This is a genomic window from Thiocapsa sp. (genome assembly GCF_022340925.1).
Lineage (GTDB): Bacteria > Pseudomonadota > Gammaproteobacteria > Chromatiales > Chromatiaceae > Thiocapsa.
Window position 1 is genome coordinate 1 of sequence record NZ_JAJDNA010000004.1, and the last position, 47,776, is coordinate 47,776.

50 protein-coding genes and 1 pseudogene are annotated in these 47,776 nt (G+C 65.9%); 29 read left to right on the forward strand and 22 right to left on the reverse strand.

What is annotated here, in order from left to right; translation table 11 throughout:
• The 9 genes and pseudogenes from LJE61_RS00365 to yihA form a co-directional block, all read left to right on the forward strand.
• Window positions 1-250: pseudogene (locus tag LJE61_RS00365) on the forward strand (2-octaprenyl-3-methyl-6-methoxy-1,4-benzoquinol hydroxylase); the annotation flags it as partial.
• Window positions 251-420: 170 nt separating this feature from the next.
• Window positions 421-555 (forward strand): hypothetical protein, encoded by a 135-nt coding sequence (locus tag LJE61_RS00370; protein ID WP_296917071.1) that lies wholly within the window; start codon window positions 421-423, stop codon window positions 553-555.
• 11 nt (window positions 556-566) lie between these two features.
• Entirely contained in the window at window positions 567-740 is a 174-nt protein-coding gene (locus tag LJE61_RS00375) for a hypothetical protein (RefSeq protein ID WP_296917073.1), read from the forward strand.
• Window positions 741-846: 106 nt separating this feature from the next.
• Window positions 847-2,100 carry a 6-phosphofructokinase gene (locus LJE61_RS00380; RefSeq protein ID WP_296910109.1) on the forward strand — a complete coding sequence of 418 codons (1,254 nt, stop codon included), beginning with the start codon at window positions 847-849 and terminating at the stop codon, window positions 2,098-2,100.
• Window position 2,101: 1 nt separating this feature from the next.
• Window positions 2,102-2,305 carry a hypothetical protein gene (locus LJE61_RS00385; protein ID WP_296910110.1) on the forward strand — a complete coding sequence of 68 codons (204 nt, stop codon included), beginning with the start codon at window positions 2,102-2,104 and terminating at the stop codon, window positions 2,303-2,305.
• Window positions 2,306-2,414: 109 nt separating this feature from the next.
• The gene (gene ppa, locus LJE61_RS00390) at window positions 2,415-2,963 is read left to right on the forward strand and encodes an inorganic diphosphatase (RefSeq protein WP_296910111.1); all 549 of its coding nucleotides are present in this window, start codon (window positions 2,415-2,417) and stop codon (window positions 2,961-2,963) included.
• A 114-nt stretch (window positions 2,964-3,077) separates the two neighbouring features.
• Window positions 3,078-3,572: a cyclic pyranopterin monophosphate synthase MoaC gene (moaC, locus tag LJE61_RS00395; RefSeq protein WP_296910112.1), complete on the forward strand. Its 495-nt coding sequence runs from the start codon at window positions 3,078-3,080 to the stop codon at window positions 3,570-3,572.
• 49 nt (window positions 3,573-3,621) lie between these two features.
• The gene (locus LJE61_RS00400) at window positions 3,622-4,125 is read left to right on the forward strand and encodes a bacteriohemerythrin (RefSeq protein WP_296910113.1); all 504 of its coding nucleotides are present in this window, start codon (window positions 3,622-3,624) and stop codon (window positions 4,123-4,125) included.
• A gap of 21 nt (window positions 4,126-4,146) precedes the next feature.
• Window positions 4,147-4,791, forward strand: a complete 645-nt coding sequence (gene yihA / locus LJE61_RS00405; protein WP_296910114.1) for a ribosome biogenesis GTP-binding protein YihA/YsxC — start codon at window positions 4,147-4,149, stop codon at window positions 4,789-4,791.
• A 149-nt stretch (window positions 4,792-4,940) separates the two neighbouring features.
• Here the strand turns inward: yihA and LJE61_RS00410 are convergent, their stop codons facing one another.
• A complete protein-coding gene (locus tag LJE61_RS00410) occupies window positions 4,941-5,729 on the reverse strand; it encodes a hypothetical protein (protein WP_296917075.1) in 789 nt (262 codons plus the stop codon).
• A gap of 421 nt (window positions 5,730-6,150) precedes the next feature.
• On the opposite strand from LJE61_RS00410, the gene LJE61_RS00415 reads away from it, so the two are divergent.
• Window positions 6,151-7,638: a phosphomannomutase gene (locus tag LJE61_RS00415; RefSeq protein ID WP_296910116.1), complete on the forward strand. Its 1,488-nt coding sequence runs from the start codon at window positions 6,151-6,153 to the stop codon at window positions 7,636-7,638.
• Window positions 7,639-7,651: 13 nt separating this feature from the next.
• On the opposite strand, the gene ptsP is transcribed toward LJE61_RS00415, so the two are convergent.
• The 13 genes from ptsP to LJE61_RS00480 all read right to left on the reverse strand — a co-directional run bounded on the left by ptsP (window position 7,652) and on the right by LJE61_RS00480 (window position 18,370).
• Complete coding sequence (gene ptsP, locus LJE61_RS00420; RefSeq protein ID WP_296910117.1) at window positions 7,652-9,394, reverse strand: phosphoenolpyruvate--protein phosphotransferase; 1,743 nt, start codon at window positions 9,392-9,394, stop codon at window positions 7,652-7,654.
• Complete coding sequence (locus tag LJE61_RS00425; RefSeq protein WP_296910118.1) at window positions 9,391-9,660, reverse strand: HPr family phosphocarrier protein; 270 nt, start codon at window positions 9,658-9,660, stop codon at window positions 9,391-9,393. The genes ptsP and LJE61_RS00425 overlap by 4 nt, the downstream gene beginning before the upstream one ends.
• Window positions 9,657-10,064 carry a PTS sugar transporter subunit IIA gene (locus LJE61_RS00430; protein WP_296910119.1) on the reverse strand — a complete coding sequence of 136 codons (408 nt, stop codon included), beginning with the start codon at window positions 10,062-10,064 and terminating at the stop codon, window positions 9,657-9,659. The genes LJE61_RS00425 and LJE61_RS00430 overlap by 4 nt, the downstream gene beginning before the upstream one ends.
• Entirely contained in the window at window positions 10,061-10,924 is an 864-nt protein-coding gene (rapZ, locus tag LJE61_RS00435; RefSeq protein WP_296910120.1) for an RNase adapter RapZ, read from the reverse strand. The genes LJE61_RS00430 and rapZ overlap by 4 nt, the downstream gene beginning before the upstream one ends.
• 56 nt (window positions 10,925-10,980) lie before the next feature.
• Window positions 10,981-11,943 carry an HPr(Ser) kinase/phosphatase gene (gene hprK, locus LJE61_RS00440; protein WP_296910121.1) on the reverse strand — a complete coding sequence of 321 codons (963 nt, stop codon included), beginning with the start codon at window positions 11,941-11,943 and terminating at the stop codon, window positions 10,981-10,983.
• 20 nt (window positions 11,944-11,963) lie between these two features.
• On the reverse strand, window positions 11,964-12,413 hold the full coding sequence (locus LJE61_RS00445) for a PTS sugar transporter subunit IIA (RefSeq protein WP_296910160.1): 450 nt from the start codon (window positions 12,411-12,413) through the stop codon (window positions 11,964-11,966).
• Between the two features lie 236 nt (window positions 12,414-12,649).
• Window positions 12,650-12,985, reverse strand: a complete 336-nt coding sequence (gene hpf, locus LJE61_RS00450) for a ribosome hibernation-promoting factor, HPF/YfiA family (RefSeq protein WP_296910122.1) — start codon at window positions 12,983-12,985, stop codon at window positions 12,650-12,652.
• A gap of 30 nt (window positions 12,986-13,015) precedes the next feature.
• On the reverse strand, window positions 13,016-14,500 hold the full coding sequence (locus tag LJE61_RS00455; protein ID WP_296910123.1) for an RNA polymerase factor sigma-54: 1,485 nt from the start codon (window positions 14,498-14,500) through the stop codon (window positions 13,016-13,018).
• 280 nt (window positions 14,501-14,780) lie between these two features.
• Window positions 14,781-15,533: an LPS export ABC transporter ATP-binding protein gene (gene lptB, locus LJE61_RS00460; RefSeq protein WP_296910125.1), complete on the reverse strand. Its 753-nt coding sequence runs from the start codon at window positions 15,531-15,533 to the stop codon at window positions 14,781-14,783.
• Window positions 15,530-16,045 carry a lipopolysaccharide transport periplasmic protein LptA gene (gene lptA / locus LJE61_RS00465; RefSeq protein WP_296910126.1) on the reverse strand — a complete coding sequence of 172 codons (516 nt, stop codon included), beginning with the start codon at window positions 16,043-16,045 and terminating at the stop codon, window positions 15,530-15,532. The genes lptB and lptA overlap by 4 nt, the downstream gene beginning before the upstream one ends.
• Window positions 16,042-16,653: an LPS export ABC transporter periplasmic protein LptC gene (lptC, locus tag LJE61_RS00470; protein WP_296910127.1), complete on the reverse strand. Its 612-nt coding sequence runs from the start codon at window positions 16,651-16,653 to the stop codon at window positions 16,042-16,044. Before lptC ends, lptA begins: the two co-directional genes overlap by 4 nt.
• Window positions 16,650-17,171, reverse strand: a complete 522-nt coding sequence (kdsC, locus tag LJE61_RS00475; protein WP_296910128.1) for a 3-deoxy-manno-octulosonate-8-phosphatase KdsC — start codon at window positions 17,169-17,171, stop codon at window positions 16,650-16,652. Before kdsC ends, lptC begins: the two co-directional genes overlap by 4 nt.
• A gap of 179 nt (window positions 17,172-17,350) precedes the next feature.
• Window positions 17,351-18,370, reverse strand: a complete 1,020-nt coding sequence (locus tag LJE61_RS00480; RefSeq protein ID WP_296910129.1) for a KpsF/GutQ family sugar-phosphate isomerase — start codon at window positions 18,368-18,370, stop codon at window positions 17,351-17,353.
• A 148-nt stretch (window positions 18,371-18,518) separates the two neighbouring features.
• On the opposite strand from LJE61_RS00480, the gene LJE61_RS00485 reads away from it, so the two are divergent.
• The 10 genes from LJE61_RS00485 (at window position 18,519) to hisC (ending at window position 26,846) form a co-directional block, all read left to right on the forward strand.
• The gene (locus tag LJE61_RS00485; RefSeq protein ID WP_296910131.1) at window positions 18,519-19,085 is read left to right on the forward strand and encodes a DUF72 domain-containing protein; all 567 of its coding nucleotides are present in this window, start codon (window positions 18,519-18,521) and stop codon (window positions 19,083-19,085) included.
• Between the two features lie 204 nt (window positions 19,086-19,289).
• Window positions 19,290-20,084, forward strand: coding sequence for an ABC transporter ATP-binding protein (locus LJE61_RS00490; protein WP_296910161.1), 795 nt, complete (start codon window positions 19,290-19,292; stop codon window positions 20,082-20,084).
• A complete protein-coding gene (mlaE, locus tag LJE61_RS00495) occupies window positions 20,084-20,866 on the forward strand; it encodes a lipid asymmetry maintenance ABC transporter permease subunit MlaE (protein WP_296910132.1) in 783 nt (260 codons plus the stop codon). Before LJE61_RS00490 ends, mlaE begins: the two co-directional genes overlap by 1 nt.
• 4 nt (window positions 20,867-20,870) lie before the next feature.
• Complete coding sequence (mlaD, locus tag LJE61_RS00500; RefSeq protein ID WP_296910133.1) at window positions 20,871-21,335, forward strand: outer membrane lipid asymmetry maintenance protein MlaD; 465 nt, start codon at window positions 20,871-20,873, stop codon at window positions 21,333-21,335.
• A complete protein-coding gene (locus tag LJE61_RS00505; RefSeq protein WP_296910134.1) occupies window positions 21,335-21,952 on the forward strand; it encodes an MlaC/ttg2D family ABC transporter substrate-binding protein in 618 nt (205 codons plus the stop codon). The genes mlaD and LJE61_RS00505 overlap by 1 nt, the downstream gene beginning before the upstream one ends.
• An 11-nt stretch (window positions 21,953-21,963) precedes the next feature.
• Window positions 21,964-22,248, forward strand: coding sequence for an STAS domain-containing protein (locus LJE61_RS00510; RefSeq protein ID WP_363306213.1), 285 nt, complete (start codon window positions 21,964-21,966; stop codon window positions 22,246-22,248).
• 115 nt (window positions 22,249-22,363) lie between these two features.
• Complete coding sequence (gene murA, locus LJE61_RS00515; RefSeq protein WP_296910136.1) at window positions 22,364-23,650, forward strand: UDP-N-acetylglucosamine 1-carboxyvinyltransferase; 1,287 nt, start codon at window positions 22,364-22,366, stop codon at window positions 23,648-23,650.
• The gene (hisG, locus tag LJE61_RS00520) at window positions 23,647-24,342 is read left to right on the forward strand and encodes an ATP phosphoribosyltransferase (RefSeq protein ID WP_296910138.1); all 696 of its coding nucleotides are present in this window, start codon (window positions 23,647-23,649) and stop codon (window positions 24,340-24,342) included. Before murA ends, hisG begins: the two co-directional genes overlap by 4 nt.
• A gap of 23 nt (window positions 24,343-24,365) precedes the next feature.
• Window positions 24,366-25,643 (forward strand): histidinol dehydrogenase, encoded by a 1,278-nt coding sequence (gene hisD / locus LJE61_RS00525; protein WP_519972631.1) that lies wholly within the window; start codon window positions 24,366-24,368, stop codon window positions 25,641-25,643.
• Between the two features lie 123 nt (window positions 25,644-25,766).
• The gene (gene hisC / locus LJE61_RS00530) at window positions 25,767-26,846 is read left to right on the forward strand and encodes a histidinol-phosphate transaminase (protein ID WP_296910163.1); all 1,080 of its coding nucleotides are present in this window, start codon (window positions 25,767-25,769) and stop codon (window positions 26,844-26,846) included.
• A gap of 95 nt (window positions 26,847-26,941) precedes the next feature.
• On the opposite strand, the gene LJE61_RS00535 is transcribed toward hisC, so the two are convergent.
• Window positions 26,942-27,448 (reverse strand): DUF192 domain-containing protein, encoded by a 507-nt coding sequence (locus LJE61_RS00535; protein WP_296910140.1) that lies wholly within the window; start codon window positions 27,446-27,448, stop codon window positions 26,942-26,944.
• Between the two features lie 200 nt (window positions 27,449-27,648).
• Here LJE61_RS00535 and LJE61_RS00540 point away from each other — a divergent pair, with 200 nt between their 5' ends.
• Together LJE61_RS00540 and LJE61_RS00545 are read left to right on the forward strand one after the other, a co-directional pair.
• Window positions 27,649-28,278 carry a CIA30 family protein gene (locus tag LJE61_RS00540; protein ID WP_296910141.1) on the forward strand — a complete coding sequence of 210 codons (630 nt, stop codon included), beginning with the start codon at window positions 27,649-27,651 and terminating at the stop codon, window positions 28,276-28,278.
• Between the two features lie 58 nt (window positions 28,279-28,336).
• Window positions 28,337-28,801: a NapC/NirT family cytochrome c gene (locus tag LJE61_RS00545; protein WP_296910142.1), complete on the forward strand. Its 465-nt coding sequence runs from the start codon at window positions 28,337-28,339 to the stop codon at window positions 28,799-28,801.
• Window positions 28,802-28,973: 172 nt separating this feature from the next.
• Here the strand turns inward: LJE61_RS00545 and LJE61_RS00550 are convergent, their stop codons facing one another.
• The 3 genes from LJE61_RS00550 to trxA form a co-directional block, all read right to left on the reverse strand.
• Window positions 28,974-29,942, reverse strand: a complete 969-nt coding sequence (locus LJE61_RS00550) for a hypothetical protein (RefSeq protein WP_296910144.1) — start codon at window positions 29,940-29,942, stop codon at window positions 28,974-28,976.
• A gap of 274 nt (window positions 29,943-30,216) precedes the next feature.
• Window positions 30,217-31,473, reverse strand: coding sequence for a transcription termination factor Rho (rho, locus tag LJE61_RS00555; protein ID WP_296910145.1), 1,257 nt, complete (start codon window positions 31,471-31,473; stop codon window positions 30,217-30,219).
• A gap of 196 nt (window positions 31,474-31,669) precedes the next feature.
• Window positions 31,670-31,996 carry a thioredoxin TrxA gene (trxA, locus tag LJE61_RS00560; RefSeq protein ID WP_296910146.1) on the reverse strand — a complete coding sequence of 109 codons (327 nt, stop codon included), beginning with the start codon at window positions 31,994-31,996 and terminating at the stop codon, window positions 31,670-31,672.
• A gap of 235 nt (window positions 31,997-32,231) precedes the next feature.
• Here trxA and LJE61_RS00565 point away from each other — a divergent pair, with 235 nt between their 5' ends.
• Window positions 32,232-33,785, forward strand: a complete 1,554-nt coding sequence (locus tag LJE61_RS00565) for a DEAD/DEAH box helicase (RefSeq protein WP_296910147.1) — start codon at window positions 32,232-32,234, stop codon at window positions 33,783-33,785.
• Between the two features lie 104 nt (window positions 33,786-33,889).
• On the opposite strand, the gene yrfG is transcribed toward LJE61_RS00565, so the two are convergent.
• Window positions 33,890-34,582, reverse strand: a complete 693-nt coding sequence (gene yrfG / locus LJE61_RS00570; RefSeq protein WP_296910148.1) for a GMP/IMP nucleotidase — start codon at window positions 34,580-34,582, stop codon at window positions 33,890-33,892.
• 69 nt (window positions 34,583-34,651) lie between these two features.
• Between yrfG and nudE the strand changes: the two genes are divergently transcribed.
• The 6 genes from nudE to LJE61_RS00600 all read left to right on the forward strand — a co-directional run bounded on the left by nudE (window position 34,652) and on the right by LJE61_RS00600 (window position 43,092).
• A complete protein-coding gene (nudE, locus tag LJE61_RS00575) occupies window positions 34,652-35,197 on the forward strand; it encodes an ADP compounds hydrolase NudE (RefSeq protein WP_296910150.1) in 546 nt (181 codons plus the stop codon).
• Between the two features lie 81 nt (window positions 35,198-35,278).
• Window positions 35,279-36,313, forward strand: a complete 1,035-nt coding sequence (locus LJE61_RS00580; protein WP_296910151.1) for a thioredoxin fold domain-containing protein — start codon at window positions 35,279-35,281, stop codon at window positions 36,311-36,313.
• A 238-nt stretch (window positions 36,314-36,551) separates the two neighbouring features.
• Window positions 36,552-38,690, forward strand: coding sequence for a phosphate acetyltransferase (gene pta, locus LJE61_RS00585; RefSeq protein ID WP_296910152.1), 2,139 nt, complete (start codon window positions 36,552-36,554; stop codon window positions 38,688-38,690).
• Window positions 38,691-38,706: 16 nt separating this feature from the next.
• Window positions 38,707-39,930, forward strand: coding sequence for an acetate/propionate family kinase (locus tag LJE61_RS00590; RefSeq protein WP_296917078.1), 1,224 nt, complete (start codon window positions 38,707-38,709; stop codon window positions 39,928-39,930).
• 323 nt (window positions 39,931-40,253) lie between these two features.
• Window positions 40,254-42,155: an OmpA family protein gene (locus tag LJE61_RS00595; RefSeq protein ID WP_296910154.1), complete on the forward strand. Its 1,902-nt coding sequence runs from the start codon at window positions 40,254-40,256 to the stop codon at window positions 42,153-42,155.
• Between the two features lie 88 nt (window positions 42,156-42,243).
• Window positions 42,244-43,092: an urease accessory protein UreD gene (locus tag LJE61_RS00600; RefSeq protein WP_296910156.1), complete on the forward strand. Its 849-nt coding sequence runs from the start codon at window positions 42,244-42,246 to the stop codon at window positions 43,090-43,092.
• Between the two features lie 14 nt (window positions 43,093-43,106).
• On the opposite strand, the gene LJE61_RS00605 is transcribed toward LJE61_RS00600, so the two are convergent.
• The 3 genes from LJE61_RS00605 to LJE61_RS00615 all read right to left on the reverse strand — a co-directional run bounded on the left by LJE61_RS00605 (window position 43,107) and on the right by LJE61_RS00615 (window position 47,663).
• Window positions 43,107-45,782 carry an ATP-binding protein gene (locus tag LJE61_RS00605; protein WP_296910157.1) on the reverse strand — a complete coding sequence of 892 codons (2,676 nt, stop codon included), beginning with the start codon at window positions 45,780-45,782 and terminating at the stop codon, window positions 43,107-43,109.
• 11 nt (window positions 45,783-45,793) lie between these two features.
• Window positions 45,794-46,735: an ABC transporter substrate-binding protein gene (locus LJE61_RS00610; protein ID WP_296910158.1), complete on the reverse strand. Its 942-nt coding sequence runs from the start codon at window positions 46,733-46,735 to the stop codon at window positions 45,794-45,796.
• A 256-nt stretch (window positions 46,736-46,991) separates the two neighbouring features.
• Window positions 46,992-47,663 carry a response regulator transcription factor gene (locus LJE61_RS00615; RefSeq protein ID WP_296910159.1) on the reverse strand — a complete coding sequence of 224 codons (672 nt, stop codon included), beginning with the start codon at window positions 47,661-47,663 and terminating at the stop codon, window positions 46,992-46,994.
• Between the last annotated feature and the right edge of the window lie 113 nt (window positions 47,664-47,776).

Sequence of the window (47,776 nt, forward strand, 5' to 3'; positions counted from 1 at the left end):
TCGTGGACGGGACATCGCCGGCCTCTGGGCGCTGAGGCACTACGAGCGGGCGCGTCGGGGAGACAACCTCGCCATGCTCGCCGCCATGGACCTGATCAAGAGGACGTTCAGCAATGAGGCGGCGCCGGTCGCCGCGCTGCGAAGCGTGGGACTGACCCTGACCGACCGGATCGGGCCGGTCAAGCGCCTCTTCATGAAGCGTGCGTTGGGTATGGGCAATGACTTGCCTCCGCTGGCGAGGCCGCTTTAGGGAAACGGCGAGTATTCAGCGTTTTCCGTCCGGCGCCGGATGCCCCGCTAGGATTCGCCATCAATCAGCATCTCCAGTCCGCCTCCCGCGCTCGAAATGCTTTTTCGTCAGCGATCCCTTATCTTACCGGGGCCAGCGGCCGTTTTTATCCCTGCCGAGGTATTTTCGATTTGGCAACCATTCCGGATATCACAGACACTGAGCAATGGGTCCTGCGCACGACCTTGCGCGAGCGCTATGGTCGTGACCTGGAGCTGCAGCTCGCCGATGCCGAGATCCGTCTGCATGCCTCCGACTGCGAGTAGAGCTCTGCCCGGTGGTGGTATGGCAGGCCGATGACGGCTGTCATTTCGTGATCTTCAAGACCGGCGAACGCGCCTACCGGTGTCAGTTTTTCTACAAACCTGACAAGCAGATGGGGACCGGCGTCAGCGAATATGACGATTTGGCGGAGTGTGCCGTCGCTCTGCTCCAAGCCCAGGCCGACTAGACGGCCGAGGAACGCGGCGATCTGCCTGCGCGCAGGCGTTGACTGCCTGCCGACCCGCCCCACGAGAGCGTCGAGCAATCACTGAAACAGAGACAAGGGGACAGCCATGACAGCCAAGAACGCCTTCTATGCCCAATCCGGCGGCGTGACCGCGGTGATCAATGCCTCGGCATGCGGCGTGATCGAGGCCGCGCGTCTTAACTCGGTGCGGATCGGCAAGGTCTATGCCGGGCGCAACGGCATCATCGGGGCGCTGACCGAGGACCTGATCGACACCAGTCGCGAATCGGATGAGGCCATCGCAGCCCTGCGTTACACGCCGTCCGGCGCGTTCGGGTCCTGCAGGTACAAACTCAAGAGCCTGGAGGCAAACAAACGCGAATACGAGCGCCTGATCGAGGTCTTCAAGGCGCACGACATCGGTTACTTCTTCTATAACGGCGGCGGCGACTCAGCCGACACCTGTTACAAGGTCTCCCAACTCTCCGAGACCATGGGCTACCCGGTCCAGGCCGTCCATGTGCCCAAGACGGTGGACAACGATTTGCCCATCACGGACAACTGTCCCGGATTCGGCTCCGTCGCCAAGTACATCGCAACCTCGACCCTCGAGGCGTCGTTCGATGTCCGCTCCATGGCCAAGACCTCGACCAAGATCTTCGTGCTGGAGGTCATGGGACGGCATGCCGGCTGGATCGCCGCCGCCGGTGGCCTGGTCGAGGACCAGGATATCCCCGTTCTGATCCTCTTTCCGGAGATCGAGTTCGACCAGGACCGGTTCCTCGCGGCGGTCAGGCAGAAGGTGGAGCAGTACGATTACTGCACCGTCGTGGTCTCAGAGGGCGCCAAGTACCCGGACGGCCGTTTCCTCGCCGAGCAGGGGACGCGCGACGCGTTCGGTCATGCCCAGTTGGGAGGTGCCGCGCCCGTCGTCGCGAACATGATCAAGGAGGCGACGGGGTACAAGTTCCATTGGGCGGTCGCGGACTATCTCCAGCGCGCGGCCCGTCATCTGGCATCCAAGACGGATGTGGAGCAGGCCTACGCGATGGGGCGGTCCGCCGTGGAGCTCGCCCTTGCGGGACACAACGCCATCATGCCGACCATCAAGCGGGTCAGCCAGGATCCCTATCGCTGGGAGGTCGGGGAAGCGCCTCTCTCCGAGGTCGCAAACGTGGAGAAATTCATGCCGCGCGAGTTCATCTCAGATGACGGTTTCGGCATCACGCGGGTCTGTAAGGATTACCTGATCCCCTTGATCCAAGGCGAGGACTACCCGCCCTTCGACAAGGGTCTGCCGAAGTACGTGACGCTGAAGAACGTCTCGGTCGAGAAGAAGCTCGGGGCCTTCGAGATCTGACATGATGCTGGAGCGCGCCCGCGAGTTGATCCGGGCCCAGCTCCAGTTCGGGGGCGGCTATCACCGCAATGCCGTGCGTCTGATCCTGGCCGAGCTCCAGCGGGAGCACGGTCAGGCCGCAGTCGACGGTTTGATTCGGGATCTCGACCTCGAGCAGGCGTTCGGCCTAAGCCCCGGAAGCGACTTTTCGGGCGTCGCGCGTTAGGATTTCTCTCCGTGCGATAGGCTACAATCGTGCAACCCACTGAGGCCCGCCGAACGCCGCCGCTCCGAGGCTGTCTCGGCGATCAGGCCCGAGCCACAAAGGTTGATCCATGGACCCGAAGCGCGTCCCTCGAGGCGACAATATACCGAACGAGATCAACGTGATCATTGAGATCCCGTCGCACGCGGAGCCGGTCAAGTACGAGATGGACAAGACGACCGGCGCCATGTTCGTGGACCGTTTCATGTCCACCGCTATGCACTATCCATGCAACTACGGCTATGTGCCCAACACCCTGTCGTCCGACGGCGACCCGGTCGACGTCGTGGTGATCACGCCCTACCCCCTGATCTCGGGATCGGTCATCAAATGCCGTCCGATCGGCGTCCTGAAGATGACCGATGAGTCCGGCGATGATGCCAAGATCCTTGCCCTTCCGATCGATAAGCTGTTCAAGGGCTATCGCTCCGTCGAGAGCTTCCGCGATATGCCCACGCATCTCCTTGATCAGATCGCGCATTTTTTCGAGCACTACAAGGACTTGGACGAGGGCAAGTGGGTGCGTGTCGAGGGCTGGGGCGGCCGCGAAGAGGCCCGTCAGGAGATCATGGACAGCGTGCGGATGTTCGAAGAGGCGCCGGAGAAACCCGCGTTCTAGGAGCCTGTCTGATGCCGTTGGTCACCCCGGCCCGTCAGGCCTCGTCGCACGGCTTCGGGTGCCGGCGGGTCGGAACCCCCACCCTTTGCTCGCATCCCGATGCTCCGAACGCCGATGGCCCTCACACACTTCGACCGGAACGGGTCGGCCCACATGGTGGACGTGGGCCACAAGACCGTGACCCCACGTCGCGCGGTCGCCGAGGGTCTCATTCGCATGCAGTCCGCGACCCTGGCGTTGATCGCCGGCGGCGCGCACTGCAAAGGCGACGTGCTCGGGGTGGCGCGGATCGCCGGGATCATGGGGGCGAAACGCACAAGTGATCTCGTGCCGCTCTGCCATCCGCTCAGTCTGACCAGCGTGGCCATCGACCTCGAGCCCCGGGCCGAGCCCGCGGCCGTCTATTGTCGCGCGACCGTGGAGACGCGGAGCCCCACGGGGGTCGAGATGGAGGCGCTCTGCGCGGTTCAGGTCAGCCTCTTGACGGTCTATGACATGTGCAAGGCCGTGGACCGTGAGATGACCATTCAGGGGGTCCGCCTCCTCGAGAAAGAGGGGGGGCGATCCGGGCATTGGCGTAGGCGGATCGATCTCGAAGACGAGCGCTGAAGCCGCATTCGGTTCGGCTGACTCGTGGTGTCGGGGCGGGAGAGCTCAGATGACGGCGGAGGGCATGATGGACAGCTGCGTGGAGTGGTCGACGGCGCTCAGCGTCGGCATCGATGAGATCGACGCCCAGCATCAGGCGCTGATCGACCTGATCAACGAGATGCAGGCTGCCCTCGCCCAAGACCTGCCGCGGGACCGGCAGCTCGTGACCCTCAACAGGCTCGCCGAATACACGAAGATCCACTTCGCGGTTGAAGAGAGCCTCATGCGCATCCTCGGCTACCCGGACTACGAGCACCATAAGTCCCAGCATGAGGGATTGATCCGAAGCATGCTGGATCTGCAGCGACGGCTCGACGCGGGTGATGCGTCGGTCGATGCAGGCCTGATGCGTCACCTCAGGCATTGGCTGCTCGACCATATCCTGCAGAGTGATCAGGACTACAGTCGGTTCTTCCTGGCCGCGGGTGTCCTGCCGAGACACCGGAGCCCGTCCTGGGCGACACGGCTCTGGGACCACCTCCATTTCTGCAGCTCCAAGTGTTGGAGCTAGCTCGGCTCGCATCCCAGCCCGATGAGGCCGCTGTATCAAGGCGCGCGCTTTCTGACCGCTGCGGCGCGCATCGATCAAGCACCCTCCGACAGCGGGCGTGAGGTGGCCTTTGCCGGACGTTCCAATGCCGGTAAATCCAATGCCATCAATGCGGTATGTCACCAGAGGGCGCTGGCCAGGACCAGCAAGACGCCCGGCCGCACTCAGCAGCTCGTCTTCTTTTCACTGGACGACGCCCGGCGTCTGGTCGATCTGCCCGGATATGGGTACGCCAAGGTCCCTGAGGCCGTCAAGCGGCAGTGGCAGCGCGAGATGGCCGCCTATCTGGAGCAGCGCCGCTCGCTGGCCGGCCTCGTCATCGTCATGGACATCCGACGCCCGTTGGGCGACCTGGATCGCCGGATGTTGGATTGGGGCCTGCGCGGTGGGTTGCCGGTCCTGTTACTGCTGACCAAGGCTGACAAGCTCAAGAAAGGAGCGGCTCGTGCGACTCAGCTCGCGGTGGAGCGGGCGGTGGCCAACCTGAGCGGCCGGATTCACGTCCTGTGCTTCTCCGCGCCTCAGCGGCAGGGGGTTGCTGCCGTGCAGGGGCTGCTCGACCGCTGGCTGGAGGTGGACCTCGGGGCCGTGTCGGGGACCTCGCCGGAACCCGCCCGATCCGCATGACGTCGATCCGACCGGTTCGCCGCCAATGGCGAGCCGACCGATTCGACAGACCCAGGCCATTGGTGCCGGATCCGGACGGCCCGATACAGCGGGCCGCGCCCGGCGCGAATGCACCGGGTGCGAGCGCGAGCCGACCGGTTGGCTCGGACTCAGTCGGCGGGGCCCTGAGGTTGCGGCGGCCCTTGCTCAGGCGCCGGCGCCCCGTACGGCGGCATCATGGGTGCCTGTCCCATCGCGCCAGGCTCGCCAGAGGGAGCCCCCATGCCGGGATAGCCTCCCTGCGGGCCGTACCCGTATGCACGCGGCGGCATACCTGGTGGTGCCTGCATGGGCGGTACGCCGCCAAACATGGCGCGGGCCGCTTCGATCTCCTCCTCGCTCATCTGCTCGATGGTCTTGCGGTACTTCTCAAACTGCTCCTCCATCTCCTTGCGGCGCTGCTCGGCCTCGGCCCAAGGCGGCGTCTCGGGCATCTCGATCCCGCGCTCGGCGGCATCGGCCCGCATCTTCTCCCAGTATGCGTCGCGCATTGCGCGGCGCTCCTCCGGGGTCATGGAGCGCATCTTCTCGAACATCTCCTGGCGTTTCTGACGCATCGCCGCGAAGTCCTCGGGCGACATGCCGCGCGGTCCAGCCATCGAAGGCGGTCCGGCCATCGAAGGCGGTCCGGCCATTGCGGGCGGCTCGGGCATCGCCGGCTCGGCGGTCTTCCAAGGCGGCGTATCCGGAAGCTTCAGTCCAATCGCGGCGGCGTTCGCGCGCAGCTCCTCATAGCGCTTCTCCCGCTCAGCCATCGCGGCAGCGGTCTGGGCCGGCGCCGCCGGCGCTGAGGCCGCGCCGGACGTCTCCGGAGCCGGGCTGGCGAGGGCGCCCTGGCCAATCACGAGTGCGAGTGTTGCCGCCGAGGCGAGAGGAATCATGCGAGACTTGTCGGGCATGGATGGTGCTCCTCAATATTGGTGAAATCGTCGGGAAAAGCTCGGCGCATCCCTCGCCGCCCGCTCGATGGAGATCGACCCGGGGGAAGGTGTGTTTGAAACCACACCCCGTATCCTATACCGGTCAGGCCGCCTGGGCCACCTGAGGATATCGCAAAACGACAGCCGCCATCTCGGCCCGTTGGCGCAGGTGCCCTATACTAGCGCTTCGCTTCCGCCAGCGTAACCGATCCCGGCTCACCAGGGAGATGCTGATTCGTGGCCATCCGGTTCATCATCAGCGCGCCTTCCGAGCGGCGTCGGCATCCGCGGCCGACGCGATCGGTGAAATGGAGTCCGAACCCACCCGTGACGGTCGCGGCGCCATCCCGCGAACGACGAGGGCCGCTTACGGATTGGAGGCTTGATACGAGGAGAGGCGATGCAGATCGGCGACTTGATGAAGCGGAGCGGGGTCCAGTTCGGCACCAGTGGCGCCCGGGGGTTGGTCGAGGCCATGACTGACCAAGTGTGCCATGCGTACACGACGGCCTTCCTCGGCTATTTGCAGAAGGCCGACATGATCGAGCCGGGTGCCGAGGTCGGGATCGCCGGGGATCTGCGATCCAGCACGCCCAGGATCATGATCGCATGCGCGCGCGCGGTGCGCGATGTTGGCTGCCGCCCCTGCTATCTCGGGCGCATCCCCAGCCCCGCCACCGCCGCTTGGGGGATGGCCCGCGGCGCACCGAGCCTGATGGTCACCGGGAGCCATATTCCGGATGACCGCAACGGTATCAAGTTCAACCTGCCGACCGGCGAGATCCTCAAGCGGGACGAGGAGGCGATCCGGGTGCAGCCGCTGAGGATTGCGGAGGAGCTGTTCGACCGCTCCGGCAGCTTCGTTCGGGATGAGTCCGCGATGCTTCCCGACGAAGATCCGACCGCCTATCGCGATTACTTGGATCGCTATCTCCGTTTTTTCCCGCCCGGGTGTCTGACCGGCCTGCGTGTCGCCGTCTACGAGCACTCCAGTGTGGCACGTGCCGCCTATGTCGATGTGCTGGAGGGACTTGGTGCCAGGGTGACGCGGTTGGGTCACTCGGACGTCTTCGTGCCGGTTGATACCGAGGCGATCCGGCCCGAAGACATCGCCTTGGCCTTGGACTGGGCTCGCACCTCCCGCTTCGATGCCTTGATCTCCGCCGATGGGGACGGCGACCGCCCGCTGATCGGCGACGAGACGGGCCGGTGGATGCGTGGGGATACCGCGGGGATCCTCTGCGCCCGTGAGCTTGGCGCCCGCGCGGTGGTGACACCGGTGAGCAGCAACACAGCGTTGGAGCGCTGCGGCTGGTTCGAGACCGTGCTGCGCACCCGCATCGGCTCGCCCTACGTGATCGAAGGGATGCAACAGCTGGTCGACGGGGGGCTGAGCGAGGTGGTCGGCTATGAGGCCAACGGCGGGTTTCTGCTGGCCACGGACATCGAACGTGAGGGGCGGGCTCTCGCCGCCTTGCCGACCCGGGATGCGGTCGTGGTCGCGATCGCGATCCTGCGCGCCGCGGTCGGGCAGAAGAGACCGATCTCGGCCCTGGCCGCGAGCCTGCCGCGGCGATTCACCCACAGCGATCGCCTCAAGGATTTCCCGACCGAAGTCGCCCGGGCGCGCCTCGCCGAGCTCCATAGCGGAGATCCCCCGCGGGACAAGGCGGCCATCGAGGCCGTCTTTGGGCCCAGGTTCGGCCACGTCGCCGCACTGGATGTGACGGATGGTCTCAGGATCACCTTCGCCAGCGGCGACATCGCACACCTCAGACCATCGGGCAACGCCCCGGAGCTGCGCGCCTATGCAGAGGCGGACTCGCCGGAGCGAGCAGCCGCCTTGAGTCGGGACTGCATGGAGATCCTGGAACGCTGGCGAAGCTAGGAGCCTGTCGGCCCTAGGCTGCATTCAACGCGTCGATCAAGGCCCCCGGATCCATCTCGTCCAGCCGGGCGAAGAGCTGTGCGGATCGCCGTTTCAACTCGAGTGTGTCGGCCTGTAGGACCACCTCCTTCACATCCAGCAGCGCGCCTGGCTGCATGCTGAACTCGCGCAGTCCGACGCCCAGCAGAAGCCGCGTGAAGCGTGGGTCGCCCGCCATCTCGCCACACATGCTGACCGGACGGTTCAAGGCGCGAGCCGCTTCGATGGTCATGCGGATCAGGCGCAGGATGGCCGGGTGGGTTGGGTCGAAGAGATGATTGACGCTTTCATCGAGGCGGTCGATCGCCAGCGTGTACTGGATCAGGTCGTTCGTTCCGATGGACAGAAAGTCCAGTCGACGTGCCAGGGCGCGCGCCGCCAGCGCGGCGGCCGGCACCTCGATCATTGCCCCCACGGGTAGGGCCGGGTCATAGGCGACCCCTTCCCGCTCGAGCTGCCGCTTGATCTGCTCGATCAGGGACAGGACGGTGTCGACTTCCTGGACGGTCGAGACCAGCGGCAGCATCAGGCGGACCGGACCGAGCGCGGATGCTCGTAGGATGGCCCGCAGTTGCGGCCGGAACAGATCGGGCTCTTTCAGACAGAGTCGAATCGCGCGCAGCCCCAGCGCCGGATTCGAGACGCCGGCGCCGAGATCGCTCGCGGAATCCACCCGCTTGTCGACCCCGAGGTCGAGTGTCCGGATGGTGACGGGGAGGCCATCGAGCCCTTGCAGTATCTCCGCGTAGTTGGCCAGATGCTCCTCCTCGTTCGGCAGATCCTGCCGATTCATGTAGAGGAACTCAGTGCGGTAGAGCCCCACGCCGCTGGCCGCGTTGGCCTTCGCCAGCTCCACATCCTCCGGCAGCTCCAGGTTCGCGAGGAGGCTGATCTCAACGCCGTCGCGCGTGAGCGACGGGCGCCCGACCAACCTGCGCAACCGAAGCTGCCGCGCCTCGATCGCGCGCAGCCGCCGGCGGAAATAGGCCAGGGTTCGCGCGTCCGCGTCCGCCAGAACGGTTCCGGTCTCGCCGTCGACCAGGAGGAGCTCGTCCTGGCGAAGGTAGTGCGTGATGTTGTGGATGCCCATCGCTGCGGGCACCCCGAGACTTCGGGCGAGGATCGCAGTATGGGACATTGGGCCGCCGAGCTCTGTCACGAACGCCACCGCGCCGCGATGACGTAACAGGATGGCCTCCGCGGGGGTCAGATCGCGCGCGACCACGACGCGTCCGTCCAGGTCCTGGAGCGATCGTTCCGATGGCGGTGTATCGCCCCGCAGGAAGGTCTGAATCTGCTGCACGACGTGCTCGACGTCATCCCGACGGGTGCGCAGGTAGGGGTCGTCCATCTCGTCGAAGACCCTCACCAGGCTGTCGCGCTGCACTTGCAGCGCCCACTCCGCGTTGCAGAGCTGATCAGCGACGATCCGCCGCACTTCGCCCACCAAGGCGGCGTCCTCGAGCATCAGGAGGTGGGTGTCGATGAAGTCGGCGATGTTGATGGGGGTGTGGCGGGGAATCTGATCGCGCACGGCCCTCAATGCCTGACGCGCCGCGACGACCGCCTGATCGAGCCGGTCGATCTCGGCGACGACCTGATCGGCCGTGATCAGGGTGGGGGAGGCGCCGCGGTGGCCTCGTCCGTCCACGAAGGCCGGTCCGAGCGCCACGGAGGGACGGGTCGAGACCCCGATCCCGTGAAAGGCGGTGGTCATTCCGACTCTCCGAAGCGCGCGAGGATCAGCGCCTCGATTGCCGCCATCGCGGCCTCCTCGTCTTCGCCCGCGGCCTCAACCGTAACCCGTGTTCCCCGACTTGCAGCCAGCATCATCACGCCCATGATGCTCTTGCCATTGACGCTCTGACCCCGTCGCTCGATCTCGATCCGGCACCTGAAACGGCTGGCACATTGCACCAGCTTGGCCGCGGCGCGCGCATGCAGGCCAAGTTTGTTGATGATCTCGATCTCTCTGCGAATCATGCGGGGTCATCCCGCCGCGGGCAGGCCAGAACCCCGTCGCGACCACCCTGCAGGGCCTTCTCGGTGACGGCGTCCAGCTCCAGAGACGCGTAGTTCAGGGCACGCAGCAGCATCGGCAGATTCAGTCCTGCGATGACCCGCACCCGATCATGCATCGAGAGGAGGGCGACCGCAACATTGGCCGGCGTCGACCCATAGAGGTCGGTCAAGATCAGGACGCCGTCACCCGCGTCCAAGCGCGGCAGGCGGCGCCGGGCATCCTCGATCAGCACCTCGCGGGATACGTCGTTGCTCACCTCCATCGCCTCGATACCGGGCGGACGTCCGCCGAGGATCTCGGTCGCGATTCGCAGCAGATCGGCGCCGAGCGGCTTGTGCGTGATCAATAGGACCCCGACGCTCACGGCAGCTCCCGATGGCGAACCATGACCATGTGGCCGCCAGCCTCGAAGTGATGCCGGAGGGATTCGGTCATGTGGACCGAGCGGTGCTGTCCCCCTGTGCAGCCCAGCGCGATCGTGAGGTAGCTGCGCCCATCTGTCTCGAAGCGCGGGATCCAGCGATCGAAAAACGCCTGGATATCGCCACGCATCCGGCCAAATTCCTCGCTCGCCTCGAGAAAGTCGATCACGGGCTGGTCGCGTCCGGTCAACGGCTTCAGCTCGGTCTGCCAGTGGGGGTTGGGGAGGCAGCGCAGGTCGAAGACGAAGTCGACATCTTGCGGTACGCCATGCTTGAAGCCGAAGGATTGAAGCAGAATCGAGGCCTTCGGGGACGGGGAGCCGCTGCCGACCAGGCGGCTGCGCACCAGATCGCGCAGCTCGTGAACATTGGTCTGGGTGGTGTCGATGCAGAGATCCGCACGGCTTCGGATCGGCTCGAGGAGCCGGCGCTCGAGTTGAATCGCCTCCGCGAGTGAGCGGTCGGCGCGTGTCAAGGGGTGCTTGCGCCGGGTCTCGCTGAAGCGTTTGATCAGGGTGTCCGTGTGGGCTTCGAGGAAGAGCACCTGGCAGCTGAGGCCACGGTCCCGGGCGGCGTGCACCAGCTCGGGAAGTTGGCGGAGCTCGTCCGGGCTGGTGCGGGCATCGACCCCCACCGCGGTGCTCATCAATGCCTCATCCAGTCCGTCGTGGAGGCCGAGAGCCAGATCCTTGAGCAAAAACAGTGGCAGATTGTCGATGCAATAGAACCCGAGGTCCTCGAGCGTATGGAGCGCGATGCTCTTGCCGGAGCCTGAGAGGCCACTCAGGACCACAAGTCTCATCGGCTTGCCGACAACATCCGGTGGTCCGGCCGCTTCGTCGTCTGAACCGCGGCTGGTCATGTCGGCGATAGCGGCGGATCGGGTCGATCGATGCTGATCGCACGCGCCTGGCGGTCGATGAAGTCGACGCCTGCGTCATACCCCCGGATGCGCAGGATCTGATGTCTGACACCCGCTTCGACCAGGATCGCCAGGTTGCGACCAGGGGCAACCGGCATGGTGATCTTGGGCACGGCAACCCCCAGGATGTTGCGTACCGAGAGGCTGCCGCTGAGCCGATCGATGCATTCGAGCTGCCGTTGGTCCAGGGGCTGCAGATCGATAATCAGATTCAAGGTCTTGCTTCGCACGACGGCACCTTCGCCGAACATCGCCCGGATGTTGAGGATCCCCAGGCCGCGGACCTCGAGAAAATCGCGCAGCGCCTCCGGGCAGGTCCCCTCCAGGGTCTCGGGGGCGATGCGTGCGAAACGCGGCGCGTCATCCGCGACCAGACGATGGCCGCGCGCGATGAGGTCCAGCGCGAGCTCGCTCTTGCCGACGGCCGGGTCTCCGACCAACAACACCCCCATGCCCAAGACCTCGATGAAGACCCCGTGCAACGTTTTCCGCTCAGCCAACGCATGTGTAAGGAAATAGCGCAGATGGTTGATGAGCTCCTCGTCACTCAGCGAGGAGCCCAGCAGCGGGGTGTGGGTCTGCTCGGCCGCCTTCTGAAAGGCCTCTTCCGGTTGGATGCCGTCGGAAAAGATCACCGCGGTCGGTCGGTCGGAGAAGAGCTTGTCGATCGTCTCTGCATAAGCGGTTCGACCCAGTCCCGCGAGGTAGAGGAGCTCGGCATGGCCGATGACCTGCAGGCGATTGGGATGGATACAGTTCAACGAGCCGATCAGGGACTGCCGGGAGGTTCCCGGATCCTCGCCCCGCAGGAGGCGCGGGCTGCGTGGCTCGGGTGTGAGCCAGCGCAGCTTGAGCCGGGACCCGGTCTGGCCGATCAAGGATTGCAGGCTCTCGATCATCGCGGGGGCCTCTGGGCCCTCTAAGGGACCTTCAAGAGCTCCAGGATGGCCGCGGACGAACGCGCCTCGCGCAGACGCGTGCGCGTCGCGGGCTCGCTGAAACGACTTGCCAGATGCGCAAGCAGGTGGAGGTGCTCCTCGGTCGCGCTCTCCGGGACCAGGAGCGCGAACGCAAGGTCGACGGGCTCGCCGTCTGCTGCGTCGTAATCCACGCCGTGAACGGTCTGCACGAAGGCCCCCAGGACCTGAGTGACCTCCTTGACCCGCGCGTGCGGCAGGGCGACCCCATGGCCGAGTCCGGTGCTGCCGAGACGTTCGCGCTCCAACAACCGCTCGAAAACCGCCTCCGTGCTCAAGCGCGGATGGTCATTGGCAAGCAGCTCGGCGAGCGTCTCGAGCAAACGCTTCTTGCTGGAGATCTCCAGGCCATGTCCGATCCTGGCTTCGTTGATCAGGTCGGGGCTGAGCATGGGTATGGGCTCCCACCCCTGTTGGGCGCAGTCTGCCGTGATCGGGATTCGCGTCGACACCCGCGTCGACTTGGCGAGTAACGGTGTCTGGTCATGGCTCCAGAGATCCTCAAGCTCGTTGCGGTGGCGGCATTCCCGCGTGTCGGGGGCCAGTCCGTTTCCAGTGCGAAACACCCCGGAGGGGACGCCAGCGATCCCGACCGAGGTGTCGGATGCGTCTCGGGGACGCCTGCAGGTCAGCCGCGCTTCGATTCGTCGGCCTCGGCAACCTTAGAGCCGCCGCCGCGATGGCTGTTCTTTTTCTCCTTGTGGCGCAGGACCTGGCGGTCGAGCTTGTCGATGAGGGCATCGATGGCAGCGTACATGTCCTCGTGGACCGAATCGGCAAAGACCTTGCTGCCGTTGACATGGACCGTGGCCTCGGCCTTCTGGGCGAGCTTTTCGACGCTGAGGATGACATGAGCGTTGGTGACGTGGTCGAAGTGGCGTGCCAGTCGTTCGAACTTACTGTCGACATAGCCTTTCAGCGCATCCGTGACGTCGATGTGATGACCCGTCAGATTGATCTGCATCTTGTGTCTCCTTGTGGTTCAAACAGCCTGTCAAGTCAGGCGCTTGCGCTCGTTCGAGGGTGGAACCCCCATGGCCTCGCGGTATTTTGCGACTGTCCGACGCGCGACATTGATGCCCTGGTTGGCGAGCTCCTGCGCGATCCTGCTGTCACTCATGGGTTTTTTCGCGGACTCTTGCGCGATCAGCTTTCGGATCAGGGCGCGAATGGCGGTCGACGAGCACTCGCCACCGGACGCTGTATTGACATGGGATGAAAAGAAATACTTGAACTCGAATGTGCCCCGAGGCGTGTGCATGTACTTCTGCGTCGTTACTCTGGATACGGTCGATTCATGCAGCTCCAGTGCCTCTGCGACATCTCTCAGGACCATCGGCCTCATCGCCTCATCGCCATGCTCGAAGAACTCCTGCTGCATCTCGACGATTTTGGCACCGACCCGCAGCACCGTGTCGTTGCGGCTGGCAAGGCTCTTGATGAACCAGCGTGCCTCCTGCAAGTGGCTCTTCAACGTCACGCCGTCCGCGCTCTGATCGGCGCGCCTGATCAGACGCGCATAGTCCGCATTCACCCTCAGTTTAGGCGTTGCCTCTGGATTCAGCTCGACCAACCAGCGCCCGTCACGTTTCCTGACGAAAATATCCGGTGTGACGTACTGTGCGGGGGTTGCGGCGATCAGACCGCCGGGTCTTGGATTCAGCGTGCGGATGAGCGCCAGTGCGCCGGCTATGGTTTCCTCCGACTCCTTTAACTGGCGCGCCAGAGAAGCGACATCCTTCTTGGGCAGATACTCGAATCCCTGGGTGCAGACCGCGATCGCGGTGTCGCGCCAGGGCGTCGTGGCAGCCAGCTGGCGGAGCTGGATGAGCAGACATTCGGGCAGGCTGCGTGCCCCGACCCCCGGTGGGTCGAAGGACTGGATGCGGTGGACGACGGCTTCGACCTCCTCGGCGCTGACGTCGGTGCGGCCAATCGTCACCAAGAGCTCATCGATGTCGATCCGCAGATAACCGTCCACGTCGATCGAGTCGATGACCGCATGCGCGATCATGTTGTCACGCTCGCTCATGCGGCTGAGATTGATCTGCCAGGAGAGGTGGTCGAGGAGGGTCTGCGGCCGACTTTGGTGAGCGAAGGGGTCGAAATCCGACCCATCATCCGAGCCATGCGCAGTCGTCGGCAGATAGCTGTCAAAGACATCCGTCCATTGGGTATCGACCGGCAGCTCGTCCGGCATCTCGTTGGATTCGGCGTGAACCTCGCGGTCGACGGTCTGCTCCACCGGGACGTGTCCCGGATCAAGCTCCTCGCTGTTTGCCGTGCCAGGCTCCCCCGCGTCGGGTCCGTCGAAGCGATCGGCCTCGTCCCCCTCCTCCAGCATGAGGTTGGTGTCCAGCGCCTCCTGTATCTCTTTCTGGAGGTCGAGCGTGGAGAGCTGCAACAGCCGGATCGCCTGCTGCAGCTGCGGCGTCATGGTCAGGTGTTGACCGAGGCGAAGCTGGATCGATTGCTTCATGAATGGCGCATGGGTTACGAGGTGTCCGAAACGAGTCGGCCCCGATCGATTCTAGCCGATCTCCGACCGGGGGCAGCACGGGCGCACTGCGACGTATCCCATCTTAACACCCATCAACCGACGTTGGGCAGCCGGCCGGATCCTTGCAGCAACCAGCCGCCGGGGGGCGGGGCGGAGCGGCGACTGGAGGCGAGTCAACCGTCTGCGCACGGTCCCGGAGTGCATCGGACATCGTCGGCCCCGGCAAGATTGCGCAGCGGAGAGCCGGACCGGGCCTGCCCTACATCGAGAAATCCGCCCCGAGATAGACGTCGCGCACCTGTTGATTCGCGAGCAGCTCCGCCGGCACGCCGTCGGCAATCACCGTACCGTTACTGATGATGTATCCGCGATCGCAGATGTCGAGCGTCTCGCGGACATTGTGGTCGGTGATCAGCACGCCGATCCCGCGATCGCGAAGATGGGACACAATGGATTTGATGTCGCCCACGGCGATGGGATCGACCCCCGCGAAGGGCTCATCGAGCAACATCACCAGCGGATCCACGGCCAGGGCACGGGCGATCTCCAGACGCCGGCGCTCCCCGCCCGACAGGCTCAGCGCGAGCGATGCGCCGACGTGCGCGATTCCAAGCTCCTCGAGCAGCCGCTCGCAGCGGAGCTGCCGTTCGCGGCGCGGCAGATCGCCGCGTGCCTCCAGGATTGCCAGGATGTTTTCACGCGCCGTGAGCTTACGGAACACCGACGGCTCTTGCGCGAGGTAGCTCAGACCGGAACGCGCGCGGGCGTGCATCGGCATCAGGGTGACGTCGCGACCGCTCAGCGTGATGCGGCCCTTGTCCGCTGGAATGAGCCCCACGATCAGGTAGAAACAGGTGGTCTTGCCGGCTCCATTCGGCCCCAGCAGTCCGACCACCTCCCCGGCGCCGACGCTGACGCTGACATCGCGCAACACCTGGCGCCCGCGATAGCTCTTTCGCAGGTGCTCGGCCTGGAGCACGCCGACGGCAGTGTCGCCGAGCTGGCCCTTCATTGATCCTCAGGGGTAATGATGATCTTGACCCGCCCCTTGCCGCCGGCCCGGAAATGTGCGCGCGCGCGATCGTAGACGATCCGCTCACCGGTCAGGCGGTCCGCCCCTTGGATCAGCAGGGCATCCTCGATCAGCGTCAGCTCATCCTTGTCAGCGTCATACTCCATGCGCTTGGCGAACGCCCGGATCTCCCCCTCGTCGTTATCCAGGAGCTGCTTGAAGCTCGCCGGCGAGCCAAGCGCGATGATGAAGCGCGGCCGGCGATCGTCGCGATGGTAGACGGTCACATGATCGCCGAGGAGGCGCATGCTCCCTTGGTCGACCTGAACATTGCCGACATAGATGCTGATGCTCTCCGCCTCCCGAAACTCGACGTCGTCTGCTTCGATCAAGATCGGTTGTTGCTCATCGTCCTTGAGCGCCGCGGCGGGCATCGCCACGACGGCGACGACCAGGGTCGCCGCCAGGACGCTGCGCCAGCGCCGCCGGTCGTTGACCTCTTTCGTGCTCATGGCTGAACGACCTGTTGCGGTGCGAGAAAGAGATGCACGCGACCGTCGAACTGGGCGCGCATGGGGGCGTCATACCACAAGCGCATCCCGGTGGCCGTGAGCCAGTCCTGCTCGCTCCTGATCCGCACGGCCTGATCGGTCTCGGCATAGGTGCGTTTGTGCCAGATGCGAATCAGCTCCGAAGCCATATGCGTCTCGCGATGGGTCGCGTCGCCGGCGCGCGTGAGCTCCACCGCGCCTCGGAGCCGCACCTCATCACCGCCTTCGAGGACCAGGCCATTCTCCGCGCGGGCCCGCCATGGTTCCCCTTCGGCCTGATAGAGCGTCATGCGCGGCTGATCCAATTCGGAGACATCCTCGTCGACATATTGGCGCAGCTCGTCCGCGACCAGCCGTCGATTCGGCCTCCCCGCGGCATCGGTCTCGACCGCCGAGAAGCGCGAGACCACATAGTCCGGGAGTCGGGCGCGCTCGATCTGGTCGATTGGCGACTCCGGGGCGGGGCGCAGCTGCCACAAGGCGAGTAGCCCGGATGCGATGAAGAATAGCCCGAGCAGCCATTGGCGAGACGTCCCGAGCGGGGTGCCGGCGCTCGTGCGCGTGCTCATCGTTCGTGGGCCAACATCCCTGCCAAGGTGCCCTGCGCCTCCATGATCAGCTCGCACACCTCGCGGGCCGCGCCGCGTCCTCCCGGCAGCCGGGTACAGAGGTGAGCGTGTCCCTGCACCAGGTGGTGGGCATCGGCGACCGCGATCGCCAGGCCGACCCGGCGCATGACCGGCAAATCGACCACATCGTCGCCGACATAGGCGATCGCCGCGTCCTCGAGCGCGAGGTTTCGCTTCAGGACCTCGTAGGCCGGCAGCTTGTCCCGGCAGCCCTGGAAGGTATGCGCGATACCGAGGCTCTCCATGCGAATGCGCACCACCTGCGAGGTTCGGCCCGTGATGACGGCGATCCGGACCCCGCTCTCCTGGAGCATCACCATGCCGTGACCGTCACGCGAGTTGAAGGCCTTGTACTCCTGGCCGTCGTCGCCGAGGTAGAGACTGCCGTCGGTCAGCACGCCGTCGACATCGAAGATCACCAGGCGAATCCGGGCGGCACGGTCGAGGATGTCTTGCATCGGGTCGTTCCTCTCGGCGGCGAGCACTGGACGAATGGGCGACGCTGGTCGCACCCTATGCGGCTCTAAACCCTGCATTGTCTGCTGCCTTGCTCTGAGCCCCGAGGCGGCGGGGCGCCTGGCCTGGTCGCGAAGGCACACGGCGAGCCACGTCGGCCGGAGCGGGGGCGCGGCGCTCATCACAGCACGCCTGCCCGCAGCAGATCGTGCATGTTCAGTGCGCCGATCGGGCGCCTGGCCTCGTCGACGACCAGCAGCCCGTTGATCGACTTCGATTCCATCAGCCGCAGCGCCTCGGCAGCCAGCGCCTCGGCGTCGATGGTGATGCAGTCGCGGGTCAGCACGGTATCGATTGCGGTGCGATGGACGTCGATCCCGCGATCCAGCGCCCGGCGCAGGTCTCCGTCGGTGAAGATGCCTGCCAGCCGGCCCTCGGCATCGACCACGGCGCTCATGCCCAGTCCCTTGCCTGACATCTCCTCCAGGGTGGCGCGCAGTGTCGTACCCAGAGGGACCAGCGGCAGTCGTTCGCCGCGGTGCATGATCTCTCCGACATGCAGCAACAACCGCCGCCCGAGGCTTCCGGCCGGGTGTGAGCGGGCGAAGTCCTCCGCGGTGAAGCCGCGGCTCTCCAACAGGGCGATCGCGAGCGCATCGCCCATCGCCAGCGTCGCCGTGGTGCTCGCGGTGGGGGCGAGGCCAAGCGGACAGGCCTCGCTTGCGACACTGACATCGATGTGCACGTCCGCCTCGCGTGCCAAGGTCGAGCTGGGCCTCCCGGTCAGGCTGATCAAGGGCACGCCGAGCCGTCTGAGCAGGGGCAAGAGCATGAGCAGCTCGGCGGTCTCGCCCGAGTTGGACAGGGCCAGCACGACATCCCGGGGCGTGATCATGCCGAGATCGCCATGGCTCGCCTCGCCGGGGTGGACGAAGAAGGCCGGGCTGCCGGTACTTGCCAGCGTCGCCGCGATCTTCCCGCCGATGTGTCCCGACTTGCCCATTCCCAGGACCACGATACGGCCCTCGCAACCCAGCAGGTAACGGCAGGCGGCAACAAAGGCGTCGTCGATTCGTTCGGCCAGGGCGCTCACTGCCGCGGCCTCGGTGTCGATGACGGCGCGGCCAAGCGTCTTGATCTTGTCGGGATCCTTGGCCGCGAGCCCGACGTCCCGTGTGGCGTGCCGGCGTCGATCTGTCATGCTTACTCGATGATCCTTTAGCCCCCACCATCTCACCCACTTGAAACGGCGCAAAGCAACATACACCAGGCCGAGCCCCGGTGTCCTCCACAACGAGCCCGCGAACGGGGCACCCAGGCCCCAATCGGCCAACCCGGAGCCAACATCGATGCGCACTCGCATCCTGCCCGTCAGAACGGGTTGGGACCCGGGCCCGGCAGACGGGTCATTCTATCCGGATGGCCTGCCCCGGGAGTGGCGATTGACCTATTTCGCCAATCAGCTCATGGGGGTCCTGATCGAGACGAGCGGGTGGGGTCGCGCCGCTCCGGAGGCACTGAGGCACTGGCGCCTGGACGTCAGTCCTCAGTTCAGATTCTACCTGCGGGTTGGCGACGCGGGGATCCACGCCTCGGCCCGGGAGTCAGCCCCGGCATGGCTCGGCGACCGCTTCGGCGGATGGGTTGTGGGTGCCGACGCCACTGGGGGCGCTGGTCCGCTCGAGCCCTCCTACGAGTGGGCTGGCTCCTTGTCCGCAGTCGCCGCCTCGAGCGCACGAGGCGTGGCCTGCGAGGTTCCTGGGGGGCTCGATCGGGATCTGCGGGCGGCGCGGAGGTGGCTCGACGGACTTGCTGCCGCTGCGGCCGGCCGGCCGACGCTTGCGCTCATGGGGCGGGCGCGGATCGAGGAGGTGTGCCGATGGCAGTCGCTGGTGCAATTGCTCGGCCTGGCTTGACGCTCCCACGCGAGCCCGCGACAATCCGCGTCTTTGGAAGCGGGCTGCCGGTGGCAGACCGACATGGCAACTCGATGCCAGTGAGCCGCGCGCCGCCCCGCTCCTCCCCTGACGAGATCCCAGCCGCCCGTGGCCGTTCCCAACGATCCCGCAGCAGCGCCCATCGCCCTGCGACCAGCCCGTCCCGACACCCAAGGCGAAGTCATGGTCAAGGTCCGGGGCCTGTGCTTCCGACGCGGCACGAACCTGGTCTTTGACCGGGTGGACTTGGATATCCGACGCGGCACGGTCACCGCCGTGATGGGGCCGAGCGGGACGGGTAAGACGACCTTACTCAAATTGATCACCGGCCAGCTTCGTCCGGATGCGGGGAGCATCGAGATCGACGGCGAGCCCGTCCATCTTCTCGGCAAGTCTGCCCTCTTCCGACTCCGTCGGCGCATGGGGATGCTGTTTCAAAGCAGTGCCCTCCTGACCGACCTGAACGTCTTCGACAATGTCGCCTATCCGCTGCGCGAGCACACCGACCTCAGTTCCTCCATGCTCCGCAAGCTGGTCCTGATCAAGCTCGAGGCGGTCGGTCTGCGCGGCGCGCGTGACCTCATGCCCAATGAGCTGTCGGGCGGGATGGCGCGGCGCGTCGCACTCGCCCGTGCGATCGCGCTCGATCCGGCCATCGTCCTCTACGACGAGCCCTTCTCGGGACAGGACCCGATCTCGATGGGCATGCTGGTGACCCTGATCCGACAGCTCAATGACGCCGCGGGTCTGACCAGCGTCGTGGTCTCTCACGACGTCGCCGAGACCGCCACGATCGCCGACCAGATCTACGTGATCTCTCACGGCGAGGTGATCGCCCATGGGACGCCGGCGCAGATCGCGGCGGATCGCTCGCCCTGGGTGCGCCAGTTTATCGACGGCCTCCCGGACGGACCCGTACACTTCCATTACCCGGCGCCGCGTCTGGCCGATGATCTACTGGCTCGGGGTGTTGCCTGATGCTCCTCGAGGGCCTGGCACGGCTGGGTCGAAGCGGGCTCGGCGCACTCGAGCGGCTTGGCCGCGCGCATCTCCTGCTCGCCGCGATGCTGTTGGGTGCTGGTGAGATCATTCGACGCCCCGGGTTGCTCACGGCACAGGTCTTCAATATCGGCGTCCTCTCCGTGCTGATCATCGGGGTCTCGGGGCTGTTCGTCGGTATGGTGCTGGGTCTGCAAGGCCATTACGTGCTCGCCCAGTTCGGCGCCGCGGAAAGCCTCGGTGTGATGGTGGCCACCTCGTTGGTGCGCGAGCTCGGCCCCGTGGTCACCGCCCTGCTCGTCGCCGGACGTGCGGGCTCCGCGCTGACCGCCGAGATCGGGCTCATGAAAGCGACCGAGCAACTGTCCGGTCTGGAGATGATGGCGGTCGATCCGGTCCGACGGATCCTGACACCGCGGTTCTTCGGGGGCCTGGTTGCAATGCCGTTGCTCGCGGCCATGTTCAGCGCCGTCGGCGTGCTCGGCGGATATTTCGTGGGTGTCGGGCTCTTGGGGGTCGACTCCGGATCCTTCTGGAGTCAGATGCAGGCAAAGGTCGATTTTCACGAGGACATCGTCAACGGGGTCATCAAGAGCCTGGTGTTCGGTCTCGTGGTGACCTGGATCGCGCTGTTCCAGGGCCACGACGCCGTCCCCACATCGGAAGGAGTGAGTCGGGCGACGACCCGCTCCGTGGTCCACGCCGCTCTAGCGGTGCTCGGGCTCGATTTCATCCTGACCGCATTGATGTTTGGAGACTGAGCCCATGGGACGACAACGCGGCATCGAGATCCTGGTCGGCTTCTTCATGGCGGTGGGCTTCGTTGCCCTGTTCTTCCTGGCGATGCAGGTCAGTAACCTGAGCGCGGCCGTGACCGGCGATGGGTATCGTCTGACCGCACGCTTCTCCAATGTCGGCAGCCTCAAGGCGCGGTCGCCGGTCACCATGGCGGGCGTGCGTGTGGGACGGGTCGAGGGCGTGAGCTTCGACAAAGACACCTATGAGGCCGTGGTGACGCTGCGCATCGACTCGGCAATGGACAGGATCCCGGACGACACCTTTGCCAACGTCTTCACGGCCGGGTTGCTAGGTGAGCAGTACATTGGCCTCGAGCCGGGCGGAAGCCCGGAGTTTCTTCGCGACGGTGATGAGATCCCTCACACCCAGTCGGCACTGATTCTCGAGCAGATGATCGGACAGTTTCTGTTCAGCAAGGCGGGAGGCGACTAATGCGGATGCCACGACACCTTCTTTTGCTGCTGGCCCTGATCGGGTTGGTCCCGCACGGCGCGGCCTCGGCCAGTGCCGACGACGCGACGGCGCTGGTCAAGCGGACCACGGAGCGGATGCTGGCGACCCTCGAGGCGCGCCGCGCCGAGGTCGATCGAGATCCATCGCTGATCTTCGGGATGATCGAGAGCGGGGTCGCCCCGCACTTCGATTTCGAGCGCATCACCCAGGGGGCCGTCGGTCAGTCGTGGCGCGCTGCGACCCCCGCCCAGCAACGCGCCCTGGTCGATGGCTTCAAGCAGGTCCTGATTCGCACCTACGCCCGTTCCATCTTGAGCTATTCGGGAGAAGAGATCCGGTATCTGCCGGTCAAGCCCGGCAGCCGCCCCTCGACAGTCACCGTTTCCACCGAAATCTACGCACCGGGCTCGGCCCCCATCCCGGTGGACTATCGGATGCATAACAGCAGCGGCGCCTGGAAGGTCTACGACGTCGTCATCAACAATGCCAGTCTGGTCGGAAACTACCGCACGAGCTTCACCAACGAGATCCGTCAAAGCGGGTTGGACGGTTTGATCGCGAAGCTCGGCGACATGAACGCCCGGGGTCATGAATGACGGATGGGCGTTTGACGCAGCTGGGTGAAGGGCGCTTTCGTCTGGAGGGGGCGCTGAATTTCGGCACCGTGAGCCGCCTTGCAGCCAGCGGTCGTGAGCTGCTCAGGCGCGAGGCCTCCGTCGACATCGACCTTGGCGGGGTCGAGTCCGCGAATAGCGCCGGGCTCGCGCTGCTGCTGGAGTGGATGGATTTGGCGCGCGCCAGCGGGGCACGCCTCAGCTATCGGAACCTGCCGGAGTCCCTGGTGCGCATCGCCGCTGTTTCCAACCTCGACTCACTTTTGCCGACAGGCTGATAGGCGAAGGGAGCTGCCCCCGACGTGCCCCGGCCGTCGTCCTGGCTGGGGTTCGACCGAGCCACTGGCGCGTCTGAGCCAACCAATCACACCGGGACATCCAACTTAGGGTCGCATGGACAAACTTCTCATCACAGGTGGTGCCGCCTTGCGCGGCCAGGTGCCTGCGTCCGGCTCGAAGAACGCGGCCTTGCCGATCCTGGCCGCCACGCTTTTGGCCGATGCACCCGTGACACTGGGCAACATCCCGCATCTGCGGGACATCACGACGACCCTGGAGCTGCTCGGCCGGATGGGCGCCTGTCTGACCCTCCAGGACGATATGGGGGTGGAGGTGCAACCCCGCCCCCTGAAGAGCTTCGCGGCACCCTATGAGCTGGTCAAGACGATGCGGGCGTCGATTCTGGTGCTTGGCCCCTTGCTGGCGCGCTATGGGCGGGCCGACGTGTCGCTGCCCGGTGGCTGTGCGATCGGCGCCCGTCCGGTCAACCTCCACATTCAGGGATTGCGCGCCATGGGGGCTGAGATCGGGGTTGAGGCAGGCTACATTCGTGCGCGTGCACAGCGCCTGCGGGGTGCGCGCTTGGTGATGGACACGGTGTCGGTCACGGGTACCGAGAACCTGCTGATGGCCGCCACCCTTGCCGAGGGCGAGACCCTCATCGAGAACGCGGCCCGTGAGCCGGAGGTGGTCGACCTCGCCGACTTTCTGAGCGCCCTGGGTGCGCGAATCGAAGGTGCCGGAACCGACCGTATCCACGTGCAGGGGGTAGATGGTCTGGGGGGCGCCAGCTATCGGGTGATGCCAGATCGCATCGAGACGGGGACTTTCCTGGTCGCGGCGGCCATGACTGGCGGCCGGGTGACGGTTCGGCAGACCCGTGCGGATTGCCTGGATGCGGTGATCCACAAATTGCGTGAAGCCGGTGCCGAGATCGACGTCGACGCGAATTCGATCACACTCGACATGCAGGGGCGGCGCCCGCGCGCCGTCGACATCCACACTGCGCCCTATCCTGCCTTCCCAACCGACATGCAGGCGCAGTTCTGCGCCTTGAACTGCATCGCCGAGGGTGTCGGTACCCTGACCGAGACCATCTTCGAGAACCGTTTCATGCATGTCCCGGAGCTTCAGCGCATGGGTGCGGACATTCGAATCGAAGGGAATGTCGCCATTTGCCGGGGCGTGGAGCGCCTGACCGCGGCGCCCGTCATGGCGACCGATCTGCGGGCGTCGGCGGGTCTGGTGCTGGCAGGGCTGGCCGCGTCGGGTGACACCCTCGTCGACCGGGTCTATCACCTCGACCGGGGTTATGACAGCATCGAGGAGAAGCTCGCTGCGCTCGGTGCGGGGATCCGCCGGATCCCCGGACGAAGCGGGAGCCTGACGACGACACCATGAGTCTGGCCATGCCGCTGACGATGGCCCTGTCCAAGGGCCGAATCTTCGATGAGACCCTGCCTTTGCTGGCGCATGCGGGCATCCATGCAATCGAGGATCCCGAGACCAGCCGCAAGCTGATCCTGGAGACCAACGATCCGCGCGTGCGTTTCCTCATCATCCGAGCGAGCGACGTGCCGACCTATGTCCAGTACGGTGCGGCGGATCTGGGTGTCTCGGGCAAGGACGTCTTGCTGGAGCATGGCGGCGAGGGGCTCTACGAGCCCTTGGACCTCGGTATTGCGCGCTGCCGGATGATGGTCGCCGGGTTACCTGACGTCGGCACGCCTGAAACGCGACGCTTGCGGGTCGCGACGAAGTACGTCAAGAGCGCGGAGCGGCATTTTGCCTCTAAGGGTCAGCAGGTGGAAATCATTAAGCTCTATGGGTCGATGGAGTTGGCCCCTTTGGTCGGCCTGGCCGACCGCATCGTGGACCTGGTTGAGAGCGGGAATACGTTGAAGGCGAACGGACTTGTTCCGCTCGAGCACATCGCCGACATCAGCTCGCGCCTGGTGGTCAACAAGGCCTCCTGGAAGATGAAGCATGCCGCGGTGATCGCCTTGCTGAATGCCTTGCGCGACGCTGTCGCCCGTCGGTCGAATCCAATCGAGGCGGCCCCTCGCGCGGGCCGGGGAGCTGCGCATCGGTGAGCCAAATCAGACAATTCTCCACCATGGATTCCGATTTCCAGGCGTCTCTGGACCGGCTGCTGGCGTGGGACTCGGTCTCGGACGATCGGGTTCAGCAGACCGTGGCCATGATCATCCACGCCGTCCGCGCACGCGGCGATGCCGCCCTGCTCGAATACACGGCGCAGCTCGATCGCTGGACGCCGGCCTCGGCCGCCGATCTGGAGATCCCGCGTGCACGCCTCGAGGCGGCATGGTCCGGCATTCCGGCAACGCAACGCGAGGCTCTGCAGACGGCTGCCGCGCGCATTCGCGCCTACGCCGAGCGGCAGAAGCTCGAAAGCTGGAGCTATACGGAGGCGGACGGGACCCTGTTGGGCCAGCAAGTCACCCCGTTGGATCGGGTCGGACTCTATGTGCCCGGTGGCAAGGCGGCCTACCCCTCCTCGGTCCTGATGAACGCGATTCCGGCCAAAGTCGCCGGTGTCGGTGAGCTGATCATGGTGGTGCCGACCCCCGATGGTGAGGTCAACGAGCTGGTCCTGGCGGCCGCCTGCGTCGCCGGTGCCGACCGGGCCTTCGCGGTCGGTGGGGCCCAAGCCGTCGCCGCCTTGGCGTTCGGAACCGAGACGATCCCCGGCGTCGACAAGATTGTCGGTCCGGGCAACATCTATGTGGCGACCGCCAAGCGCGCCCTGTATGGCCAGGTCGGTATTGACATGGTCGCGGGTCCTTCCGAGATCCTGGTGATCTGTGACGGGCGAACGGATCCGGACTGGATCGCGATGGACCTCTTCTCGCAGGCCGAGCATGACGAGGATGCGCAATCGATCCTGGTGAGCTGGGATGTCGACTTTCTCGATCGGGTCGCCTCGAGCATCGAGCGGCTCTTGCCGACCGTGGAGCGTGAGACCATCATCGCCGCGGCCCTGGGGACCCGCGGGGCGCTCATCCGAGCGCGTGACCTGGACGATGCGATCGCTGTCGCCAATCGGATCGCGCCGGAGCATCTCGAGTTATCGCTCGAGGACCCGGCGGCGGTCGTCGGTCGGATCCGCCACGCCGGTGCGATCTTCATGGGGCGTCATACCGCCGAGGCCATCGGCGACTATTGCGCCGGACCAAACCATGTGCTGCCGACCTCGCGCACGGCGCGCTTTTCCTCTCCGCTAGGGGTCTATGACTTCCAGAAACGCTCCAGTCTGATCATGGCCTCACCGGCGGGCGCGGCCGAGATGGCAAAGACCGCCTCGGTGCTCGCCAGGGGAGAGGGGCTGACGGCGCACGCCCGATCCGCAGAATATCGCGGTGAGGCAAGGTGATGGTGGGCGGAGCCGGACGCATGCCTCGGTCATCGGCTCCGATCCCATCCGATTCGGCCCATGGCGCCTTGGGTGCCGGTCTCCCGACCGGGCGTCCGGCGCAACCTGTCACTTGCGATGCCCATGCATGACCTGATCGACCGCCTCATTCGATCCGATATCCGCGCCCTGGCGGCCTATCATGTCCCGGATCACGCGGGAATGATCAAGCTCGACGCCATGGAGAACCCCTATGGCTGGCCCGAGACGTTGAAGTCCGAATGGCTCGAGGTGCTGCGCGCCGTGGCGTTGAACCGCTATCCGGAGCCGCAGGGTCCTGCGGTCCAGGCCGCACTGCGGGAGGCCATGGAGATCCCATCCGAGATGGCGGTGCTGTTGGGCAACGGATCCGACGAGCTGATCCAGATGCTGGCGTTGGCGGTCGCCGGACCCGGCCGCAAGGTCCTGTCGTTGGAGCCGGGCTTCGTCATGTACCGGATGATCGCCCGGTTTGCCGGAATGGAGTACGTTGGCGTCCCCTTGCGCCCAGAGGACTTCTCCGTCGACCTGCCGGCAGTGCTCGAAGCCATCGAGCGCGAGCAGCCTGCATTGGTCTTTCTGGCGTATCCGAACAACCCGACCGGCAACCGCTTCGATGCCGACGACGTTGTGTGCATGATCGAGGCAGCGCCCGGGCTGGTGATCGTCGACGAGGCCTATGCGCCGTTCACCGACTGCAGTTTTTTGGCTCTCCTCGGCGATTGGCCGAACCTGCTGGTGCTGCGCACCCTGTCGAAGATGGGTCTGGCGGGTCTGCGTCTCGGCTATCTGGTCGGTCCGCAGGTCTGGCTCGACGAAATCGACAAGGTCCGACTGCCATACAATATCAATGCCCTCACTCAGGCGTCCGCGGCCTTTGCGCTCCGTCACAAGTCCCTCCTCGACGCGCAGGCGCAGGCGATCCGTGCCGAGCGCCACAACCTCCTGGCCGCCTTGTCGAGCTTGGATGGCGTGCATCCCTACCCGAGCGAGGCCAACTTCATCCTGTTCCGCGCCCCCAAAGGTCGCACGGATGCGATCTTCAGCGGCTTGCAGGGTGAGGGTATCTTGATCAAGAACCTCAACGGGTCCCACCCCATGCTCGAGGACTGTCTGCGGGTCACGGTTGGGCGGGCCGAGGAGAATGCGGTCTTCCTGAGTGCGCTCACCGGGCTTGTTTCCTAGGAGCCCTTGCTTCTTCGGCTGAGACCTCATCCAGGTGCATGAGGCAGCTGAATCGGACGAAGCCGATGCAGTCCCATGCAGCGAGCTTCGCGCACTCATTGAATCGGCTGGACGATCCGAATGGGATCACCCGGCTGGAGTCCCAGCTCGGCGATGCGCCCTCCCCGAAGCTCCAGCACGTGATCGACGGGCCGTGTGCCGAGGCCATAGATCGGACAGGGTGTCTCGGCGCACGGTGGCACCTGCTCGAGCAGGCCGACGACGCGTCCCTCGTGGATGAAGACCATATCGAGGGGCACCGGGACATTCTTCATCCACATGCGGACCGGGCGCGCCGGATGGTTGGAGAACAGCATCCCGCGGTCATTGGCGAGGGGCTGTCTAAACATCAGACCCAGGGCGCGCTCCTCCGCGGTTCGCGGGACCTCGAGGAGAATCGTCTGCCCGCCGATCTCGGCCTCGGCCGAGATCGGTAGGTGTTGGGGACGCATGCTTGTGGCGTCGCCGCTCGCCGTCCCGAGCAATGCCCAGATCGCCGCGGCGAGGGCCGCGGCGACGAACGGCCGGGCCCTCCCGAGAGGGAGATGGGATTGATTCGTCACGCTAGGAGCCTGTCGGACTTGAGCGATCGCCGCGAGCCGAGTGGGAGAGCGAGGGCAGATTCGACGGATTTTGAGGCGCATAATGGGTCTATGGAAAGAGGAATCGGGCGGATCTGGACCGCTGTCCCGCCGGCGCAGTAGATCAGCCTCAAGTCAGACAGTCTCGCGCGCCGGCGGGCGAGTGCCGTTTCATGTCTCGAATGGATCAAGCTGACCCGGTTCATGCCATCGTCTTGGGAATGGTGCTCATGCTCGGAATCTCAAATACCTCCGGCGCCGATCATGGCCTCGTCGACGACCTTTCCCGCCCGGATGGCCTCTCGGCGCTCGGCACGGGCTGGCGCGTTGTGACTGATCGAGTGATGGGCGGCCGCTCGGAGGGTGCGATCGCTCGACGGGTTGTCGACGGACGGCCCGCGCTCTGTCTCAGTGGCGATGTCAGTCTGGCCAACAACGGCGGTTTCGTGCAGGCGGTGTTGGATCTGACCTTGCCAGGCGGGAGCAGTGCAGCGCTCGACGCACACGGCTTTGCGGGGGTGCGGCTCCTGGTTCGCGGCAACGGCGAGGTCTACAATCTTCACCTCAAGACCACAGCGACCGTCTTGCCCTGGCAGTCCTATCGCGCCACCTTCGTGGCCGGTCCGGACTGGCGGGCGATATGCCTGCCGTTCGATTCGTTTCAGCCGCACCGGCTCGTCCAGCGACTGGATACGCGGCGTCTCACCAAGCTTGGGATTCTCGGCATCGGGCGCGTCTTTCGAGCGGATATCTGTATCGGCGAGGTCGGCTTCTATCGACCGTCGGGTTGCCGCGGCCGGGCGCAGGATTGAAGCGATCACGCTGATACGCCATCGCTGGGCTCGCTGATCGATCCAACGGGAGGATCCCATGACGCGAACACTCAAGTGGCTTGGGCTCGCCGCGGGCCTGCTCATCCTGGTCTCGATCGCGATGGCTGGCGGCTGGATCCTGACCGAGGGCGCGATCCAGTCGACCTCCGACCGGGAGTTCTGCACGACATGCCACTCAATGGAACCCTTCGCCGAGGCCTACGACCGAGATGTCCACGGTGGCCGCAACCCCGGAGGGGTCGCGGCGGGCTGCACGGATTGCCATCTGCCTCACGAGAGCCCCGCTCGCTATCTGGCTGCCAAGGTCCGGACCGGGATTCACGACGGCTGGGCCGAGCTTGGCGGTCGCCTGGACGGCGTCGGACTGAGACGCGATGCCGCCTGGCTCCGGCTCTATTTCACCGATCCCAAGGCGGCGATTCCGACCGCCACGATGCCTAAGGCCGCGCTGACCGAGCAGCAGCTGGCGGACCTGATCGCGTATCTCATCTCGCTGCGGTGACTCCGGGATCAAGGGGCTTTGCACCGCGAAGGTGCGACTGAGAAGAGTCCAGGGGCCTCTCGCGCATCCGTAATGACCCGTTTCGCTGGCGGCCCCGGGGCCTGGCTCAGGTCCCGGCAGCTGTTCGCGCGTTCCCGCGGTTCCGTCGCGACTCGTCTTGAACGCGCAGCGTTCACGGACTGCTGACCGCGTCTCGGGGGAGCGGGTCCCAGGCATCGTCGGGGAGGGGTCTCGGCAGCGCGGGCGGTTTCATGAGCGGCGTCTCGTGCCTCGAGAGCAGGACGAGGATGAGTAGCGCCGGGATGCCGAACGACAACAGGCGCAGCGGTGATCCCGCTGGGGCGCCGATCAACAGCAGCGCGGGCCCCGCCGCCAGCGAGCCGCCGATCGCCAGAAGGCCGAGTGCCCGTCGCAGCAGGACGCGCTGACGTTCCCGTTGCCAGACGCGGTGGAAGCGCTTCGGCGGCGCGCAGAGCGTCCCGACGAGGTGCTCTAGGGTCCGTGCGAGCTTGGCCTCGACATCCGGCGTGCGTGCCGGCTCGGAACCGGGTACGCGCAGATGGGCGCGCCAACCGTTCTCGGTCGGACGCAGTGGCCCCCATGCCCATCCCAGGACCGCCAAGAGATCCTCCGGTGGCCTGATCGCGTGCTCCGGGGCCATGCATAAGCGCACCTCGGCGGGCATCCCGTGCCCGCCCTGGGCGTCGAGTGTGACAGCGATCCCGGCGAGCTCGGTCGCGGCGTTCAGCAGGACGAGGCGAGTCGCCGACACCGTCTTCCCGGTCCTCTCGAGACCGGTCTCGAGGCGATAGCTCCTCGCGACCCGGAGACCGGCGAGCGTTGGAAGCTGCCGGGCCGGGTCGACCGCGTCCACCTGCTCGATCAGTTTCCCGGGCTCCGGTCCGTCGACCCGCAGCATCGCCACCCGACCCGCCTCGTCGGTCAGTATCCTGGTCAATCGGAAGTGCCGGCTTCCGGGGGCCTCGAGCTTGAGGGTTTCTTTGACACCCAGCGTTGCGATGGGAGGCGAGCCGCCTTGTGCGAGGGTGCGCAGCGTCGGCTTGAACAGGAGACGCCGCGTGAGGCGGTCGCTCGCGGCAAGATCGACATGCCTTCCGCGGCGCGTGAAGGGCTCGACCAACGCCAGAATCTCATGATGTGTGAGTGGGTCGGGCGATCGCCGCACCCGGTCTGTCGGTCCCGGGCCACCTTGGCTTCGCGATCCCCTGCGGCTTTCCCGCACCACGAGAGGAGGCCAGATCGGGCGTAGCGGTTTTGGCTCTCGCATCGATGATCACCGCGGACGGCAGGCAGTGCTCAGCTGGACGCCGCTTGGCTTTCTCGAAGCAGATTGCTGAAGGGGATGGCTTTGGGTCAGGCTGATGGCCCTGTTGGCCGGTCGACGGGGCTCGGCCTCAACCCTTCATCGACGCGAAGAACTCGTCGTTGGTCTTGGTCGCCTTCAGTTTGTCGTGCAGGAACTCCATTGCCGCCAGCTCGTCCATCGGGTGCAGGATCTTGCGCAGGATCCACATCTTCTGCAGCTCGGCGGGGTTCATCAGCAGCTCCTCGCGGCGGGTGCCGGAGCGGTTGATGTTGATGGCAGGGAAGATGCGACGCTCGGCGATGCGGCGATCCATGTGGATCTCCATATTGCCTGTGCCCTTGAACTCCTCATAGATGACGTCGTCCATGCGCGAGCCGGTGTCGACCAAGGCAGTCGCGAGGATGGTCAGACTGCCGCCTTCCTCGACGTTGCGCGCGGCGCCGAAGAAGCGTTTGGGCCGCTGCAGGGCGTTGGCGTCCACGCCGCCGGTCAGGACCTTGCCCGAGGAGGGAACGACGGTGTTGTAGGCGCGGGCGAGACGGGTGATGGAGTCAAGCAGGATGACCACGTCGCGTTTGTGCTCGACGAGACGTTTTGCCCTCTCGATCACCATCTCGGCCACCTGTACGTGGCGGGTGGCTGGCTCGTCGAAGGTCGAGGAGATGACCTCGCCCCGCACCGAGCGTGCCATCTCCGTGACCTCTTCCGGGCGCTCGTCGATCAGGAGCACGATCAGATAGCAGTCGGGGTGGTTGTGGCCGATCGACTGGGCGATGTTCTGCAGCATCATCGTCTTGCCGGCCTTGGGCGGCGAGACGATGAGGCCGCGCTGGCCCTTACCGATCGGTGCCACGAGATCAATCGTGCGGGCCGTGATGTCCTCGGTGCTGCCGTTGCCGATCTCCAGGGTCAAACGCTTCTGGGCGAACAGCGGGGTGAAGTTTTCGAACAGTATCTTCGACTTGGCGTTTTCCGGCCGGTCGAAGTTGATGTCGTTGACCTTGAGTAGGGCGAAGTAGCGTTCCCCGTCCTTGGGGGGACGAATCTTGCCGGAGATCGTGTCGCCGGTGCGCAGAGCGAAGCGGCGGATCTGGCTGGGCGAGACGTAGATGTCGTCGGGTCCGGCGAGATAGGAGGCGTCCGCCGAGCGGAGGAAACCGAATCCGTCCGACAGGATCTCCAACACACCGTCGCCGTAGATGTCTTCCCCTCGTTTGGCCTGCGCCTTCAGGATCGCGAAGATGAGGTCTTGCTTGCGCGAGCGCCCAACGCCTTCGATTTCCATGGACTGGGCCAGCGCGACCAGGTCGGGCACGGGCGTCTTCTTTAATTCGGTTAGGTTCATCACGTTCTGTCGTAGGTGAGGAATGGTGTGCGACGCCCCGTGCGGGATCCATGTCGCGGGCGAATGCGGTTTGGAGCGGTGACTTGTCGGAGAGAGGGCGCCCGAGGGTTGCCCCGTGCGCGCATCAATTGTCGGGAACGCTGGCTCGATGCCCGGCTCGCGGATTGGTTTGTCAGCGGGCCGGCGCGAAGTCAACTTAGAGGTTGCTGTCGATGAATGCCGTGAGTTGGGATTTGGAGACCGCTCCGACCTTGGTCGCCTCGACTTCGCCCTCCCGAAACAACATCAGTGTCGGAATTCCACGGATCCCGTAGCGCGGGGGAGTGTTGGGATTCTCGTCGATGTTGAGCTTCGCGACCTTGATGCGGCCCGCATATTCCCCGGCGATCTCGTCAAGCACGGGTGCAATCATCTTGCAGGGTCCGCACCAGTCCGCCCAGTAGTCCACGAGCACCGGTTCGGCGGATTTCAAGACCTCGTCTTCGAAAGAATCATCGGTCACATGGACGATGCTGTCGTTCACTGAAGTGATCTCCCATAAGTCTCGGTTCAGCACGGGCCGTTGTTTTCTAGCATCGGGGTCCGCGGATGACGGCGGCAGGCTGAGCGCTGGGGCGAGGCGCGAACGGGTCGCGTAACAGGCGGGCGAATTGGCGTTGGTATGTGCCCTTGAGTAAGATGCTATTTGATCCAATGCGAAGAAAATTTGCAAGCCTTGCCCGTCCGCGAGGCGCGTAGCTCCAGGGACTCTCGACGTCATGACCGACACGCATCTCACCCAGACCCGCTTCGACGGCTTCGCGCTCGATCAACGGATCCTCGATGGCCTCGCCGAGGCCGGTTTCACCCGCTGCACGCCCATCCAGGCCCAGACCCTGCCGATCGCATTGGCCGGTCGGGACGTCGCCGGCCAGGCTCAGACGGGCACTGGCAAGACTGCGGCCTTCCTCATCGTGTTGATGCAGCGTCTGCTGCGGGAGTCGCCCCCGCCGGCGGGGCAGGTGGCGCGTCCCAGGGCACTGATCCTCGCACCGACCCGCGAGTTGGCCGTGCAGATCCATCGGGATACTCGGCTTCTCGGCAAGTATACCGGCTTGCGCTTCGCGGTCGTCTATGGTGGTGCGGGCTACCAGGAGCAGCGCGACACGCTCGCCGCCGGCGTCGACATTCTGATCGGGACGCCGGGGCGCCTGATCGACTATCTCAAGCAGCGCGTCTTCGACTTGAAGGCGATCGAGGCCGTTGTGCTCGACGAGGCCGACCGGATGTTCGATCTTGGTTTCATCAAGGACATTCGCTTTTTGCTCCGTCGCATGCCGCCACCGGAGACCCGACAGGGCCTGTTGTTCTCGGCGACACTCTCTTATCGGGTGACCGAGCTCGCCTACGAGCATATGAATCATCCCCAGCTGGTCAAGATCGAGACCGATACGATCACGGCGGACCGGGTGCGGCAGCGTTGCTACATGACCTCGAATGAGGAGAAGATCCCGTTGCTGTTGGGTCTGGTGCGCCGCTGGGACGACTCGCGCATCATGGTTTTCGTGAACACCAAGCGAGAGGCCGATCGCGTCTGGGGCTTCCTGCAGGGCAACGGCATCAATGCCGCGGTGCTCTCCGGGGATGTGCCCCAGAAGAAGCGCCTGAAGCTCTTGAAGGACTTCACCGAGGGCAGGCTGCCGGTCCTGGTGGGCACGGACGTTGCCGCGCGCGGGCTGCACATCCCGGACGTCACCCACGTGGTGAACTATGACCTGCCCGAGGATCCGGAGGACTATGTTCACCGCATTGGACGGACGGCGCGCGCCGGGGCCGCCGGAGACGCCATCGGCTTCGTCTGCGAGACCTATGCCTTTTGCCTGCCCGATATCGAGGCGTTCATCGGGACGAAAATCCCCGTCGAGCCTATCGACCCAGGGATGTTGGCGAAGGTCGACCCGCGCAGCAGGCTGCGCCCGGACAGAGAGGATCGATGCGACGCGCGCCCCGCGCGCGTGGCGTCCCGCGGCAAGGCCGCAGCGCGCCCTGACCGGCGCTCCGACCCGCGACGGTCTCGCGGAAAGGTCGATGTCGATCCGGGCGGTGCGGGTTCGGCGCCCGAACCACCAGCGCGCCGCGAGGAGGCCGCGTTGACCGCCCGGACCGCAGCCGCGGTCTCGCCCCCGGGTGCGGATGGGCTCGCGGACACCCCCAGCTCGGACGACCCGTCCGGCGAGCCGAAGCCGCGGCGCCGGCGGCGCCGGTCCAAGCGCCCGGGCGGGCAGATCGCCGAGCGGACGCCGCCGGGTCAAGCCGTCGAGCCGGCTGATTGATCGACCGGCGCGTGGCCCCCGTCTGTCTGAGTGGGTCGGCTCGCGTGAGGTCTCGTGACACGCGACACGCCGTGAGCGACGCACCCAGGCCTCCGGAGCCCCGCCTATCCACGGGGCAATGGTTGGGTCGCCGAGGCGGCTTGCAGCCCGGGAAGCAGCTCCGCGAAATTGGCAATCGCCGGGAAGCCCTCGATCTGCCGACGGGGGCCGCGTGAGTCCGGCTCGATCACCGCAATCAACCACCGGAACCCGAAGCTGCGCGCGGCCCGCAAGACGCTCAGGCTGTCGTCGACAAACAGGGTTCGCGCAAGATCGAATGGCTCGATCTCCTGTACAAGCGCCCAGAAGCCGGGCGACTCCTTGGCCACCTTGAGGTCATGCGAGCAGATGATCCGCTCGAGCTGCCCGCCGAGCCGGGTGCGCGAGAGCTTGAGCGCGAGTGCCTTCTGGTGGGCATTGGTGACCAGCACCCGGCGTTTGCCTTGTGCCGCGAGCGCCTCCAGAAAGTCGACGACGTGGGGATGGATCGCGATCAGGTGCTCGACCTCCTGTTTGAGCAGGACGATATCGAGGCCGAGCTCGCGGCTCCAGTGGTCGACACAGTACCAATCCAGGGTGCCCTCGATGTCGCGATAGCGCTTCAGGAGCTCGGACTTGGCCACCTCCGGGGCCAGTCCGCGTGCCTCACCGTAGCGCCGCGGGACATGCTCGAGCCAAAAATGGTTGTCGAAATGCAAGTCAAGCAGGGTGCCGTCCATGTCCAGAAAGACCGTGTCGATCTGACCCCAGTCGATCATGATGGGTGCCTCGTGGCCTGGAGTCTCTGCAGCCGCTTCGGTGCGCCTCGCCTCGCCGGAGTCTGACGCATGCCTCAGAAACCGAAGATCCTGAATCGCCGAATCGTCGCCCAAAGCCGCTTGTTTCGGGTGGAAGAGGTCGATCTGGAGTTCGCGAACGGCGCGCGCCGTACCTTTGAACGGGTCCCCGGTGGCGTGGATTCTGTCATGATCGTGCCCATGCTCGATGCCGAGACGGTCCTCTTGATCCGAGAATATGGGGCGGGCAGCGACCGTTACGAGCTGGGCCTGCCGAAGGGCGTGGTGGAAGCCGGAGAAGATCCGTTGGATGCCGCCAATCGCGAGATCCAGGAGGAGATCGGCTATGGCGCACGGGACCTGCGAATGATCAAGCGTGTCTCCCTTGTACCCGGCTATATCGAGCATCATAGCCTCATCGTGCTGGCCCGGGACCTCTATGCCAAGCGCCTGCCCGGCGACGAGCCGGAGCCGATCGAGGTCGTGCCCTGGAGCCTGAAAAACGTCGATGACTTGCTTGCTCGCGCTGATTTCGACGAGGCCCGATCGGTCGCGGCATTGCTCGTCGCGATGCGGGTCCTGCGGACTCGATCTTGAGTCGGGCAGCGAGGGACTAGACTCGCGACAACCGGGTGCGCCGCGGGAGGCGTTGACGCCCCACACCACAGGAGATCCCCTATGCTTCGCTTGTCCGCCCGTGCGGCGGTTCTCTTGATCTTCTGCCTCCTGGCGGGTACAAGCGTCTCGCAGTCCGAGGAGTCCTCCCGCCCCGACGCGGCCGTCTACGACTTCGACGATTATCCGCGGGGCGATCTCCTGGAGCACCCCGACTGGTTCAAGGAGAGCTTCCTGGATCTCGCGCAGGATCTCGAGGACGCGCTCGCTGCCGGGAAGAGTGGGCTCATTGTATATTTCGGACAGAAGCGTTGCGCCTATTGTCACAAACTGCTGCACGAAAACTTTGGCCTGTCAGACGTCCTCGAGTACACGCAGCGGCACTTCGATCTGGTTCCGGTCGACGTCTGGGGGGTCGACGAGGTCACGACAATCGACGGGGAGGTCTTGACCGAGCGTGACTTCGCGCTCCGCGAAGACGCCAACTTCACGCCATCACTGCTCTTCTACGACCGCGAGGGGCAGCTCGCCCTGAGGCTGCGCGGCTACTATCCACCCTATCAGTTTCGAGCCGCGCTCGAGTATGTGGCCGACGGACACTACCGCCGCGAGTCTTTTCGGGCCTATCTCGCCCGCGGGGACAATCGGATGGTATTCGAGCCGGGAGACCTGAACGAGCAGTCCTTCTTTGCCAGTCCTCCTTACAATCTGGATCGCCGCTTCCCGAGCGAGCGCCCGCTCGCGGTCTTTTTTGAGCAGGGCGACTGCCATGCCTGCGATGTCTTGCACGGTCAGGCCTTGCGGGAGCCTGGAATCCTGCGCTACTTCCGCGAGCTCGACAGTGTGCAGTTGGACATGTGGTCGGATGTGCCGGTGGTCACCCCGGCCGGCAAGCGGACCACGGCGCGTCAATGGGCCGCCGAGCTCGGACTCTTTTACGCGCCCTCGATCCTCTTTTTCGACGAGCGCGGCCACGAGCTCCTTCGGGTGGACTCCGTGGTGGGCGTCTATCGGTTGCGCAACGTCTTGAATTACATCAGCACCAAATCCTACTTGACGGAGAGTTACGGCGAGTGGCGGGTGTCGAGGGCCTTTTAGGATCGTCTGATGAATCGCCGTCCCCAGTGATCATCGGCGCGCGCAGCGTTGGATATGTCGGTGTCTCCCCCGGTCGGCGTTCCCCCGAGGCCGAAGCGCCGGGCCCGAAACGTCCCCTTAACATCCAGGCGGGGTGTTTCGGGCATGATTCGATCTTTTTGCGCAGTGCAGCATTGGGCGGACCGGGTGCCGAGAGCCGCCGCGAGACTCAGTCCAATCGTCCGTGAGAGGGAAATCCATGCAAAGCGTCTACATCGCCGGGGCCGGTTCCGGCAGCGGCAAATCCGTCGTTGTCCTGGGCTTTATGGAGATGCTCTACGCCGTCAATCGCAAGGTTGGGTTCTTCCGCCCGATCGTATCGAAGGGTATCGAGCAAGACAGCCTGACCAAGCTCATCCGCGGCCGCTACGATCTGCCGTTCGCACCGGAGATGCTCTACGGGTGCACCGCGGAGACTGCCAGCCATCTCGTCGCGGCAGGACATTACGACGAGCTGCTGAAAATGATCCTGAATCGATTCAAGATGCTGGAAGAGCGTTGCGAGCTTGTCGTCTGTGCGGGGACCGACTTCGATGGCCTGGTGCCGTCCTTGGAGTTCGATTTCAACGCCGACCTCGCAAACAACCTCGGCTGCAGCGTCGTCGTCGTCGTCAAGGGCTTTCAGCGCAGCCCCGAGGAGGCGCTGGAGGCTCTCTACATGGCTCATGAATCCATGCGCAATCGCGGTGGCGACTTCCTCGCCAGTGTCATCAACGGGATCGATCCGGAGTATGTCGAGCTGGTCAAGAGCCGGGCGCGCAAGCTCTTGCCGGAAAACGAGAATGTTTATGTGCTTCCGAGGCAAGCGGCGCTCGGAATGCCGACCGTGGGCGAGATCCAGCAGGCACTCGACTGCGAGTGTCTCTGCGGCGACCAGGACGCGATGAATCAGGTGGTCTCCAATTACAAGATCGCGGCCATGGAGGTTCCCGATTTCCTCAGCTATGTCGAGGATGGCTGTCTCATCATCACTGCAGGTGATCGCTCCGACATTATCCTGGCTGCCCTCGCGGCCGACGTCTCCTCGGCCTTTCCGCGGGTTGCCGGTCTGCTGCTGACCGGTGGTCTCCAGCCGGCCGACAATGTCCAGCGCCTGCTCGAGGGCCTGCGACGCACCAAGGTGTCGATCCTGCGCGTGTCGACGGATACCTTCACGACGGCCATGAACGTCAACGGGATCGAGGCGACGATCCTCCCTGGGGACGAACGCAAGATCGCGGCCGCGCTCGGCCTTTTCGAAGGCCACGTCGACGTCGAAGAGCTGCGTGGTCGAATCGCTGTTCGCCGCTCCGACCGGATCACGCCGCTCATGTTCGAGTACGAGCTCATCCGCCGCGCCAAGGCGCGCCGGCAGCGCATCGTGCTTCCGGAGGGCAGCGACGAGCGGATCCTGCGGGCGGCGGAGATCCTGACCCTGCGGCAGGTCGTCGACCTGACGCTGCTCGGCCATCCGGACAAGATCCGCCGCCGGATTGCCGAGCTCGGACTGAAGCTGGAAGGGATCCCCATCATCGACCCGGCGACCGCCCCCGACCGTGAGCGCTATGCCCAGGCCTATTTCGAGCTGCGTAAGCACAAGGGTATCTCCCAGCAGATGGCGCGCGACGCCTTGGAGGACGTCAGCTACTTCGGCACCCTGATGGTGTACGAGGGCGATGCGGACGGCATGGTCTCGGGCGCAGCCCACACCACCCAGCACACCATCCGCCCCGCCTTCGAGACGATCAAGACCAAGCCCGGCGTCAAGCTGGTCTCCAGCGTCTTCTTCATGTGCCTGGCCGACCGCGTCCTGGTCTACGGCGACTGTGCAGTGAACCCGAATCCCACCTCCGAGGAGCTTGCGGACATCGCCATCACCTCCGCCGGGACTGCGGCTGCATTCGGCGTCGAGCCGAGGGTCGCCATGTTGTCCTATTCCAGCGGAAGCTCGGGTAAGGGTGCGGACGTGGAGCGGGTGCGCGAGGCGGTGCGGATCGCCCGGGAGCGACGACCGGACCTCAAGCTCGAGGGGCCGATCCAGTACGATGCGGCAGTCGACATCGGTGTCGCGCGCTCGAAGATGCCCGAGAGCGAGGTCGCCGGGCATGCCACGGTCTTCGTCTTCCCCGACCTCAATACCGGTAACAACACCTACAAGGCGGTCCAGCGCAGCGCGGGTGCGGTCGCCATCGGTCCGGTCCTGCAAGGGCTGAACAAGCCGGTCAACGACCTCAGTCGCGGCTGTACCGTCACCGACATCGTCAATACCGTGGCCATCACCGCGATCCAGGCACAGAACGACAGTGCAGTCGCGGCGGAGCTGGCCGATGCTGAAATGGCCTCCGCCGCGAACGGCTGATCAGGAGGGAGTCCCGATGAAGGTGCTGGTCGTCAACTCAGGCAGCTCCTCGATCAAGTATCAGCTCTTTCGCAGCCAGGATTGGGTGGCGCTCGCGTCGGGCTCGGTGGCGCGGATCGGTGAGGCCGAGGGCGAGATCAGGGGCGAGTGGCTCGACTGGAAGGGGGAACGGCAAACGAGTCGGGCCCCTGCGCCGATTCCCACACACCAGGAGGGCATCGACCATATCATCGCGGTGTTGCGCGAGAGCGGCGTATTGGGCGATGTCTCGGAGCTGACCGCCATCGGTCACCGGGTGGTGCATGGCGGGGAGCACTTCAAACGGCCGACCCTCGTCGACGACGCGGTCGCCAAGGCCATCGAGGAGGTGATCCCGCTTGCGCCACTGCACAATCCCGCCAATCTGGCCGGCATCGAGGTCACCCGCCGGCTGTTCCCCCGGGTCCCTTCGGTCGCCGTCTTCGACACCGCATTCCATCAGACCATGCCGCGGACCGCGTACCGGTATGCGATCCCGGAGTTCCTCTACACGGAGCACCGGATTCGTCGTTACGGCTTCCACGGGACATCGCACCACTATGTCGCCAAGCGCGCGGCCGTTCTCCTTGGCAAGCCGCTCGCGGCATGCAACCTGGTGACCCTGCATCTCGGCAATGGTGCCAGTGCGACCGCGATCCGCGAGGGCAGGAGCGTCGATACCTCCATGGGACTCACGCCGTTGGAGGGTCTGGTCATGGGAACGCGCTGCGGCGATATCGACCCGGCCATCCACTTCTATCTGTCCAAGAACCTGGGGCTCGACACCGCCGCACTCGAGGATCTCCTGAACCGCCAGAGCGGCCTCCTGGGTATCTGTGGCGTGAACGACATGCGCGAGATCGATCGTCTGGCCGAGGCAGGCGACGACCGCGCGGAGCTGGCCATCGGTATCAGTGCTCACCGCATCAAGAAATACATCGGGGCCTATTGTGCCGAGCTGGGGCGGGTCGATGCGATCGTCTTCACCGGCGGCATCGGCGAGAATGCCGCCGAGATCCGTTGCCGCGCCTGCGAAGGATTGGAGAACCTCGGGATCAGGATGGACGACAGCGCCAATTTCGCGATCGAGGAGCGCGGCGAGCGATGCATCAGCACGCCAGAGAGCGCGGTGCGTGTCCTCGTGATTCCGACCAACGAGGAGCTGGAGATCGCCCAGCAGGCCCTCGCAGCCGCATCCGAGGCGGCCGGTGAGTCCCATTGACAGCGATGCCTGGCGCCGCCCTCGGCAACTCGCGGGCTCAGCGCTTGGGACCGTGCGGACGCCGTCGGGGTGCCGTTGAATGCCCGTCGCATCTGGGTTTTTCGGTCAGCGAGAGGCGTCGATCGTGCCCGAGAGCAAGGCGCGACGACGCGTAACAGCCGCCTCCATTGCGCGAAGTCGCAACGCCGGTAGTGGGTGCGAGAGGCGTGCATCGCGGCAAAATCCATGCGTGGCGGGGATATGCTCGCTGGAGGCTGGAGGCGCTTTCCAGCATAATCCCGGGCCCCGCATTCCAATAAAAACGACCGCTTTGGGAGGTGACGATGAACGGTGCCAACTCCACCTGGTTGAAGCCGATTGCCTGGATGCTGCTGGCTGCCCTGCTCGGTGTTTATCTGCTCTACGACTGGTACACGGACCGACTCGACGCCCAGTTGGCGGAGAAGGAGACGCGAATCTCTGAGACCCTCGCCCTGCTGCAGGACCGGGACGCCCGGATCGGCCCGATCCAGGGCGAGGTCGCACAGCTCAAAGCGCGGCTCGCCGAGCAGGCGAGTGAGCTTTCCAAAGAGAAACAGCAGCTCGGCGCTCAGGTGGCGGCGGCCGAGCTGCGCCACGCCCAGCTCGAGGACGACATGCAGGCGCTCCGGCGCACTCATGCCGAGGCGCTTGGCGCGGAGCGGGCCAAGGTCGCTCAGGCGATCGAGGAGCGCGAGCAGCGGGAGAACGCCTACCGCGAGCTGCACAGCCTGTTCGAGGAGGCCCAGGAGCAGATCGTCACCCTGAAGCGCGAGCTCGCCGGGCTGCAGCAGGCGATCGCGGAGTCCGCAGCTGAGCATCGCGAGCAGGTCGCGGAGCTCGAGCGTCACCTCAACGAGCGAGTCCGGTTGGCGAAGGCAACCCCCAAGGACGCGGAGCTGATGCGGGCGGCGCAGGCCGCCGGCCTGCTTCCGCCGGCGGCCGCTGTGCGAGAAGAGGATCAGGACCTCGCCGACCAACTGGCCGAGACCCAAGCCAGTCTGCAGGCGCTGCAGACGGAGTACGAAGCCGCCCGTGGCGAGTACCGCGAGCAGATTGCGACTCTGGAGGAAGCGCTTGCCGACGCCCGCGCCCAGCCCGCTCGGCCGGGCGGCCATGCCGCCGCCGCAATGGAGATGGAGAAGGCCCGCGCGGCGTACGCCGAACAACTGGCCACAGCCGAGTCCCGGATCGGGGCCTTGACCGAACGGCTGCGTCGATCCTACACGCCCAAGGCCTTCGCCGCGCTGCGGGAACGTCTCGAGCGGACCGAATCCGAGCTCGCCCAAGTCAGGGCCGCGGCCGCGGCCGCCGGGGAGAAGGCCGGCGCGGCGCAAGCCGAACAACTGGCCGCAGCCGAGTCCCGGATCGGGGCCTTGACGGAACGGGTGCGTCAATCCTTTGCGCCCGACGCTGTCGCCCTTCTGCAAGCGCGGCTCGCGCAGGCCGAGCTCGAGCTCGGCCGGGTCAGGTCCGAGGCCGATGCCGCCGTCGCGGAGGCCAGGGCGGACGGGGATCGCAGGGCTGAGGCGGGTCAGGCCAAGCTCGCCGCCCTGTCCGAGCGGCTCGCGACCGAGCAGGCGGAGGCGGCGAAACGAGAGGCGGATCAAGATGCTGTGATCGCCGAGGTCAAGGACGCGCTGTCCCGGGCAGAGCAGGAGCTCAGCGCGGCGCGAGGGGATGCCGGCGATGAGGCCCGGGCCAGGATTGCGGAGCTGGAGGCGGCCGTCGAGGAAGAGCGCCGACAGTCGGGCCAAGCTCAGTCCGCGCTGCGCGCCGAGGCGGAGCAGGCGGTGTCGAGACTCCGCGGGCTCTACCAGCGCTTCTCCGAGCTGGGTGGGACCTACACCGCTCGCGGGATGCTCCTGAAGCTGGCCGACACCGAGCTCCGCTTCCCGACCGGGACGGCGACCCTGACCGACGCCGATCTGCCGAGCCTGGATCGGATCGCCAGCCTGCTTGCCGATCATCCCAACCTCGAGGCCCGGATCGAGGGCCATACCGACAGCCTCGGTGACGAGGAGACCAACCTGGCCTTGTCGCAGGAGCGCGCCGAGGCGGTGAAGGCCGCGCTGATCGAGCGTGGGGTCGACCCAGCACGCCTGAGCGCCGAAGGGGTTGGTCCAGCGCGCCCGATCGCCGACAACTCGAACCCGGCCGGACGCGCCCAGAATCGGCGCGTCGAGGTGTATGTCAGCGAGGAATGATACGGTCGGTCCCGGAGCCCCACCTGTGTGGACCGATCCGGCGTCAAAGAGCGGAGCCTGAGCTGGTGATTCGGGCGACCGAGTGACCATGCAGCCGCCGGCCGGGCCGGTCGCTGGGGGCGAGCGGGAGGGCTGGTGCGCCAGACTCCAGCTCGAGATTGCCTCGCGGGATGGGTGCAGTCGCGTCGTCGATAAGCGTCAGCTGGGCCCGCTGACCATCCAGCGACCCTTTTATCCCGAGGGCCCGCCCTGTCATCTTTATCTGCTGCACCCGCCCGGCGGGGTCGTGGGGGGCGATCGACTCGACATCGAGGTCCGGGTCCAGGCCGGCGCGCACGCGCTCGTCACCACGCCGGGCGCCACCAAGCTCTATCGCAGCGCCGGTCCCCGCGCCATCCAACGGCAGTCTCTGACGGTCGCCGCGGGGGGGGTCCTCGAATGGTTTCCGCACGAGAGCATCCTCTTTTCCGGGGCGGTCTGCAGCCTGCGCACGCAGGTCGAGATCGCCGGAGACGCGCGTTTCATCGGCTGGGAGATCCAGTGCCTGGGCCGCCCCGCGGTGGGCGAGCGATTCCGCGCTGGCGGCGCAGACATCGCCCTGTGCCTGATGCGCGATGCCAGGCCGCTCCTGATGGAGCGTCTGCGTCTCGCCGGCGAGTCGACACTCGACGGCCCGGCGAATCTACGGGGGTTCGCCGTGTGCGCGACCCTGATCGCAGCCGGCGCGGATGCGGATGCGCTCGCGACCGCCCGGCGCCGCGTGGGCGACGGGGTGTGCCATCCGGTCGGGGTCAGCCTGATCGACGAGCTCCTGGTCGTCCGGGCGCTTGCCCCGCAGGTCGAGCCGGTGGCCCGTCTCTTCGTCGACCTGTGGTCTGCACTGCGACCCCGCCTGATCGGTATCGAGGCGTCGCCGCCGCGGATCTGGTCCACCTGAGGACCTGCCCGCGATCAATCCCCATTGGGGCTCTGCCGTTGAAGCGCCCGGACACGGTCTTGCAGCTCGGTGAGCGGTGCCTCGGCGGCAGCTCGCTCCAGCTCGCGCACGCCGGTCTCGAATGCCCGCAAGCCGAAAAAACCGCAAAGTCCCTTCAGCTCATGCGACAGCTCACCGACCGCGTGTCGGTCACGGCTGGCGACGGCCGTCGCGAGACGCCCGAGCAGCGCCCGAACCTCACCCAGCAACCGCCCGTCCAGGGTGCTCGGCAGGAGGGGCGCATCGGCGTTGATCACCGAGTGCTCGGGGGCTGCCGAATCGGGCATCGACGGTCCCGTCCGGTCCGGAGATGCGAGGGCGCGGCATAGCGCCTCGTCCAATGCCCCCTCCCAGACCGGCTTCAGCAGGAAGCCATCGAAGATCGCGTCCGCTCCTGCGTTCCCGGGCGTGCCGAAGACGTCCGCGCTCACGGCGATAATGGGCGGGCAGGTCCCCTGAGCCTGCGCGGAGCGGATGGCCCGGGCTGTCTCCAGCCCGTCCATCCCGGGCATGTGCACGTCCAAAAAGATGAGGTCGAATGTGGATCGACGCGTCTTGGTGATGGCTTCGGGGCCGTCGCGGGCCTCGCTCACGTCCACCTCGCGCAGCTCCAGCAGGCGGCGCATCAGAAGCCGGTTGAAGGGATTGTCTTCCACCACCAAGACCCGGCGTCCGGGATAGCGCGGCCGGACACCGATGGGTGGAGCCGGCGCCTCGAGGTTGGCGCGCTGGCCACTGAGGCGGCAGAGGCACTGATGCAGCAGGGACCTGCGCACGGGTTTAACGGTCCATTCGAGATCGCCCTGTTCACGCAATGTCGTCGGCGGCGTCCACTGCTCGGTTCCGACAAGCACCAGGACCGGCCCTCGGTAGCGGGTGCGCAGCTGCGTCACCAGTATTTCGAAGGTCTTGGGGCGGCTCTCCTGCCTGTCGAGTCCTAGAATCAGGAGATCGAAGGGTCGTCCGGTGTCCGCCGCGCTCTTCAGCATCGCCATGATTTGATTGCTGCGCCCGGCGCTGAAGACCTCCATGGACCAGCCGAGCAGGATGGTTCGCAGGGCCCGCAGCTGGACGGGTTGACGGTCGTAGACCAGGATCTTGCGTCCGGCCAACGGCCCGGAATCCAAGGCGGGGATCGGTTGGCGGGTGGGTCCGCAGGGTAGCGAGAAGAAGAAACGGCTGCCCTTGCCCGGCGTGGCCTCGACCCCGATGCGCCCGCCCATGAGCTCGACCAGGCGTTTCGAGATGGTCAGCCCGAGGCCGGTCCCCCCGTAACGCCGCGTGATCGAGCTGTCCGCTTGCGCGAAAGGCTGGAACAGCCGGGCGCGCTGCTCCTCGGACAGGCCGATGCCGGTGTCGCTCACCACGATTCGCACGGCGCCCTGGGCATCCTCGACCGCGGTGTACCCGGCCTCGACGAAGACGTGCCCGGCCGCGGTGAACTTGATGGCGTTGTTCAGCAGGTTGATGAGCACCTGGGCGATGCGATCGGGGTCCCCCAGCAGGGTCTCGGGGATGTCCCGATGCAGGACGAGAGCCAGCTCCAAGCCTTTTTCGTGGGCAGCTGGACTCAGCATGGTCACGACGTCTTCCAGACAGACACGCAGGTCGAACGGCAGGCGCTCCAGCTCGATGCTGCCCGACTCCAGCTTGGTGAAGTCCAGGATGCCGTCGACGACGCACAACAACTGATTCGCGGCCCGGTCGATGGTCCGGGTGTATTCAAGCGCCGCCTGGCCGCCGGCGTCTCCCCGAAGGAGTCGGCTGAAACCGACCACCGCATTGAGCGGGGTTCGGATCTCATGGCTCATCCGCGCCAGGAAGGCCTGTTTCTCCCGTCCTGCCGCCACGGCCTCGCGGCGGGCGGCCTCCAACTGGGCGTTCTTGGCCGAAAGGGCCTCGACGGTGCGTTGCAGCTCGGCGGTGGCGGCTCTGACTTGCTCACGAAGTGCAGACTGCGAGCCTTCCAATGCCTTCGCCATGCGATTGAAGTCGCGGGCGAGCTCGCCGATCTCACCCCGAACCGTCTTCTCGACGCGGACGCCGCGTTGGCCCTCCCTGTAGCGTCTCATTGCCGCACTCAGCGCGAGCAGCGGATCCGAGATGCCGGCGCCGATCCGCAGGGCCGCGAGCAGGCTCAGCAGCAGGGCGCCGGCGATGAGGAGGAGGCCGCCGCCGAGGATCTCGCGTTGGCGGACCGCCATCTCTTCCGTCGAGAGGCGGATCTCCGCCCAACCCAGTGGGACGTGCGAGACGTCCCTCTGGGTCTCGTCCGGAAAGTCCGTCAACTGGACGCCCGTGGTGCCGATGGCCGCCCGAAACAGCCCGGCGATGTCCCGCTTCTCGGGAGGTGTCCCGCACGCCGCCAGCAGCTCGCCATCTGCGCCGCGCAGCCCCACCCAGATGACCTCCGGCTGGCCAAGCGCCGAGTCGCACAGGCCCTGAAGCTGTTTCAGATTGCGGGCGAAGAGGGCCAGCTCGGCCGCCATGGCCAGATTGTCGGCGATGATTCGGCCACGTTCCCATAGATGCTCGGACTCGTGAGTGAGTCGCTCCCGGACCAGATAGCCGCCGACCAGCAGGGCGATCGCGAGCGGCGGGATCAGCGCGAGCAGCACGATGCGCGCCCGGATCCCCAAACCACCATGCATTCGTGGGGATTTCAGGGCACACCTCCCGAGATCCGCGCGACCTGCTTTTTCAACTTCCCATTTGAGGGCGGCTCGAGCCCCAGGGCAGTGGCGACGGTGCGATTGACCTCGATGTCGAACTCCAGTGGATAGGCGGCGGGCGCCAAGCCCCGACCGCCGCCCCGGACCCAGGACAGGATGGCCTCGGCGGTCTGCCGCCCGATCTGCTCCGGCGTGCTGAAGACGGCGGCGACGGCGCCCGCCTCGACATACGCGCGTGAGAAGCCCACCACCGGGCGGCGCTGTTGATGAGCCAGATGCAGCAGCCACTTGGCAGTGGAGGGCGTGAGCACGTCCGGTTCATAGACCGCAAGGATCAGGTCGGTGTCCCGCAGCAAGCGGCCGATCCCCCGCGCGGCGTCGTGGGTGGTGCCGTCCGTCGCTTCCAGGTCCACCTCGAGCCCGACGGCGCGGGCGCTGAGATGGATCCCGGCGCCCTCGCGTCGAACCTCGGGGCCCGCCAGGACTCCGGCACGACGTGCCTCGGGCAGGAGCGCCCGAGCCAGCGCGAGCTGCCTGGCGACGGGCTGATCCAGGTAGATGGCGGAGAGCCGGTCCGTGCTCGCATCCTGCGCGAGGCGCCGGAACCCCGCCTTGGGGACCAGCACGCAGAGCGCGGGACGCGCCGTCCCTGCCGCGACCACCGTCTCGCAGGCCTTCATCCCGACTGACACCGTCAGGTCCGCACGAGCGCCGTCGAACTCCCTGGCCTGCATGGGGAGCAGGCCCAGGCGACGTGCATCGCCATCCCTTCGGAGCCGGGCTTCCAGGCTGCTTGCCAGACCGCGGTACGGGTCCCCCGCGCCGCTCAGCACCAGTTGAACCTGCTGGGGGGCGGCGAGGGCCGTCGATGCAGCGGCCAGCATGAGCATGCCCAGAAGTCGCAGAAGCCGGGGGAACGGTCTTGGCTGCATACGGCGACGCGGTGGCGACCGGCTGAAGCGGATCAGCGGCAGGGGGCGACGGGGGCCCGAGACGGCCAACCCGCTGGCCCTCGTGTCGGCTCTGCGGTCGGCGGCCGCAGATCGACTGAGCCCCGTTGGCCGGCGGCTGCCATGCCGACGCCGGCCAAAGGCGTGCCGTCCTGCGACGAGCCGATGCGTCCGCCTTCCTCGGTCCGGAGGCGGGGTCGCGGAGTCGGTTCGGTCGATCCCATGCGCAGACTGTCCCCTATCCGGGGAGACGGACATCCCCGGGCTTGAGTTCCAGATCGCGCGCCAGCGCCACGGCCTCCGTCCGGTTGGCCGCGCCCAGGGAGCGCAGGATGGCCGCGACATGGACCTTCACCGTGTTCTGGGAAACCCCGAGCTCGCGGGCGATCTGTTTGTTCGACCGACCCTGGACGAGGAGTCTGAGGACCTCCTGTTGTCTTGCGGTGAGGGTTGCAACGGTGCGCGCACTGTCTGACGCGGCGGGCGCAAGGCCCTCGGCAGCCTGCGCGCCTGCCTGGATCAGGTCGGAAGGCACGTAGACGCCCCCGGCGAGGATCAGACGCAGGGCCGACAGCATCAGGTCACGATCGCTGGACTTAGGAATGAATCCGGACGCGCCGCAGTCGAGGGCCTTGCGCATATGCGCGATGTCCTCGCTTCCCGAGAGGACCGCAACCGGCACGCCGGGCGCTTCGTCGCAGATGCTGCTGAGGAGCTCGAAGCCGTTGGCGCCCGGCATGAAGAGGTCGAGCAGGATCAGATCAAGGTCCGGGTGCGTGGCAAGCGCGTCCATGACCTGCGCCGCGTCCTCCGCTTCGTAGCAGGTCGCCGCCTCCTCTCCCAACCCGACGAGGGCAGAGATCAACCCGTCGCGCAGGAGCGCATGATCATCCGCGATGAGTACCTTCAACTCGATCTTTCTCCACGCGGCGTTGAGTCAGGGGAGGTCGAGGGCCGCCCGATGCGGCTTGGCAGCGGCCGGGCGTGCACATTGCGCATGGCGTACAGCCTAGCCCCGGGGCG

Coding starts and splice junctions, on each gene's coding strand:
- mlaD (WP_296910133.1), top strand. CDS start 20,871: ATGGGACGACAACGCGGCATCGAGATCCTGGTCGGCTTCTTCATGGCG.
- kdsC (WP_296910128.1), bottom strand. CDS start 17,171: ATGCAAGACATCCTCGACCGTGCCGCCCGGATTCGCCTGGTGATCTTC.
- hisD (WP_519972631.1), top strand. CDS start 24,366: ATGGATTCCGATTTCCAGGCGTCTCTGGACCGGCTGCTGGCGTGGGAC.
- yihA (WP_296910114.1), top strand. CDS start 4,147: ATGAGGCCGCTGTATCAAGGCGCGCGCTTTCTGACCGCTGCGGCGCGC.
- LJE61_RS00400 (WP_296910113.1), top strand. CDS start 3,622: ATGACGGCGGAGGGCATGATGGACAGCTGCGTGGAGTGGTCGACGGCG.
- LJE61_RS00580 (WP_296910151.1), top strand. CDS start 35,279: ATGCTTCGCTTGTCCGCCCGTGCGGCGGTTCTCTTGATCTTCTGCCTC.
- LJE61_RS00540 (WP_296910141.1), top strand. CDS start 27,649: ATGGATCAAGCTGACCCGGTTCATGCCATCGTCTTGGGAATGGTGCTC.
- LJE61_RS00415 (WP_296910116.1), top strand. CDS start 6,151: ATGCAGATCGGCGACTTGATGAAGCGGAGCGGGGTCCAGTTCGGCACC.
- ppa (WP_296910111.1), top strand. CDS start 2,415: ATGGACCCGAAGCGCGTCCCTCGAGGCGACAATATACCGAACGAGATC.
- rho (WP_296910145.1), bottom strand. CDS start 31,473: ATGAACCTAACCGAATTAAAGAAGACGCCCGTGCCCGACCTGGTCGCG.
- LJE61_RS00480 (WP_296910129.1), bottom strand. CDS start 18,370: ATGACAGATCGACGCCGGCACGCCACACGGGACGTCGGGCTCGCGGCC.
- LJE61_RS00590 (WP_296917078.1), top strand. CDS start 38,707: ATGAAGGTGCTGGTCGTCAACTCAGGCAGCTCCTCGATCAAGTATCAG.
- LJE61_RS00545 (WP_296910142.1), top strand. CDS start 28,337: ATGACGCGAACACTCAAGTGGCTTGGGCTCGCCGCGGGCCTGCTCATC.
- LJE61_RS00565 (WP_296910147.1), top strand. CDS start 32,232: ATGACCGACACGCATCTCACCCAGACCCGCTTCGACGGCTTCGCGCTC.
- lptB (WP_296910125.1), bottom strand. CDS start 15,533: ATGAAGGGCCAGCTCGGCGACACTGCCGTCGGCGTGCTCCAGGCCGAG.
- pta (WP_296910152.1), top strand. CDS start 36,552: ATGCAAAGCGTCTACATCGCCGGGGCCGGTTCCGGCAGCGGCAAATCC.
- LJE61_RS00485 (WP_296910131.1), top strand. CDS start 18,519: ATGCGCACTCGCATCCTGCCCGTCAGAACGGGTTGGGACCCGGGCCCG.
- LJE61_RS00410 (WP_296917075.1), bottom strand. CDS start 5,729: ATGCCCGACAAGTCTCGCATGATTCCTCTCGCCTCGGCGGCAACACTC.
- LJE61_RS00595 (WP_296910154.1), top strand. CDS start 40,254: ATGAACGGTGCCAACTCCACCTGGTTGAAGCCGATTGCCTGGATGCTG.
- LJE61_RS00600 (WP_296910156.1), top strand. CDS start 42,244: ATGCAGCCGCCGGCCGGGCCGGTCGCTGGGGGCGAGCGGGAGGGCTGG.
- moaC (WP_296910112.1), top strand. CDS start 3,078: ATGGCCCTCACACACTTCGACCGGAACGGGTCGGCCCACATGGTGGAC.
- LJE61_RS00425 (WP_296910118.1), bottom strand. CDS start 9,660: ATGATTCGCAGAGAGATCGAGATCATCAACAAACTTGGCCTGCATGCG.
- LJE61_RS00610 (WP_296910158.1), bottom strand. CDS start 46,735: ATGCAGCCAAGACCGTTCCCCCGGCTTCTGCGACTTCTGGGCATGCTC.
- hisG (WP_296910138.1), top strand. CDS start 23,647: ATGAGTCTGGCCATGCCGCTGACGATGGCCCTGTCCAAGGGCCGAATC.
- LJE61_RS00490 (WP_296910161.1), top strand. CDS start 19,290: ATGGTCAAGGTCCGGGGCCTGTGCTTCCGACGCGGCACGAACCTGGTC.
- LJE61_RS00445 (WP_296910160.1), bottom strand. CDS start 12,413: ATGCTCAGCCCCGACCTGATCAACGAAGCCAGGATCGGACATGGCCTG.
- lptC (WP_296910127.1), bottom strand. CDS start 16,653: ATGAGCACGCGCACGAGCGCCGGCACCCCGCTCGGGACGTCTCGCCAA.
- LJE61_RS00380 (WP_296910109.1), top strand. CDS start 847: ATGACAGCCAAGAACGCCTTCTATGCCCAATCCGGCGGCGTGACCGCG.
- ptsP (WP_296910117.1), bottom strand. CDS start 9,394: ATGACCACCGCCTTTCACGGGATCGGGGTCTCGACCCGTCCCTCCGTG.
- murA (WP_296910136.1), top strand. CDS start 22,364: ATGGACAAACTTCTCATCACAGGTGGTGCCGCCTTGCGCGGCCAGGTG.
- rapZ (WP_296910120.1), bottom strand. CDS start 10,924: ATGAGACTTGTGGTCCTGAGTGGCCTCTCAGGCTCCGGCAAGAGCATC.
- LJE61_RS00385 (WP_296910110.1), top strand. CDS start 2,102: ATGATGCTGGAGCGCGCCCGCGAGTTGATCCGGGCCCAGCTCCAGTTC.
- hisC (WP_296910163.1), top strand. CDS start 25,767: ATGCATGACCTGATCGACCGCCTCATTCGATCCGATATCCGCGCCCTG.
- nudE (WP_296910150.1), top strand. CDS start 34,652: ATGCCTCAGAAACCGAAGATCCTGAATCGCCGAATCGTCGCCCAAAGC.
- LJE61_RS00505 (WP_296910134.1), top strand. CDS start 21,335: ATGCGGATGCCACGACACCTTCTTTTGCTGCTGGCCCTGATCGGGTTG.
- hpf (WP_296910122.1), bottom strand. CDS start 12,985: ATGCAGATCAATCTGACGGGTCATCACATCGACGTCACGGATGCGCTG.
- LJE61_RS00605 (WP_296910157.1), bottom strand. CDS start 45,782: ATGCATGGTGGTTTGGGGATCCGGGCGCGCATCGTGCTGCTCGCGCTG.
- LJE61_RS00455 (WP_296910123.1), bottom strand. CDS start 14,500: ATGAAGCAATCGATCCAGCTTCGCCTCGGTCAACACCTGACCATGACG.
- yrfG (WP_296910148.1), bottom strand. CDS start 34,582: ATGATCGACTGGGGTCAGATCGACACGGTCTTTCTGGACATGGACGGC.
- mlaE (WP_296910132.1), top strand. CDS start 20,084: ATGCTCCTCGAGGGCCTGGCACGGCTGGGTCGAAGCGGGCTCGGCGCA.
- lptA (WP_296910126.1), bottom strand. CDS start 16,045: ATGAGCACGAAAGAGGTCAACGACCGGCGGCGCTGGCGCAGCGTCCTG.
- hprK (WP_296910121.1), bottom strand. CDS start 11,943: ATGATCGAGAGCCTGCAATCCTTGATCGGCCAGACCGGGTCCCGGCTC.